This window comes from Mycolicibacter hiberniae (assembly GCF_010729485.1).
GTDB lineage: Bacteria > Actinomycetota > Actinomycetes > Mycobacteriales > Mycobacteriaceae > Mycobacterium > Mycobacterium hiberniae.
The window spans coordinates 2,569,481-2,627,151 of the sequence record NZ_AP022609.1; the positions used below are offsets into that span (position 1 = coordinate 2,569,481).

Genomic DNA, 57,671 nt, shown 5'->3' on the forward strand with positions numbered 1-57,671 from the left:
GGGATCATCGGCGAGATCCGCACCACGATCTTCGACCTGCACGGCGTCGCGTCGGCGGCCCGGCCGCTGCGGCAGCGGCTGGACAACGCGGTGGCCCAGTTCTCCGGATCGGGACTGCACACCAGCGTTTCGTTCGTCGGCCCGTTGTCGGTGGTCGAACCCGGCCTGGCCGATCACGCCGAAGCGGTGGTCTCCGAGGCGGTCAGCAATGCGGTCCGGCATTCCGGCGCGACCACTGTGACCGTGCAGATCAAGGTCGAAGACGACCTGAGCATCGAGGTGACCGACAACGGCCGCGGGCTGCCGGAGGTGATCACCCGCAGCGGCTTGACCAACCTGCAGTGCCGCGCCGATCAGGCCGGCGGGACCTTCCGTATCGAGTCGGCCGAGGGCGGCGGAACCGTCCTGCACTGGTCGGCGCCGCTGCTCTAGTCAGTCGCGCGGCAGGCCCGCGCCCGGCGGGGGCTGCCATTGCACCGTGTCGTTCAGGCTCCGCCGCGGGGTGGCCGGCAGTGGATCGGCGTTGATCGGAGCCCAGCCCACCCGCAGCAGCATCTGCGGGTAGCCACTGGTTCCGAACACGTCTCGGCGCACCGCGGCACGGGTTTCGGCGATCTCCAGCGGTTCGGTGACCGGGCAGCTGGCCAGCCCCAGCGCCGTCGCGGTCAGCAGGACCACGCTGGTGGCCTCACCGGCGCGCAGCTGCGCCAGCCGATCGTCGGCCTCGGTGCCCAGCGCCAGCATCACCGCGCGATCTTCGGCCGCCTCCGCGCCGGGCGGCTGGGCCAGTGCCGGACCGGCGAAGAACCGTCCGGGGATCGGGGCCTGGGTATCGGGCACCGGGACGCTGCGCGCCGGAACCCCCGCCACCGATCCGTAGCGCCCACTCCAGGTCGCCAGTTCGGCGAGGTACTCATAGTTGGTGCGATGCTCGAACACCGCGCGGGCTACCACCGCGTTCAGCCGATCCAGGGCGTCGACCCGGCGCAGCATCACCCCCGACCGGGCCGCACGTGCCCCCATCAAGGCGATGTCGGCGGCGGCCACCGGCCAGCCGCTGTAGCAACGACGATCCGTGCGCCGCCGCGGGATCGCCGCCGCCAGCGCGACGTCGACTTGCGAGACCCCCGGTCGCAGGCCGCCGGCAGCCAGCTCGATCGCCGCCAGGTGGTCGGGGCGTTGCGCGTCGGGCAGCCGACGCACCTTGACCTGCTGCCCCAGCGCGGCGAACGCGACCACACAATGGTGCAGGGCCGCACCGCAGCTCAGAATCATTCCCCGGCCGTCGGGGTCGACGCTGGGCAGGTTCAGGTCCGGTTCGACGAACAGATGAAGCTGCGGCGCTGCCGGGTCGGACTCGACGCGCCAGCGCCACGGCTGGGAGTTGTGCACCGACGGTGCGCGGGCGGCCAGCAGCAAGGCGGTGCGGATCAGGTCCGGGTGAGCCGTGGCGTCCGGGCAACCCGCATGCTGTTCATCCACGGTGCGGCCCCTTTCTTCCCCGCCGCCCGAAGCGGCGCCGGCGCTGGGCCCCACTGGCCCGTGACCCTTTCACCATGCCTGTGGGCGACCCCGCCCGAACAGGGCACGAAGACCCGTAGCTGCCAGCCCCGCTCGGGACTTCTGACCCTGCCCACGTCGCGGGCGGGCGAAGCCCGCCGGCACTCAGAAGGCTCCGGCGAATTCCGGAATCAGGCTGGCCCACAGGTCGGCCGCTGCGCCCGAGGCGAATTCGGTGGCATCGGCAGCGCCGGCAGCCGGTGCGCCCAGCAGCTCGGCGATCTGTTGCGGCAGGTCGTTGAACAGCAGGGGCATCAGCCCGCCGAACCACCCGCCGTCGAGCGTGAAGGCGTCGAAGTCGCTCAGACCCAGGCCGTCCAACAGTCCATCCAGGTTCAGGTTGCCGGTCAGATCGCCCAGCAGCGCACCCAGCCCCAGGTCCCAGGTGCCCAGGCCGCCGAGCAGACCGCCCAGTGTCATGCCGCCCAGCCCCACACTGCCCAGCAGGTCGGGCAGCGTCATCTCCCCCAGCCCGACATCGCCGAGCAACGCGGGCAGGTTCAGGCCGCCCAGCCCGAGGCCGTCGAACAGCCCACCGAGCGTCAGGTCGTCCATGCCCAGATCGGCCAGCAACCCGGGCAGCGTGACATCGGCCAGATCCAGCGCATCCAACAGCCCCGGCAGGGTGAAGCCGCCGGTACCCAGGTCGGTCAACAGCTCACCGAGCGTCAGATCGCCCACGCCCAGGCCGCCCAGCAGACCGGGCAGGGTCATATCGCCCAGGCCCAGATCGGTCAACAGAGCGGGCACGAACATCCCGCCGATGCCCAAACCGCCCAGCAGGGCCGACAGCGTGGCGTCGCCCAGGCCCACATCAGTCAGCAGCGACGGCAGCGTCGCGTCGCCCAGACCCAGATCGATCAACAACCCCGACAGCGTGAAGTTGCCGGTTCCCAGACCACTGAGCAGCTCGCCCAGCGTCAGATCTCCCACGCCCAGGTTGCCGAGCACCCCCGCGAGCGTGACATCGCCCAGCCCCAGGCTCTCCAGCAGGCCGGGCAGGAAAAAGCCGCCGATGCCCAAACCGCCCAGCAGGGCCGACAGCGTCGCGTCGCCCAGACCCAGATCGGTCAACAACCCCGGCAGCGTCGCGTCGCCCAGACCCAGATTGGCCAACAGGCCCGACAGTGTGAAGTTGCCGGTTCCCAAGTCGCTGAGCAGCTCGCCCAGCGTCAGATCTCCCACGCCCAAGTTGCCGAGCACCCCCGCGAGCGTGACATCGCCCAGCCCCAGGCTCTCCAGCAGGCCGGGCAGGAAAAGGCCGCCGATGCCGAAGTTGCCCAACAGGCCCGCAAGAGTCGCGTCGCCCAGACCCAGATCGGTCAACAACCCCGGCAGCGTCGCGTCACCCAGACCCAGATTGGCCAACAGGCCCGACAGTGTGAAGTTGCCGGTTCCCAAGTCACTGAGCAGGCCGCCCAGGGTGAGGTTCTCCAGGCCCAGCCCCTCCAACAGGCCGGGCAGCGTCAGGCCGCCCAAGTTCAGCCCGCCGAGCAGAGAACCGAGGCCGAGGTTGCTCAGCTGCAGGTCCTCCAGCAGCCCACCCAGTGTCAGGTCACTCAGGTTCAGGTTGCCCAGCAAGGAGCCCAGAGTGAGTTCGCCGGTGGCCAGGTTGCCCACCACGGCGCCCAGCGTCATCTCACCCAGCCCCAGGTTGTTGACCAGACCCGGCAACGTGAGGTTGCCCACCAGGCTTTGCAGCAGGTTGGCCAGGTTCACCTCGTCGATACCCAAGGCGCCCAGTAGACCGTCGAGGTTCAGGGCACCCAACGTCAGGCTGCCGACCACGTCGTTCAGTGACAAGGTTCCGATTCCCAGGTTGTCGAGCAGTTGCGGCAGGCTCACGCCCAGGCCCAGGCTGTTGAGTAGGCCGACCAGATTGTCGTCGCCGAGGCCCACCGCGTTCAGCAGCCCGTTGACGCTCGTGTGTTCCAGCCCCAGGACCTGCAGCAGGCCGTTCCATCCGGTCCAGCCCAGGGTGAAGTTGCCCAAGCCGAGGTTCAACAGGATCAGGGGCAGGGTCTGGTTGTAGAGCCCCAACCCGTGCAGGACGCCGTTCAGGCTCACCCCGGCACCCTGCGCGGCGATATTGCCCAACAGGGAGTTCAGGGTCACGTCGAGGCCGAAGAAGCTCAGCAGACCGCCGACGGTGATCCCGGTCGCATCCAAGGGGCCGTTGAGATTGAGGGCGTCCAGGGCATCGGAGATAAACCCGAGGTCGACCCCCAAGAACCTGAGCAGTGAACCGGCGCCCAGGGTGACGTCGAAGTCGTGCAGCAGCCCGCCCAGACCCTGCTGCCCGACGCCGATCGTGTTCAGCAGGTCCACCAGGGTCAGCTGGCCCATACCGAGGTTGTTGACCAGGCTGTGCAGGCCCATGGTGCCCAACCCCATGCTGTTGATCATGGTGCCGATGCTGATGTCGCCCAGCCCGAGGTTGTTCAGCACGTCCTTGACGACCAGGCCGTTCATGTTCAGGTTGTAGAACAGCGTGTGCAGGCTCATCCCGCCCAGCCCCAGGTCGCCCAGGAGGCCGCCGAGGCTTTGGTTGCCCAGTCCGAGGCTGGTCAGCATGCTCGGCAGTGTCGTGGTGCCCAGCAGGGAGCCGACCAGGCCGGACAGCGTGATGTCGCCCATGTCCATGTGGCCCAACAGTTCTGGCAGGGTGGTGCCGCCGGCCCCGATGCCGCCGACCAGCCCGCCCAAGGTCAGCTCGGTCAGCCCCAGGTCGCCGATCAGGCCGGGCAGCGTGGTGGCGCCCAATCCGATGCCGGTCAGCAGTCCGTTGAGGTCCAGGTTGTCCAGGCCGACGGCGCCGACCAGGCCGCCCACACTCAGGCCGGTCAGGGCCAACGTGTCCACCAAGCCGCCCAGTGTCAGGTCCGCGGTGCCCAGACCTGCCAGCAGGCTGCCCAGCGTCAGATCGGTCATTCCCAGGTCGTCGACCAGGTCGGGCAACGTGGTCCCGCCCAGCCCGATGTCCCCAAGGAAGGCGCTGACGTTCAGGCTGCCCAGCCCCACCCCGTCCAGCAAGCCGACCAGCGTGGTGTCGCCCAACCCGACGCCGTCCAGCAGCCCGGGCAACGTCATATGCCCCAGACCCGCGCCGCCAAGCAGCCCGGGCAGGGTCATCTCACCCAGCCCCAGACCGTCCAACAGCCCGGTCAGCGTGGTGTCGCCCATCCCCAGGTCCTCGATCAAGTCGGGCAACGTGGTACCGCCCAACCCGACCGCGCCCAGCAGCGCCCCGACGTCCAGACCGCCCAGCCCCACCCCGTCCAGCAAGCCGACCAGCGTGGTGTCGCCCAACCCGACGCCGTCCAGCAGCCCGGGCAACGTCATATGCCCCAGCCCGGCGCCGCCGAGCAGCCCGGGCAGGGTCATCTCACCCAGCCCCAGACCGTCCAACAGCCCGGTCAGCGTGGTGTCGCCCATCCCCAGGTCCTCGATCAAGTCGGGCAACGTGGTACCGCCCAACCCGACCGCGCCCAGCAGCGCCCCGACGTCCAGACCGCCCAGCCCCACCCCGTCCAGCAAGCCGACCAGGGTGGTGGTGCCCAACCCGACGCCGTCCAGCAGCCCGGGCAACGTCATATGCCCCAGCCCGGCGCCGCCGAGCAGGGCGGGCAGCGTGAGGTCACCCAGCCCGACGCCTTCCAACAGGCCGACCAGCGTCAGTTCGCCCAGTCCCAGGTCTTCCATCAGGCCGGCCAGCCCGGCACCGCCCAGGCCCACATCCGCCAGCAGCTCCGACAGTGGCGTGTCGCCCACTCCGACATCGTTCAAGAGTTCGGCCAACGTGGTGTCGCCCAGGCCCACGCCACCCAGCAGCCCCGTCAAGGTCATGTCCCCCATGCCGACGTCGGCCAGCAGGTCGCCCAACATCACGCCGTTCAGGCCCACCCCGCCCAGTAGCCCGCCCAGCGTCAGGCCGCCCAATCCCAGGTCGCCCAGCACCTCGGGCAGCGTCACGTCCCCCAACCCGATGGTCCCCAGCACCTGATCGAGACCCAGGCCGCCCATTCCGACACCGTCGAGCAGGCCGCCCAGTGTCATGCTGCCCAGCCCGAGGTCACCCAGCAGTCCCGGTAGCGGTGTGGTCAGCACGTGGTCGAGCACTCCGCCCAGGTCGATGTCGGCGCCACCCAAGGCGTTGAGCACCGTGCCCAAGCCGCCGAGCAATCCGTCCAGCTGGGTCAGCAGTTCTCCGACGGGCAGCTGGGTGTCGAGTGTCTGCGTGGGAACCAGCAACCCGTTGAACGCCGGGATGCTCACGCCCAGCACATCGAGGTTGTCCGAGCCGTTGAGGTAGGCGTTCAGCAGGTGGGCCGGGGCGGTCAGCAGCGCGGCGAGGATGTCCTGCGGATCGGTAGCCGCCTGCATGGTGCCGATGATTCCGTTCAGCTCGTTGAAAGTGGCCACCGTCGGCCCCAGACCGGCGATCAACATGGCCAGCGGCACCGAGAGGTCTACCGATATCGGCGCCGGCAGCGGCAGGATCTGGGCGCCGATCACCGGGAGCAGGGTCGCCAGAAGGCTGCTCACCTGCTGCACGTTGTTGGAGATGTTCTCCAGCACGCCACCGATCGATTGCGGATCGGCGCTGAGCTGCTCCAGATAACCCGTCCAGTTGGTGACGATCTGTTGCAGTACCGGAAACGGCTGGGCAAGCCACTGCTGGTTCATGGCTTGCACGTTGGCCAGGGTGTTGGCGTAGAGGTTCTGGTAGGGCCCGATGATGTCTGCCGTGTCCCCGGCCAGCGTTACGGCCCGCACCTGGACGTCAGCGGGCAGCGGCTGGATCGGTGTGACGGCGATGACGCTGGCGCCGAAGAGTACGACGCCGGTCGTGATGTACGGACGGAGTGCCTGTCGCATGATCCGCTCCTGAGGTCGGGGCCGGCCTTGGTCGGCGACTCGGATCTCGGCAGCGTATGACACAGGCGATTCTTAGGTTGACGCCGAATTAGTCATTGTTACTTCTCCGTGATTGATTCGTTATCATTCCGTGATTTTTATATGGTGCTGATGTCCAGTCTCTTTACATCGCCAACGCGGCGGGTAGCGGAATACGTGAATTGTAAATTTGGTGGATCCTCGACGCCTTTTGGGGCCACCAGCCGTTTCGACGGCTCCCAGTACGTGGCCGCCAAACCCTGCCGCTTCCAGCGCATAGGCCCCGACTCCCCGCACTGAAGCGACGATGACCCCCGCCATGCCGGACAATTGCAATTAGTTCGGTCATGAATGCAGGCGGGCCCGCGTCCGGGCCGCAATTGTTGGCACCGAACTGTCGTTGTGCTAATTCAGGCGGGCGAGAAGACACCCATCTCCGGGGCTAAGACGGAGGCCGGCGGGCCGGGTTCTCCCCTCGGTTTCGGCACCTTGACGCCGTCAGAGACTGACACTTTCCACGGCTTTTGCACAGGTAATCCACACAGTGGGGATGGATGGCGGCGCTGCCGGCGGCTTAACCGGGCAGTACCGGGACCGCGCCGCCGACCATGAACGGTCCGATGGGCGACCAGCTCTGCTCATCCTCGGCCGCTGCCGACGACAGCGCCAGCACGCCACGGGGGTCGGCCACATACACCGTCGAGGGGTCGGCGACGATGGTGGACACCGGGGGCTGCAGATTGCCGCTGGGCGCATCGGAGTTCACCCCGTCGATGTTGACGTAGGACACCGGATGTTTGGGATCCGACCGACTCACCACGATGTCGTCACCGGTGCGCCAGCTCAGCGATACCGCCGAGGAACCGAGCCCGAAACCCAGCCGGCGGGGGTAGTGCAGGGTGAACTGGCCGCCGGGCATCTGCTCCACGCCGGCCAGGATCACCTGGCCGCCGATCACCATGGCCGCCCGGGTGCCGTCCCGGGACAGTTGCAGCTCGCTGATCGGACCGGGGAACCGCGCCGAAACCGCCCCCGAGTCGACCGGAATCCGGGCCGGCCGGCCGGTGGCCACCTCCTGGATGGCCCGCAGCACGTTGTTGCCGTCGACCACCACCCAGACCGCCTCGTCCAGCGACCAACTCGGCCGCGACAGGGTGTGGCCCTCCGCCGCCTGCACGGCCTCGCCGCCGAGGTCGCCGATCCACAGCGTGGACTCCGGATCGCCGGGGTGCACCACCACCGATGCGACCTGGCGCCCGTTGCGCGACAGTGCGGACGACTCCTGATCGGGCTCCCGGCCGAAGGCCCCGGGCACGCGGTTGGCCTGCTGGCCGTCGAGGACCAGCAGCGATCCGCCCACCAGTGCGTGGATCCCGGCGCCGGCGCCGTCGGAGGCGCCCGGGTCGGTGGTGGCGACGTCCGAGGTGGTCCACCCGTTGGGGAACCTGTCGTCGAGTGCCGCACCGTCGGCGTCGATCACATAGGGACCCTTGATGTCGGCCCGGTTGAGCGTCCAGATCAGTTGCGCGGCAAGCAATTTTCTGGTGTTGGGGTCGGTGGTCGACAAGCTGTCCAGGTCGATCTTGGCCCCGCCATAGCCGCGGCCCACCCCGCTTTTGCCGCCGTCGGCGCGGGTCACCGGCCCGCGCAGCCGTACCGGCGCCGACAGCAGGTTGCGTACCCCGGCCATCTCCGGGCGGGGGCCGGCGATCAGCTTGGACACCAACTCGGTTGCGAGCTGGTCGGGGTCGGAGACCGCGACGTAGCGCGGGTCGGGAACCACGGTCTTGCCCGTCGGGTCGACGAAGTAGAGCGTATTGCGCTTGTAGGCGGCCTGGAACTGCTGCCAGTCCAGGAAGACTCCGTTGGGCAGCCGGTCGATGCGCCACCCTTCGGAAGTCTTGAGCAATTCGATCGGCTCGGGAGCCGGCAGCGCCCCCTCGGCGGTCTCGAACACCCCCATGTCCGACAGGGACCCCAGGATGTCGGCGCGCATGGTGACCGCCACCCGTCCGGCGCTGCGCGTCTCGACGAACACCACGTTGTCGATCAGCAGCGCGCTGCCGGCGTCGTCCCACGAGTCGGATGCTTCCTGCGTGAGGAACTGCCGCGCCGCGCGGTGCCGGTTGGCCGGATCCGCGGTCGCCTTGAGGAATTCCCGCAGCAGGACATCGGGATCCATGCCCGGGGTGGGCTTGGGTAACACCGACGGCGGCGGCGATTCGACCGTGCCGACGGCCTGCGGAGCCGAGTTGCTGGGCACCCCGGCGCACCCCGCGAGCGCCAGGACCACCGCGGTCACGGCCAGCATCAGCACCGCCGTACGCATGCGGCGCATCATCCGATCCTCTCCGCGTGCTCGCGGGCGCGCTGACGGCGTTCGCGCCGCTCGGCGGGGCTCACCGGCTTCATCGGCAGCGGACTGGTGGTCACCTTGTGTCCGCGTACCAGCGGCAGGGTGAGGCGGAAGCAGGCGCCCTTGCCCGGTTCGCCCCAGGCCTCCAGCCGGCCCTGGTGCAGCCGGGCGTCTTCCACGCTGATCGCCAGCCCCAGCCCGGTCCCCCCGGAGCGCCGCACCCGAGATGGGTCGGCGCGCCAGAATCGGCTGAACACCAGCTTCTCCTCACCCGGCCGCAACCCGACTCCGTGGTCGCGCACCGTCACCGCCACCGTATCGATATCGGCCGCCATCCGGATCACCACGGGCTTGCGTTCGGCGTGGTCGACGGCGTTGGCGATCAGATTGCGCAGGATGCGTTCGACCCGGCGCGGGTCGACCTCGGCGATCACCGGATCCGCGGGCATGTCCACCTTGAGCTGAACGTCGGCGTCGGCGGCCAGGTGCCCCACGTTCTCCAGTGCGCTGTTGACCGTCGACCGCAGGTCCACCGACTCCACGGACAGTTCCGCGACGCCGGCGTCGTGGCGGGAGATCTCGAGCAGATCGTTGAGCAGCGACTCGAATCGGTCCAGCTCACTGACCAGCAACTCGGTCGAACGCCGCAGCGAGGGTTCCAGATCGTCACTGTGGTCGTGGATCAGGTCGGCGGCCATCCGCACCGTGGTCAGCGGGGTGCGCAACTCGTGACTGACGTCGGAGGTGAACCGGCGCTGCAGGTTGCCGAACTCCTCGAGCTGGGTGATCTCGCGTGACAGGCTCTCGGCCATGTCGTTGAACGACACCGCCAGCCGGGCCATGTCGTCTTCGCCGCGCACCGGCATCCGCTCGGACAGATGTCCCTCGGCGAACCGCTCGGCGATCCGGGATGCGGACCGTACCGGCAGCACCACCTGTCGCGACACCAGCAGGGCGACACCGGCCAGCAACACCAGCAGCACCAGGCCACCGGTGGCGATCGTGCCGCGCACCATGCTGATCGTGTTGCGCTCGGTGCCCAGCGGATAGATCAGGTACAGCTCCAGGTTGGTGATCCGCGACGCCGTCGGGGTCCCGATCACCAGCGCGGGACCGGAGAAGCCCTCGACGTGGACGGTGGCGTACTGGTAGCTGACCTGGCCGGCCTTGACGAATTCGCGCAGCGCGGTCGGGACCTGGTCCACCGGGCCCGCGGAGGTCGCCGCACGCGGGCCCTCGCCGGGCACCACCAGCACCGCGTCGAATGCGCCGGCGGTTCCGCTGCCGGCAGCCGGGTCGGTCTTGGACATCAGCGTGTTGCGCGCCAGCTGCAGACTCGAGCTCAGCGAGCGGGCCTCCTCACCCCCGACGATCCCGCCGGCGGTGACCCGCGCCCGCCCGATCTGTTCGGTGGCCGCGCGGACCTTGACGTCGAGCACGCGATCGGTGATCTGGCTGGTCAACACGAAGCCCAGGCCTAAGATCACCACGGCCGACAGCCCGAGTGTGAGCACCACCACCCGCAGCTGCAGGGAACGACGCCAGGCGGCCTGCACCGCGCGGCGCAGGGTGTTCACGCCGAGCAGCAGCGGTCCCGACCGTCGGGGGCGTCGTCTGGAACTGAAGATCACGTGCGTTTCTCTCCCCCGCAGGCGGGAGGTACCCCCACAGCATCACCGGCGCGGCGCCCTGTCGGAGAAGCGAGGATCACCTGCGCTTCTCCCCGGCGGGGATCACGGAGGTCCGGCCTTGTAACCCACTCCTCGGACGGTCAGCACCACGGTCGGGTTCTCGGGATCCTGCTCCACCTTCGCCCGCAGGCGCTGGACGTGCACGTTCACCAGTCGGGTGTCCGCCGGATGGCGGTATCCCCAGACCTGTTCGAGAAGCACCTCACGAGTAAACACCTGCCGCGGCTTGCGTGCCAGCGCCACCAGCAGGTCGAACTCCAGGGGGGTCAGCGAGATCTGTTCGCCGGCCCGGCTCACCTTGTGCGCCGGCACGTCGATGTCGATGTCGGCGATCGAGAGCAGCTCCGCCGGCTCGTCGTCGTTGCGGCGCAGCCGGGCGCGGACCCGGGCCACCAACTCCTTGGGCTTGAAGGGCTTCATGATGTAGTCGTCAGCACCCGACTCCAGCCCGAGCACCACGTCAACGGTGTCGGTCTTGGCGGTGAGCATCACGATCGGCACACCAGAGTCCTTACGCAACACCCGGCAGACGTCGATGCCGTTCATTCCGGGCAGCATCAGGTCCAACAACACCAGGTCGGGCCGAAGCTCGTGCACCGCGGTCAGCGCCTGGGTGCCATCACCGACGACCGCGGTGTCGAAACCCTCCCCACGCAACACGATGGTGAGCATCTCGGCCAGCGAAGCGTCGTCGTCGACGACAAGGATCCTTTGCCTCATGGCGTACATGGTGTCACCAGATTGAGACAAAACGCGGCTATCACACGGGCGTTTCGCAGAGTTACCCGTGCATTTCCGCAGTCACAGCGACCGCCAGAGCGGCCGGATCGACCGTCGGGCCGACTACCTGCCAGCGTCCGCCGAACCCGGCCCCTGCCAAACCGCGGTATACCTCCCCGGTGCGGCGCTGCAGACCGTCATCGCGCTCGTAGCTGTCCCGGGCGCGTGCGGCGTCCTGATCCTCGCGTTGCCTGGCGCGCTGCGCGGCCAACTCCGCCGGGACGTCGAGCAGCACCTGGCAGTCCGGTGCGGGCAGCCCGAGCCGGCCGAACTCCAGCTGTCGCACCCAGTCCACCACCTCGCCGGCGGCGTCCTGATGCAGGCGCGCGGCACTGTAGGCGGCGCTGGAGGCGACGTAACGGTCGAGGATCACCACGTCGTTGGCGGCGCGCAGGGCCGCGATCCGGTCCTTGGCGCCGGCACGGTCTAAGGCGAAGAGCATCGCCATGGCATAGACGGAGTCAGCCAGGTCGCCGTGACCGCCCCGCAGCGCCTCGGCGGCCACATCCGCGGTCACCGAGTCGCCATAGCGCGGGAAGGCCAAGGCGGCCACCGACTGGCCGGCGCCCTCGAAGGCCGCGCGCAGCCCCTGCGACAAGGTGTTCTTGCCGGCGCCGTCCACGCCCTCTATCGCGATCAGCACGCGCCGAGCCTAATCCGACGAGCAGACGCAGAATCGCACACATGGGTAGCCCATGGTGCGATTCTGCGTCTGCTCGCGCGGAAAGAGATCAGTACCGGTAGTGGTCCGGCTTGTACGGGCCGTCGACGTCGACACCGATGTACTCGGCCTGCTCCTTGGTGAGCTTGGTCAGACTTCCGCCCAGAGCTTCGACGTGGATGCGGGCCACCTTCTCGTCGAGGTGCTTGGGCAGCCGGTAGACCTCGTTGTCGTACTCGTCGCCCTTGGTCCACAGCTCGATCTGGGCGATCACCTGGTTGGAGAAGCTGTTGCTCATCACGAACGACGGGTGCCCGGTGGCGTTGCCCAGGTTCAGCAGCCGGCCCTCGGACAGCACGATGATCGATTTACCGGTGTCGGGGAACGTCCACTGGTCGACCTGCGGCTTGATGTTGAGCTTGTGGGCACCCGACTTCTCCAGCGCGGCCATCTGGATCTCGTTGTCGAAGTGGCCGATGTTGCCCAGGATGGCCTGGTCCTTCATCGACTTCATGTGCTCGAGGGTGATGATGTCCTTGTTGCCGGTGGTGGTGACCACGATGTCGGCTTCGGCGATGGCCTCCTCGACGGTCTTGACGTCGAACCCGTCCATCAGGGCCTGCAGCGCGTTGATCGGGTCGATCTCGGTGACGGTCACCCGCGCACCCTGGCCGGCCAGCGACTCCGCGCTGCCCTTGCCGACGTCGCCGTAGCCGCAGACCAACGCCTTCTTGCCGCCGATGAGCACATCGGTGCCCCGGTTGATGCCGTCGATCAGCGAGTGCCGGCAGCCGTACTTGTTGTCGAATTTGCTCTTGGTGACCGAGTCGTTGACGTTGATCGCCGGGAACACCAGCTCACCCGCGGCAGCCAGCTGGTACAGGCGCAGCACGCCGGTGGTGGTCTCCTCGGTGACACCCTTGATCGACTCCGCGATCGTGGTCCACTTGTTCTTGTCGGTCTCGTAGCGCTCCCGCAGCTGGCCCAGGAAGACCTTCCACTCTGCGGAGTCGTCCTCCTCGGCGGGCGGGACCACGCCGGCCTTCTCGTACTGGGCGCCGCGCAGCACCATCATGGTGGCGTCGCCGCCGTCGTCGAGGATCATGTTGGCCGGTTCGCCCTCCCAGGTCAGGGCTTGCTCGGCGCACCACCAGTACTCCTCGAGCGACTCGCCCTTCCAGGCGAAGACCGGGGTGCCCTTGGGCTCCTCAATGGTGCCGTGCGGCCCGACGACGACCGCGGCGGCGGCGTGGTCCTGGGTGGAGAAGATGTTGCAGGAGGCCCACCGGACCTCGGCACCGAGGTCGACCAGGGTCTCGATGAGCACCGCGGTCTGGATGGTCATGTGCAACGAGCCGGTGACGCGGGCGCCCTTGAGCGGGTTGACCCCGTGGTACTCCTGACGCAGGGCCATCAGGCCCGGCATCTCGTGCTCGGCCAGACGGATCTCCTTGCGGCCGAACTCGGCCAGCGACAGGTCGGCGACCTTGTAGTCGATTCCGTTGCGGCTGTCCGTGGTCAAACTCATCAGTACGCCCCCGTTAAGGATTCGGTGAATTGGCTCCGCTACAAGCTACCGGCGCAGGCCGCAGACCGCTCGGGCGGGTCATTCGCTGTCGATAACACCGTAAGTCTCGACCGCAGGGGTGAACAATCGGGCCAGGTCAGCAGCTACATCGTGGTCGGCTTCCGGGGGCATCGAAACATAGCTGATGGCCAGCCGCACCACGGCCCGGGACAGAATCCCGGCGTCGTCCTCGCTGGCCTTGACCCAGCTGTGCATGAACGATGACGTGAGACGCTGCGAGCAGCGGGTGATGATCGGGCCGCTGTCGGTGGTGATGATCTGCAGCAGATCGGGCTTGGCGACGCCAGTCAGCAGCGAGATCACCAACGGGTCGACGGCCGACTCGGTGAAGAAGGTCCGGAACGCCTCCAGCAGCGCCGCGTGCACATCGCCGACATTGCGGTAGATGGCGTCTTCGACGGCGTCGACGAGCCGATCGGCCAGCCTGATCGCGTAGCCCTGCGCCAAGCCCTGGCGGGAACCGAATTCGTTGTAGATGGTCTGCCGGCTGACCCCGGCCGCCTGCGCCACCGCGGCCAGCGTGATCGACGACCAGTCCCGGCTGGTCAGCAGGTCCCGCATCGCGTCGAGCACCGAGTCGCGCAGGAGCGCCCGGGATGCCTCGGCGTAGGGGATTCGTTTCACGACCGCGAGATTAGCTGGCATCACACCGACGCTGCCGCTCATCGCGCCATCCTGCTCGCCAACGCGCTGCGCGGCGCCGCCGAACCACGCGCGTTCACCACCGTTTCGTGCGGACATCTTCGACTCCCAACGCTCTTGTCCCGCCACACCTCCGCGGACTGGGCGCCCCCTCACACCCACTCCTGTGAGCTGAATCACTGTCAATGCTGGACATTACAGCTGAATGCGTCTGCTGTCTAGACATTCATTATTATTTTGTATACCCAAGGTGGCGCGTCTCGTTCCGCGGCATCCATATACCTTGAGAGCACAACGCACTCAGGGATGGGCTCCACCGCGATGACGACTGCAGGTTCGGGCGCAGGCGCGCGGCCACGTACCCCCGTGCGGGTCCGCGACTACGCGGCCGGGCTGGCCTTCGCCCACCTGCTCACCAGCGCCGAGGCGATCGCGGTGGTGGTGTCGCTCCACGGGGAGACCCCGCTGACCGACACCACCTTGCTGTCGTGGCCGAATGTGGTGCCGGTGGTGGTCCTGGTCTCGCTGGGCACCCTGTCGGTGATCGCTCTGGGAAGCGCCAGCATCGCGCCGTCGCTGCGTTGGTACAGCGCGGGGGTCCAGCCGGATCGCGAACAACGGCGCTTCGCCGGCAACCTCCTGCGCCGGCAGTCGGCGATCGTCCTGGGCACCTGGCTGATCGGCGGAATCGTCGGGTTGGCGGCAAGCCGCTCGCAGAATGCGGGGCTGCTCGCTCTGCTCGCCACCATCATCGTGTTCGGCGGCGCCGCGTCGGTGAGCACCAGCATGCTGTTCACCCAGCGGACGCTGCGGCCGATCGTGGCCGCCGCCTGGCACGGCTCTCACGTGCGCGCGACCGCCCCCGGAGTGCTGGCCCGGCTGGTGACCATGTGGTTCGTCACCTGCGCGCTGCCATCGGCGGCGATCATCGCGCTGATCGTCTGCCGGCGGATGGGCTGGATCATCGACCCGGAGTCGTCGGTGGAGATACCCGTGCTGGTGCTGTGCGTCGTGGCGGTGCTGCTCGGTGTGCGCGCCATGATCCTGGTGTCGCGCTCGATCTCCGACCCGGTCGGAGAGGTCGTCAATGCGATGGCCCGCGTCGAGCGCGGCGAGATGACCACCTCGGTCGGTGTCTACGAGCAGTCCGAGATCGGCCGGCTGCAGACCGGTTTCAATCGCATGGTCGCCGGGCTCGCCGAACGCGACCGGCTCCAGGACCTGTTCGGCCGGCACGTCGGCTCCGATGTCGCGCGGCTCGCGGTGGAACAAGAGCTCGCGCTGTCCGGTTGCGTGCAGGAGGCGGCGATTCTGTTCATCGATCTGGTGGGCTCGACCGAACTGGCCGCCACCCATCCCCCGGAAGAGGTCGCCGAGGTGCTCAACGACTTTTTCCGCATTGTGGTGGACGAGGTCGACGCCCAGCGCGGTTCGATCAACAAGTTTCAGGGCGACGCGGCCCTGGCGGTGTTCGGCGCACCCGTCCCCTCCGACGGCGCGGCCGGGGCCGCGCTTGCCACCGCCCGCACCCTGATCGCCCGGCTTCGCCGGCTGCCGCTGGTGGACTTCGGGATCGGTGTCTCGGCGGGGCCGGTGTTCGCCGGGAACATCGGCAGCGAGAACCGTTACGAGTACACCGTGGTCGGCGATGCCGTCAACGAGGCCGCCCGGCTGGCCGACCGCGCGAAGGCCGTCGCGGCCCGGGTGTTGTGCTCGGCGACCGCGCTCGAGCGAGCCGACGAGGCCGAACGTTCGCGCTGGACACACCACGGCTCGGCGACATTGCGCGGCCGTGCGCAGCCCACCGAAATGTCGACACCGGCCCCCGAGCCTGCGGCCGATGGTGAATGGGCAGGCACGCGCGTGTCAGACTCCGAGAATGGCTTATGAGATCGCCCGTCCTCAGATGGAGGGCAACATCGCCGTCGGAGAGGACCGACAGCTCGGGTTCGCCGAATTCGGCGCACCGCAGGGCCGGGCAATGTTCTGGCTCCACGGCACGCCCGGCGCCCGGCGGCAGATTCCCGTCGAGGCACGGCTGTATGCCACCGAAGCCAACATCCGCCTGATCGGGGTGGACCGGCCCGGCATCGGCTCCTCCACCCCCTTCCAGTACGAGACGGTGTCGGAGTTCGCCGATGATCTGCGGACCGTGGCCGACACCCTCGGGATCGACAAAATGGCGGTCATCGGCCTGTCCGGCGGCGGCCCCTACACGCTGGCATGCGCGGCGGCCATGCCCAACCGGGTGGTGGCTGCCGGCATCCTGGGCGGCGTTGCCCCGGCGGTGGGGCCGGAAGCCATCGACAGTGGCCTGATGCGGCTGGCCCGGCTCGCCGAACCGGTACTCGACCGCGCTGGACGGCCGATCAGCATGCTGGCCGCCAGCCTGATCCGGATGGTCCGCCCGGTCGCCTCTCCTGCGCTGGAGTTCTACGCCCGGCTGTCGCCCGACGGCGACCGCGAGATGCTGTCCCGCCCGGAGTTCAAGGCGATGTTCCTCGACGACCTGCTCAACGGTTCCCGCAAGCAACTCGCCGCCCCGATCGCCGACGCCGTCCTGTTCGCCCGCCCCTGGGGTTTCCGCCTCAGCGACGTGCACGTGCCGGTGCACTGGTGGCACGGCGACGCCGACCACATCGTCCCGTTCTCGCACGGCAAACACGCAGTGGCGCTGCTTCCCGACGCGCGGCTCTACCCGATCCCCGGGGAGAGTCATCTGGCCGGATTGGGCCGCGCCGAAGAGATACTGTGCACCCTGCTGCAAGCCTGGGACACCGCGGTCGAACCGACGTGACCGCACCGCAATCGATCCGGGAGTTGTTCGATCAGCTCGGTCTGCACGAGGTGCCGTCGGCCGACGGCACCCTGACTCTGCAGATGCCGGTCGACGAGCGGGTGGTCAACACCGCAGGCGGGCTGCAGGGCGGATTGATCGCGACCATGGCCGATGTGGCGGCCGGGCAGCTGGCCGCGCGCAGCACGCAGTTCGGCAACGGAATTGCCACGACGGATCTGTTCATCCGGTACCTGCGGCCGATCACGATCGGTCCCGCCCGCGCGGTGGCGGCCATCCTGCGCACGGGGCGGCGTTCCGTGGTGGTCCAGGTCGATATCTACCGGGGCAACGACGACCAGCTTGCCGCCACGGCGACGGTGAATTTCGCGGCCATCGAGCTGCCCGGCTGAGCACCGGGCTGGCGACTGCGCCCCGGCCCGGCTTATGCCCTATCGGGCTGCGCCGGCGCGCCGAGCTTCGATGAAGTGCGGTAACCGGAACCTGCGCGGCGCACGCACCGCGGCGTCGTCCTGCGGCGCTCCGCCGCTCTGGGCGGCGGCGTAGGCGGCCGGGTCGCCGGTGACGCTCAGCACCTGGCCGTGCCAGGTGATGTCGGCCTCCCGATATGCCTCGAGCAGAGCCCGCTCGAGCAGCATGTCGGCCTCGGCGATCGACAGCGCCTCCAACTCGACGAACTCACCGTCCCGCGCGTCGAGTCGCAGCGTGGTGGGGCCGGCCTCCACCAGATCGCAGCTGGCCCGGATGCTCAGTTCGGCGTTGGCGCGTGTCAGCCCGGCCAGCACATAGGCGGCCAACAGCACACGGCACGCCTCGTCCCCGGCCGGACCGCAGTCGAATCGCAGTTGCCGCAGTGCGGCGAAGCTGAGCACCTGGGTGCGGATGATCCGGCTGCAACACACGCCGGTGTCGGCCAGGGCACGGGAATCCGCCGGCGCCCCGTCGACGAGCACCCCGATGATCTCGCCGGACAGCACCCCGCGGAAACGGCTCTGCCCGGTGCCGAGAGCGGAGTCGATCGCGCCGAAGGCCAGGCTGCCGGGACTCAGCCGCAGCAGGGTACGGGCATTGTCGAGGGTGCTCTCGCGGGCCGCCCGGTAGGCCGGGTGTGTGATCGCAGGCTTGCCGTCGATCGATCCGGTGAGAAAATGCCCGTCGAAAATGCGTTGCGGCAGTTCGAGATCGGTGTACACCAGCCGACCGCCCTCGTAGCTGACCTGGGTGCGCGGCACCCGGCTCAATGTCGGATGCTGGTCGCGAATGCCCTGCAGGATCGCGGCCTCGACGCGCTGCACCTGGCTGTGGTTGTCGTCGATGAGCACCGTCGCCGTCGGCGACCCGTCGATCAACCGGGTCGCAACGGTCGACGCCGAGCGCCCCGAGCCGCGAGCCGGGCGGATCGCGGTGTGACTGCCCCCGGCCGGTGCCAGCTCGGTGGACACGCTCAGGGTGCTCCCCCCGCCGGCCTGGCAGGCGGCGGTGAGCTGCTGGTAGGACAGTTTGGACACGGCGATCAACCTTTCTGCTGCACCGAGTCTGGCACAGGGGTTCGGTCCAGATCGGGCTCGAGATAGATGACCAGCGCCGCCGGGACGGCCGCGCGGATGTTGGCTTCGGCGGTGTCGATGGTGGCCGCCACCCCCGCCAGGTCGAGTTGGGGAACCACCGCGATCTTGGCGCCCACCAGCATCTCGTCCGGCCCCAGATACTGGGTGCGGATGTGGATCAGACGGGTGACGTTCTCGGTGTTCTCCAGCGCCGCCCGAATGGCCCGGTCCTCGGCAATGGTGGCGCCCTCGCCGATCAGCAGACTGTGCATCTCGACCATCAGGAACACGGCGACCACGCCGAGCAGCACACCGATCCCGAGGGTTCCCACGCTGTCCCACACCGGGTTGCCGGTCAGCACCGACAATCCCACGCCGACCAGCGCGAGCACCAGCCCGATCAGCGCGGCGGTGTCCTCCAGCAGCACCACCGGAAGCTCGGGATTGCGCGAGGTGCGAAGGAAACGCCACCAACTTCCCTGGCCCTTCAGCGGGCGCGACTCGACCACAGCGGTGCGAAAGCTGTAGGTCTCCATGCCGATCGCCACCACCAGGATCACGATGGCCACCATCGGCGAACTCAACTCGACCGGGTGGCGCAGCTTCTCGTACCCCTCGAACAGCGCGAACATCGAGCCCAGGCTGAAAAGCACCAGCGCAACCACGAACGACCAGAAGTACCGGCTGCGGCCGTGCCCGAACGGGTGCAGCGCATCCGGCGCCCTGGTGGCGACACGCTGGCCCAACAGCAACAGCGCCTGGTTGGAGGTGTCGGCCACCGAATGCACCGCCTCGGCGAGCATGGCGGCGCTACCGGTGATCAGGTACCCGGTGAATTTCGCCACCGCGATACCGGCGTTGGCCACAAGGGCCGCGACGATGGCCTTGGTGCTGCCCGACGACGACACGCTAGAGGCCTATCGTCGCCCGGAACAGGGCGGCTGGTTGCTGGGCCAGCAGCCGGATCGGCCCGTCATCGCAAGGCACCCAGGCAGACTCGCCGCGGCGCAACGTCAACGTCTTCGATTTGGCGTGCACCGTGATGGAGCCTTCGGTGCACAGCAGGATCTGGGGGCCGTCATGGCGCGCCGGCGCATCCACCTCGTGGCCCAGGTGCGGGCCGTCGAGCGCCAGGCGCGACACCGCGAATTCCTCGGCGGGGGTCCGGTAGACCACCTCCAGTCCATCGGTGTAGGTGGCCGGCCGCAGGGCCTCCTCGGTGGTCGGAGTGAAGTCCAGTACCCGCAGCAATTCGGGAACGTCGACGTGCTTGGGGGTCAGCCCGCCGCGCAACACGTTGTCGGAGTTGGCCATCACCTCCAGGCCCACCCCGTGAAGGTAGGTGTGCAGATTTCCGGCCGATACGAAGATGGCTTCTCCCGGCGCCAGGCTGACCCGGTTGAGCAGCAGCGAGGCCAGCACCCCGGCATCCCCGGGATACCGTTCGCCGAGCTCGAGCACCGTCTTGGCCTCCGCGGAGAATTCGCCGGCGGCGGAGCTGAGGTACTGGATGGCCCCTTCGAGCACCGCCGGCACCAGGACGTCCAGGTCGGGCTGGGGCGCGGTGATCCACGTGGTGAACAGCGCCCGCAGCCCGTCGGCATCGGACTGCGCATCGGCGAGGGCGCTGCCGGGCGGGCCGCCGAGCAGGTCGATGAACGGGTCCAGGTCCGACACCGCCAGCGCCCGCAGCAACTCAATGGTGCGCGCCACCGGCCGGAAACCGGCTAGCGCCTCGAACGGCTGCAGCGCCACCAGCAGTTCCGGCTTGTGGCTGGTATCGCGGTAGTTGCGAATGGGCGAGGACACCGGCACCCCCAGCCGCTCCTCGCGTTCGTAACCCTCGATCGCCTGCATGGCACTGGGGTGAGCCTGCAGGGACAGGGGCTCGTCAGCGGCCAGCACCTTGACCAGGAACGGCAACCGGTCACCGAAGCGGGCTTGGGCCAACGGGCCCAGCTGACCCTCCGGGTCGCGGGTCAAGACGCTGAGCAGCGACACCTCGCCGGTGTCGGTCTCCAGGCAGGCCGGATCCCCCGGGTGCGCGCCCAGCCACAGCTCGGCCTCGGGATGCGCCGCCGGAACCGGCCGACCGGTGAACTCGGCGATAGCGGTCCTCGAGCCCCAGGCGTAGGTCCGTATCGCGCCGCGTAGCTGTTCCACTGTTCCCGTCAACCCCGCAAAAGTCGCACGTAGGCGGCCGTCATCTCCAACCGCACGGCCAACACCGCAAGCTGTTGTTCGGCCCGCCCGCTGTGAGGCAGGGCCCCCGGACCGACCGCCGCCTCCTCCACGGCGCCCCCCGCCAGCGGTACGTCCTCGGCCGCCACCAGATCCACATCATGCATGCCGCTGATCCGGGCAGCCACCACCGTACGCTCGGCGGCCAGTGTCAGGGCCAGCACCCGCAGCCGGTCGCCGGCCGGACCGTCGATCTGCTCGTCGTGAAAGATGTCGGCGGCATCGTGGCCGCCGGCGGACCGGGCCCGCACCGCGTTCATGGCATCGGCCAGCCCGGCTGCGGCCACCGTGCTCCGGCCGACCCCCAGCATCACGGCACTGCCGTGGCGGGCCAGTGCCAGGGTGGCCGCGCAGTCACCGGCCAGCGCAACGTCCCGGCCGACGATGCGGTCCGCCAGAATCTTGGCCGGGTTGGTGAACAGCTCGCGCGCGGCACTGTTGCGCAGCGCCTCGGCGTCGAGTTCGTCGGCCAGGGCGGCCAGGTCGATCCCGGCACCGGCGTCCTCGCCCTCCAGGGCGTCGAGGATCGCCAGCCCGGCGGCCAGGTAGCGCGGGAGGCCGAACTCCGCCGGCACCGCGATCCGCGGCTCCAGCACCGCGACGCGCCCAGCGGTGGCGTCGCGCAACGGGCCCTCGTAGGGCGCGACCACCACCACCTGTAGCCCGCGTCGCACCCCGGCCGCGGCAGCGGCGACCAGCGCCGGATCCCCCGGGTCATCGCCGGCGACCACCAGCACATCCAACGACCCGATCCAGGCCGGGGTCTCGGCGGCCAGGACCAGCGGTGCGCGGGCCGAGTCGCCGCGCGCTGCGGCCAGCAGGCTGCCGGCCGTTGCGCCGGTGCCGCGGGTGGACAGCCAGATAATCGTGCGGGGCGGATAACTGCGGCTCTGCTCGCGCAGCCCGTCCAGAACGCCCTCGTCGACCGCGGCGGCGGTAGCACGCACCTGCGCCCCGGCCATCGACGCGGCCCAGAGCACACCGTCGCGGTCAGCGGCCAACAGGGCCTCGGTGTCATCGAGGTCGACGGTGGAGAACGAGCCGGAAAAAGCGGTCACGGACCCGACTTCTCCGCGGCGGCGACAGCCTCGATCTGCGCCGCGACCTGGGCCACCACTGCGTCCACGGCGGCGGCATCGGGCGCCTCGACGTTAAGCCGCAACAACGGCTCGGTGTTGGAGCTGCGCACGTTGAACCAGCGGCCCGCACCCAGGTCGACGGTCACACCGTCGAGGTGGTCGACAGCCACCTGGTCTCCGAAGGAGGAGACCACGGCGTCCACCAGAACGGACGCCTCGACTCCATCCGTCAGGGTGAAGTTGATCTCGCCCGAGGCCGCATAACGCTGGTAATCGGCCGTCAGCTCCGACAGCGGTCGTTGCTGTTCACCGAGTGCGGCCAGCACGTGCAGAGCGGCCAGCATGCCCGAGTCCGCTCCCCAGAAGTCCCGGAAGTAGTAGTGCGCCGAGTGCTCCCCGCCGAAGATGGCCCCGGTCTCGGCCATCAGCGCCTTGATGAAGGAGTGCCCGACCCGCGACCGCAGCGGCGCGCCGCCGCGCTCGGCCACCAGTTCCGGCACGGCACGCGAGGTGATCAGGTTGTGGATCACCGTGGCGCCGGGCTCGCGGGCCAGCTCGCGGGCGGCCACCAGACCGGTCACCGCTGACGGCGACACCGGCTCGCCACGCTCGTCGACCACGAAACACCGGTCGGCGTCGCCGTCGAACGCCAGGCCTATATCAGCGCCGCTTTCGCGCACGAACGCCTGCAGATCGGTGAGGTTGGCCGGGTCCAGCGGATTGGCCTCGTGGTTGGGAAAGTTGCCGTCGAGTTCGAAATACAGCGGCAGCAGCGTGATCGCCTCGACCGATCCGAATACCGCCGGCGCGGTGTGGCCGGCCATCCCGTTGCCGGCGTCGACGGCCACTTTGAGCGGACGCAGACCGGAGATGTCGACCAGGGAGTGCAGGAATGCCGCGTAGTCGGCCAGCACGTCGCGTTCGGTGACGGTGCCGCGCGGCACGGTGCCGTCACCGGCCGTGTCGACACCGGCGATCAGCTCGTCGCGGATCCGGCCCAGACCGGTGTCGGCACCCACCGGCTTGGCGCCCGCCCGGCACAGCTTGATGCCGTTGTAGGCAGCGGGGTTATGACTGGCGGTGAACATCGCCCCCGGACAGTCCAGCGCCCCCGAGGCGAAGTAGAGCTGGTCGGTGGAGGCCAGGCCGATCCGGACCACGTCCAGGCCGCGGGCCAGCACGCCCTCGGCGAAGGCCGCCGACAACAACGGCGAACTGTCCCGCATGTCGTGGCCTATCGCCACCTGCCGGGCGCCTTCCTCGGCCATCAGCCGGGCAAAAGAGGACCCGACCTCGGTGACGAGGGTTTCATCGATCTCCGAACCGACCAGGCCACGTACGTCGTACGCCTTGATCACACGGTGGACAGCCGCAGCGGGCCGAGACATGGACAGGGCTCCTGACGAAGTGGACTCTTGACACTCAAGCCTAGCCCGGAACCTTCGATCAGTCCGACGGGTCTGGCAACACGCGCAGGTGGCCGCGGCGACGGCCGTTGGTCTTGCCGGGCGGGCCCGGCGGTGCCAGCACGCCGCCCCCGGGCTCCGGGTTGGACGCTCCCCGTGTCGGGGAGTCGCCCGGATTGCTGTGGGGGTACCAGCCGCTGGCGGGGGCAGAGCGCCCGGACTCGCGCTCCCGCACCGCCTCGGCGAGCGCGATCAGGTCGTCCTCTTCGGGAGAGACCCAGGGGCCGGGGTGGCGGACCAGTTCCCAGCCGCGCGGCGCCGTGATCCGGCCTGCGTGGCTGAAGCACAGGTCCCAGGAATGTGGCTCGGCGGCAGTCGCCAGTGGGCCGACCACGGCGGTGGAGTCCGAGTAGACGAACGTCAGCGTCGCCACCGCATAGTGCGGACACCCTGGCCGGCAGCAACGGCGGGGAACGTTCACGCCCGTGAGGCTATCGTGGCCGCCCGCCGCCGCGGCGCCGGACACGCGCAAGGGCCCGGCAGCCTATGCACAACCGTTACCATCGTCTGCGTGATCGCCACGCGCCGCCGACGCCGCGGCCGCGAGCCCCGCGGGCCGCTGCTGCCGCCGACCGTGCCGGGCTGGCGCACCCGGGCGGAGCGGTTCGACATGGCGGTGCTGGAGGCCTACGAGCCGATCGAGCAGCGCTGGAAGCAACGGTTGAGCACACTGGATGTCGCAGTCGACGAGATCCCGCGGATAGCGCCCAAAGATCCCGACAGCGTGCAGTGGCCGCCCGAAGTCGTCGCCGACGGACCGGTGCCGCTGGCCCGTTTGATCCCCGCCGGGGTGGATGTTCGCGGAAACTCGACGCGCGCTCGAGTTCTGTTGTTCCGCAGGCCAATCGAGCAACGGGCAAACGACAGGACCGAACTCGGCGATTTACTGCACGAGATTCTGGTGGCGCTTGTCGCCACCTATTTGGATGTTGAACCCTCGGTCATCGACCCGACGATCGACGACTGACCCGCGCTTGCGCCGCTGGGGCTCAGATGATGCCGCGCTTGAGGCGCCGGCGCTCCCGCTCGGACAGCCCACCCCAGATGCCGAACCGCTCATCGTGCGCCAGGGCGTACTCCAGGCACTCGCTGCGAACCGCGCACCGCTGGCAGATCTTCTTGGCCTCCCGAGTCGAGCCGCCCTTCTCCGGGAAGAACGCCTCGGGGTCGGTCTGCGAGCACAGGGCACGGTCCTGCCACTGCTCGTTGGTGGCCGTTTCGGGGTCGAACGGGTCGAACTCGTCGTAGGCCTCAGGCTCGGGAACCAGACTCAGATGGGGCCGGCTGGGCATCGCGTCGAGCCCGGTCGGCAAAGCCATCTCGGCACTGGCGTGCGACGCCACCCCCATCACGCCCCAAAGGTGCTCATAGGACATGCTCCGCCTCCTCACCTGTAGCGCGATCCTGCTTATGTCGGCCGAATATCGAGATATTCACCATGTCATTCGAACATGTGATCGAATCTCGGTCTGCGACACCGAAATCGGCTGGCCAACCGGGAAAATGACACTAGTGTGATTAGACACGGGTTGATCAGCGGGGTCAAGCCGCTCGGCCAAATTCCTTACCATCTCGTGATCGATTTCCCACGTGTCCGAGACCGGCGAGTCCTTGTCATCTACCCCACACGGGGCCCTCGGCGTGTCTTACCGCGGGCCCGCCGAAGCCGTGCGATGGCAGTCCGCCGCGGCGGGCGCCTGCCCGCCAACGGTACTGTCGTGCGCTGTGAAGGTCACCGTTCTGGTCGGGGGGGTCGGCGGCGCCCGTTTCCTGCTCGGCGTCCAGAAACTGCTGGGTTTGGGCCAATTCGCCGGATCCTCAGCCGACAACGGGACCGTTGCGCACGAGTTGACCGCGGTCGTCAACGTCGGCGACGACGCCTGGATGCACGGGGTGCGCATCTGCCCCGACCTGGACACCTGCATGTACACCCTCGGCGGCGGCGTGGACCCCGACCGCGGCTGGGGGCACCGGGACGAAACCTGGCACGCCATGGAGGAGTTGGCGCGTTACGGAATGCAGCCCGACTGGTTCAGTCTCGGCGACCGGGACCTGGCCACCCATCTCGTCCGCACCCAGGCCCTGCGGGCCGGTTATCCGCTCACAGCTGTGACGTCGGCGCTGTGTGAGCGCTGGCAACCGGGCGCACACTTGCTGCCGGTCACCAATGACAGCTGCGAAACCCACGTCGTCGTCACCGATCCCGCCGACGGCGCCCAGCGGGCGATCCACTTCCAGGAGTGGTGGGTGCGCTACCGCGCCCAGGTTCCCACCCACGGGTTCGGCTTCGTGGGCGCAGAGAAGGCTGCCGCCACACCGGAAGCCGTCGAGGCCATCACCGGCGCCGACATCGTGCTGGTGGCCCCGTCCAATCCGGTGGTGAGCATCGGCGCCATCCTGGCCGTACCGGGCGTCCGCTCGGCGCTGCGCTCCACCGCGGCGCCGATCGTCGGCTACTCCCCGATCATCAGCGGAAAACCCTTACGCGGCATGGCCGATACCTGCTTGAGCGTGATCGGCCTGGAGTCCACCTCGCGGGCGGTCGGCGAACACTACGGCGCACGCAGCTCGACCGGGATTCTGGACTACTGGCTGGTGCACGAGGGCGAGTCCGACGACGCCGACATCCCCGGTATGACTGTTCGCGCCGCTCCCCTGTTGATGACCGACCCGGCGGCGACCGCCGAGATGGTGCGCACCGGAATGGACCTGGCGGGCGTGCGATGAGCGAGCACGGCAGCGCCGCCACAGTCGAGATTCTGCCGGTCACCGGTCTGGGCGAATTCCGGCCGGGTGACGATCTGGCTGCCGCCCTGGCCGCCGCCGCCCCGTGGCTGGCCGACGGCGACATCGTCGTCGTCACCAGCAAGGTGGTGTCCAAGTGCGAAGGCCGGATAGTCCCGGCACCGCACGACGCCGAAGCACGCGACGCGCTGCGCCGCCAGCTGGTCGAGGCCGAGGCGGTGCGAGTGCTGGCCCGCAAGGGCCGCACCTGGATCACCGAGAATCGCATCGGCCTGGTGCAGGCCGCCGCCGGCGTGGACGGCTCGAATGTGGGCTCCGACGAACTGGCGCTGCTGCCGGTGGATCCCGATGCCAGCGCCGCGGCGTTGCGAGCGGGACTGGCCGAGCGGCTCGGCGTCGCGGTGGCGGTGCTGATCACCGACACCATGGGCCGGGCCTGGCGCAACGGACAGATCGACGTCGCGATCGGGGCATCCGGTGTGACCGTGCTCAACGGCTACGCCGGTGCCGTCGACCGGCACGGCAACGAGCTGGTGGTCACCGAAGTCGCGGTCGCCGACGAACTCGCCGCCGCCGCCGACCTGGTCAAGGGCAAGCTCACCGATGTGCCGGTGGCCGTTGTGCGCGGGTTTTCCAGTCCCGACAACGGCTCCACCGCGGCGGCCCTGGTGCGTTCCGGTTCCGATGACCTGTTCTGGCTGGGCACCGCCGAGGCCATCGAAGTGGGACGAACCCAGGCGCAGTTGCTGCGCCGATCGGTGCGCACATTCACTACCGAATCCATTCCGGCGCAACTGATCACCGACGCCATCGCCGAGGCGCTGACGGCCCCCGCGCCACATCACACCCGCCCGGTGCGGTTCGTCTGGCTGCAGACACCCGGCTTGCGCACGCGCCTGCTGGACGCCATGGCGCAGCGCTGGCGAGCCGATCTGACGGCCGATGGAAAAGCTCCCGAAGCCGTCGAGGCGCGCGTGGCGCGCGGCCAAATCCTCTACCAGGCACCCGAAGTCATCATTCCGATGATGGTGCCCGACGGCGCCCACCACTATCCCGATGAACACCGCACCGCAGCTGAGCACACCATGTTCACGGTCGCCGTGGGCGCCGCCGTCCAAGGCCTGCTGGTGGCACTGGCGGTACGCGGCGTCGGCAGCTGCTGGATCGGTTCCACCATCTTCACCCCGGATCTGGTCCGCGCCCAACTGGATCTGCCGTCCACCTGGGAACCCCTGGGCGCCATAGCCATCGGATACCCGACCGAGCCGCTTGCGCCCCGCTCCCCGGCCGCCGTCGAGGACCTACTGGTGCGTCGATGACGCTGCACGAATCCGCCGTCGCGACCCTGAGCTCCTGGGCCGCACCCGATTCCGCGCAGGACGCTCTGCGGCATGCGGTGCTGGCGTTTCTGGCCGCCCGCCCCGATGCGTGCCGGCGCGAATGCGCTGCCGGCCACATCACCGCGTCCGCGCTGGTGGTAGACCACACCGGCGAGAACACCCTGCTGACGCTGCACCCGCGGGTGGGCCGTTGGCTGCAGCTGGGTGGGCACTGCGAGGAGTCCGACGACGACATCACCACGGCCGCCCTGCGCGAGGCCACCGAGGAATCCGGGATCGTCGGCCTGCGGCTGGATCCGCGGTTGGCGGCGGTGCACGTGCATCCCGTGACGTGCTCGCTGGGCGTACCGACCCGGCATCTGGATCTGCAGTTCGTGGCGCACGCGCCGGCAGACGCCCAGATCGGGATCAGCGACGAGTCACTGGCACTGCGCTGGTGGCCGGTGGCGGCGCTGCCACCGGATGCCGACGACGCCTTGGCATACCTGGTGCGGCGGGCCGTCGCGACCCATCGCGCCTGAGCCCGGCGGCTCACGGGGAGTCGGTCACCCGCGTCCAGGGCTGGCAGTTCTGCGACTCGAAGGCCTTGACCGTGGCCGGAATGCTCGCATACATCGGCCCGACAGACGTGTTCGCGGCGACCACATGGTCCTTGGCAGCATCGGGAGTGCTGTAGGTGAACCACGAACACATCGACTCCGGCGTCGGCACGTTGTTGATCCACACACCGAAGGCCGACCCGGAGCCGCCGGTGCGGTAGAGGCCGGGCTCGATATCGGTGCCGACCTGAAAGACCCCGTTACCCGGAATCGGGTCGAGCGGATCTGCGGCGGCCGGCGTCGCCATGGCGACTGCGGCGAGGCAGGTGATGAGGACCCTGGTGAACATGGCTATGACTATCCACCGTTGACACTGCGGGTACGAAGGAAAAGTCCGAGAAGGGTGCGCGGTGAGCGCAGAGTCAGCGGGAAAACCGGCTCAGACGTCGCTGGAGTAACGGATTCCGCAGTCCGGGATCGACACCCCGGGCCACACCCGCGCCCCGCGCAGCAGCTCGCAACGCGCCCCGATGTCGGCGCCGTCACCGATCACCCCGTCGCGGATCAGCGCCCTGGGCCCGATCCGGGCGCCGAACCCGATGATCGAGCGTTCGATCACGCTGCCCGCCTCGACCTTCACGCCGTCGAAGATCACCGCGCCGTCGAGCCGCGCACCCGGGCCGATCTCGGCGCCCCGGCCCACCGCGGTACCACCGATCAGCACCGCTCCCGGGGCCACCGATGCGCCGTCGTGCACCAGCGCCTCGCCGCGCCGGCCGCCCAGCGCCGGTGAGGACGCGATGCCGCGCACCAAATCGGCCGACCCGCGCACAAAGTCCTCGGGTGTGCCCATGTCGCGCCAGTAGCTGGTGTCGACGTAGCCGCAGACCTTCACGCCGTCGGACAGCAGCGCGGGAAACACCTCGCGCTCCACCGAGACGGGGCGCCCCTGCGGGATACGGTCGATGACCTCCCGCGACATCACGTAGCAACCGGCGTTGATCTGGTCGGTCGGCGGATCTTCGGTCTTCTCCAGGAATGCCGTGACCCGCCCGTCGCTGGTGGGTACGCAGCCGAAGGCGCGCGGATCGCCGACCCGCACCAGATGCAGGGTGGCGTCGGCCTCCTGCTCGCGGTGGTAGTCGTGCAAATCGGTCAGCTCCGCCCCCGACAGCACGTCGCCGTTGAACACCATTGCGGTGTCATGGCGAAGCTTGGACGCGACGTTGGCGATTCCACCGCCGGTGCCCAGCGGCTCCTCCTCGGTCACGTAGTCGATCTGCAGGCCCAGTGTGGCGCCGTCGCCGAACTCCTCGGAGAACACCTCCGGCTTGTAGGACGTGCTCAGGATCACATGCTCGATCCCGGCGGCGGCGATTCGCGACAGGAGATGAGTCAGAAACGGCACGCCCGCGGTGGGCAGCATCGGCTTGGGTGCCGAGAGGGTGAGCGGCCGAAGCCGGGTGCCCTTACCCCCGACCAGGACGACCGCGTCGACTTGGCTCAGTGTCACGGAAGTCCCTTCGTCATGGTGCGGCGGGCATTGCGCACCGCCAGGTGTGAGCGCACCGCCAGTGCGCCCCGCATGCTCCAGCGCAGCGGGGCCCGCCACCAGCCAGTGTGCCGGTCGGCCAGGTAGGTGTAGGTGCTGCGGTGGTGCGCGGCCAGATTGCGCGCGGGGTCCTTGCCGGTGGCGTGGCCCTTCTGGTGCAGCACCTCGGCGGACGGGACGTAGACGTTGAGCCAGCCGGCCTTGGCCAGCCGGTCGCCCAGGTCGACGTCCTCCATGTAGAGGAAATAGCGTTCGTCGAAGCCGCCGACCGCCTCGAACGCGGCGCGGCGCACCAGCAGGCAGGCCCCGGACAGCCAGCCGACCGGCCTCTCGCTGGGTTCCAGGAGCTCCTGCCGGTAGGCGCGGGTCCAGGGGTTGCCGGGCCACAGCGGACCGACCACGGCGTGCATGCCGCCGCGGATCAGGCTGGGCAGGTGCCGCGCCGAGGGGTATACCGAGCCGTCCGGCTCGCGGATCAGCGGGCCCAGCGTCGCCGCCTGCGGCCACCGGGCTGCCGCCTCCAACAGCGCCTCGATGCTGCCCGGCCCCCACTGCACGTCCGGGTTGGCCACGATGAGAAATTCGCTGCGCTCGCCACCCTCGGCGTCCAGCAGTGCCACGGCGGCGTTGACCGCTCCCCCGTAACCCAGGTTGGCCCCGGTATGCAGCAACTCCGCGTTCGGGTACCGCTGCGCGGCTTCCTCGGGAGCGCCGTCGGTGGATCCGTTGTCGGCCATCACAACCCGTACCGGACGCTCGGTCGCCAACGACAACGACGCCAGGAAGCGGTCAAGATGCCAGCCCGGCGAATACGTCACCGTCACCACCGGTAGCGCCTCACTCACGGCGTAGAGGTTATCTGGCCAAGGCGGCGGACAATGCATCGCGCCACCGGCGCAGCGGCGGCAGGCCGGCCTGCGCCGACTCAGCCCCCGACAGCGCGGAGTAGGCGGGCCGGGCCGCCGGACGGGGAAGAGCCGCGCTGCCGACCGGACGCACCAGGTCCGGATCGGCGCCGACCGCGGCGTACACCGCACGGGCCTGTTCGTAGCGACTCGCAGCCCCGGCGTTGGCGGCATGCAGCACCCGCGCGCTCGGCGGCGAGGCGGCTAGGGACAGCAGCGCCTCGACGAGGTCCCCGACGTAGGTCGGGGACCCGGTCTGGTCGTCGACCACCTCCACGCGCGCACCGCTCGACGCCCGGTCCCGCATCACCGCGACGAAGTCCGAGCCGCCCGCGGCGCCGGTGTAGACCCAGGCGGTGCGCACCACCAGCGCATCAGCGGATGCCGCGAGCACCGCGTTCTCACCGGCCAGTTTGGTCCGCCCGTAGACCGACAGCGGCCGGGTCGGGTCGCCCGGCTCGTACGGGCGCGGCGCGGCGCCGCCGAAGTCGCCGTCGAAGACGTAGTCGGTGGAGATGTGGATGAGCAGCGCACCGGCGCGCGCGCAGGCCTCGGCCAGGTGACCCGGCCCGGCGGCGTTGACTGCGTGCGCACGCTCCGGGTCGGCCTCTGCGGCGTCGACCTGCGTATATGCCGCACAGTTGACCAGCACGTCGCCCGGTCGCAGGCCGATGCGCGCCACGGCGGCGGGATCGGTGATGTCGCACTGCGCCGAGGTCAGGGCCAGCACCGCATGCCCCGTCTGGGCGGCGCGGGCCGCCAGGAATGCACCGACCTGGCCGCCGGCGCCGGTGATCACGATCCGCTGGCTCGTCATAGCCGCCGAGCTTATTCGGCGGTCCCGCCGGGTCTGGCACGCCGGACTCGGCTACCGCCGTTACAGCCGTGACACAAGTAATCTGAAGTGATGCCTGCGCAACGTGTGATTCGGGTGATCGCCACGGTGGCAGCCGTCACCGTCGTCCTGGGCACCGGTGTGGCCTGGAGCCGCGTCCGGTCCTTCGAGGACGGCATCTTCCACGTCTCCTCGATGGCGCTGGGCAAGGGCGGCTCCGATGGCGCCGTCGACATCCTGCTGGTCGGCATGGACAGCCGCACCGACGCGCACGGCAATCCGCTGACCCCCGACGAACTCGCGGCGCTGCGCGTGGGCGACGACGACGCCACCAACACCGACACGATCATCCTGGTCCGGATCCCCAACAACGGGCAGTCGGCCACCGCCATCTCGATCCCCCGCGACTCCTACGTCTCGGCGCCCGAACTGGACAAGACCAAGATCAACGGCGTCTACGGAGCCACCCGGCTGGAAACCGCCGATGCACTCGTGGCCACCGGGATGGATCCGGTCCAGGCGCAGGCGCGCGGCACCGAGGCGGGCCGCGAGGCGCTGATCAAGACGGTGGCCGACCTGACCGGAGTCACCGTCGACCACTACGCCGAGGTGGGACTGCTCGGCTTCGCCCTGATCACCGACGCCCTCGGCGGCGTCGACGTCTGCCTGCGGGAACCGGTGTATGAGGAGCTCTCCGGCGCGGACTTCCCGGCCGGCTGGCAGCGGCTCGGGGGCGGCGAGGCGCTGAGCTTCGTGCGGCAGCGCCATGGACTGCCGCACGGCGACCTGGACCGGGTCCGCCGCCAGCAGGCGGTGATGGCCGCATTGGCGCACAAGGTCATCTCCGGCAAGACGCTGTCCAGTCCTGGCACACTGTCGCGGCTACAGGCGGCGGTACAGCGTTCGGTGGTGCTCTCCGAGGGCTGGGACGTACTGGACTTCATCACCAAGCTGCAGGATCTGGCCGCGGGCAAGGTGGCGTTCGCCACCATCCCGGTGCTGGAGGAGGCCGGCTGGAGCGACGACGGCATGCAGAGCGTGGTGCGCGTCGATCCCGGCCAGGTGGCCGACTGGGTGGCCTCCCTGCTGCACGAGCAGGACCAGGGCAAGACCGAGCTGCTGGCCTACAACCCGGAAGAGACCACCGCCAGCGTGCTCAACGACACCGACATCAACGGCCTGGCCGCCGCGGTCTCCGGGGTGCTCGGCGCCCGGGGATATGGGACGGGAACTGTGGGCAACAACGAGTCCGCGCATGTGAGCACCAGCCAGGTGCAGGCCGCCTCGGCCGACGACCCCGGCGCGCAGGCGGTGGCCCGGGACCTCGGCGGGCTACCGGTGGTGTCCAACGATGCCGTCCCGACCGGCACGGTGCGCGTTGTGCTGGCCAACGACTACACCGGGCCCGGGTCGGGCCTGGGCACCGGCGACCGGGCCGAGATGGCCGCCATCGCCCGCACCGCGGACGAGCAGGCACCCCAGATTCCCGCCGCCGCACCCATTCTGACCGCGGGCGCAGGCGACCCGCAGTGCGTGAACTAACGTCGCCTGACGTGACCAACCTCAGTTCGGCGATCCTTGATCCGATCATGCGCGCCGACCCGGTGGGCCCGCGGATCACCTACTACGACGACGCCTATCACAGCACCGCCACCCCCGAGCGCATCGAGCTGTCCGCGGCGACGCTGGCGAACTGGGCCGCCAAGACCGGCAATCTGCTGCGCGACGAACTCGGCGCCGGAGCGGGCAGTCGTATCGCGGTGTTGCTGCCCGCCCACTGGCAGACGGCTGCGGTGCTGTTCGGCGCCTGGTGGATCGGGGCGGAGGTGCTGCTCGGCGCCTCGGGCGACGACGCCGATGTCGCGCTGTGCACCGCCGACCGGCTTGCGCAGGCCGACGGCGCGGTTGCCGCCACCGGCGGCGAAGTGGCGGTGCTGTCGCTGGACCCGTTCGGGCGGCCCGCGCCCGAGGTGCCGGTCGGCGTCACCGACTATGCGACCGCGGTGCGGGTGCACGGCGACCAGATCGCCGCCGAAACCGTCCCCGGCCCGGCCCTGGCCGGCATGTCTGCCGACGACGTACTGGCGGCATGCGCCACCAGCGCAGCCACGCGGGGCCTGACCGCGGCGGACCGGGTGTGGTCGGCCCACGACTGGGACACCCCGGCCGCCCTGATCGACAACATGCTGTCGGTGTTCGCCGTGGGCGCGTCGCTGGTCCAGGTCGCCCGGCCCGATCCCGATCTGCAGGAGCGCCGGCGGGCCAGCGAGAAGGTCACCCGGATCCTGAGCTGAGCGGCCCCGGCCCTTCCGGCCACCCGGACGATTCATGCATAAATGCTTATATGCTGATACTCTGGCCCGCAGAATCCAGACACGAGGAGATGGCTCATGGCGGTGCAGGGATTGCTGGCAAAGGCGGCGTCGACGGTGTTCACCGGGCTGGTCGGGGTGAGCGCCTACGAGGTGGCACGCCGGGCACTGAACAAGGCCCCGCTGCACCAGGCTGCGGTCACCGCCACCGAATGGGGCCTGCGCGGAACGCGGCGGGCCGAGGAGGTCGCGGAGTCGGCGCGGCTGAAGGTGGCTGATGTGGTCGCCGAGGCCCGCGAACGCATCGGCGAGGAGGCCACCCCGCCGGCGGCAGCCGTCGCGCACGACCACGACCACTGACCGTCCGGGCCCGACGATGGGGAGCGCAGCGATGACAGGCAGCGGCGCTGCACGGATCACGCCCGGCGATGCGGAGTTGACCGTCGTTTCCGACGCCGCGGGCCGCATGCGGGTGCAGGCCCCGTGGGTACGCGGCGATTCGCGCCGCGCGGTGGCCGCCGAGGAGGCCGCGGGCAGGGTAAACGGGGTGCGGACCGCGCATGGCTATCCGCGCACGGGCGCCGTGGTGGTGTGGTACTCCCCCCAGCGCAGCGACCCCGCGGAGATACTCGCCGCGATCGCGTCGGCGGCCACTGTCGCCGCGGAGCTGATCCCCACCCGCACGCCGCGCTCGGCCGACATCCGCAACACCGATGTGCTGCGCATGGTGATCGGCGGGGCGGCGCTGGCACTGCTGGGGATGCGCCGCTACGCCTTCGCGCGGCCGCCCCTGCTGGGTCCCAGCGGCCAGCTCGTCGCTACCGGCGCCACCGTCTTCATGGGTTATCCCTTCCTGCGGGGAGCGCTGCGCTCGATCCGCTCCGGCCGGGCCGGCACCGACGCGCTGGTGACCGCCGCGACCGTTGCCAGCCTGGTTCTTCGGGAGAACGTCGTCGCGCTCACCGTGCTGTGGCTGCTCAACATCGGTGAGTACCTGCAGGATCTGACGCTGCGCCGCACCCGGCGCGCCATCTCCGATCTGCTACGCGGCAATCAGGACACCGCCTGGGTCCGGGTGGGCCAAGGGCCCCCGGAAAACGCGGAATACACCGAGGTTCAGGTGCCGATCGACTCGCTGCAGATCGGCGACGAAATCGTCATCCACGACCACGTGGCGCTCCCGGTCGACGGCGAGGTCGTCGACGGCGACGCCATCGTCGACCAGTCCGCGATCACCGGGGAGACTCTGCCGGTCAGCGTGATCACCGGCGCAACCGTGCATGCCGGTTCGGTGGTGGTGCGTGGCCGGCTGGTGGTCCGCGCCACCGCGGTGGGAAGCCAGACCGTGATCGGCCGCATCATCAGCCGGGTCGAGGAGGCGCAGCACGACCGGGCGCCGATCCAGACCGTGGGCGAGAACTTCTCCCGACGCTTCGTTCCGGCGTCGTTCATCCTCTCGGCGGCCACCCTGGTATTCACCGGCGATGTCCGCCGTGCCATGACCATGCTGCTGATCGCCTGCCCCTGCGCGGTGGGTCTGTCCACGCCGACGGCGATCAGCGCGGCGATCGGCAACGGCGCGCGGCGCGGCATCCTGATCAAGGGCGGTTCGCACCTCGAGCAGGCCGGCCGCGTGGACGCGATCGTGTTCGACAAAACCGGAACCCTGACGGTGGGCCGGCCGGTGGTGACCAATATCGTTGCGATTCACCCTGACTGGCAGCCCGAACAGGTACTCGCCTACGCCGCCAGCTCGGAACTGCACTCCCGGCATCCGCTGGCCGAAGCGGTGATCCGCTCCACCGAGGAACGCCGAATCAGCATCCCGCCGCATGAGGAGTGCGAAGTTCTGGTGGGCCTGGGCATCCGCACGTGGGCCGACGGTCGCACGCTTCTGCTGGGCAGTCCCAACCTGCTGCGCGCGGAGAAGGTCCGCATCTCCAAGAAGGCGGCGGCCTGGGTCACCAAACTGCGCGCCCAGGCCGAGACCCCGCTGTTGCTCGCGGTCGACGGCGTGCTGGTCGGGTTGATCAGCCTGCGCGACGAGGTGCGCCCAGAAGCCCGCGAGGTGCTCGAAGCGCTGCGCGCCAAAGGTATTCGCCGCATCATCATGCTCACCGGCGATCATCCGGAGACCGCGGCCGCGGTCGCGGACGAACTCGGCATCGCCGAATGGCGAGCCGAGGTGCTGCCCGAGGACAAGCTGCAGGTGGTCCGCGAGCTTCAGGACGAGGGCTACGTGGTGAGCATGATCGGCGACGGCGTCAACGATGCACCGGCACTGGCTGCGGCCGACATGGGAATCGCGATGGGCTTGGCCGGTACCGACGTCGCCGTCGAGACCGCCGACGTTGCCCTGGCCAATGACGACCTGCGCCGACTGCTCGACGTGCGGGACCTGGGCGCACGGGCCGTCGAGGTGATCCGGCAGAACTACGGCATGTCGATCGCGGTCAACGCGGCCGGACTGTTGATCGGCGCCGGCGGGGCGCTGTCCCCCGTACTGGCGGCACTGCTGCACAACGCGTCGTCGGTGGCCGTCGTCGCCAACAGCTCGCGGTTGATCCGCTACCGACTGGACTCGGGCCCGTTGGCATCAGCCCCCGCGGTGCCGTAATCTGACCGGGTCCCGACTGTTCCTGTCGAGCACCACCACCAGCTCCAGGGCAGTCGGGACTTCACGTTTCACCGGGCGCAGCAATCGCGGCGTCTCGGCAGCGCTCAGCAGCCGCAACCCTCACCGCGCCAGGAGCGGAAGCCCTGCCACACCGAAACGCCGGCCACCCCCAGACCGATCAGCGGGTCCAGCCACCAGGCCCCGGCCCACTGCGCGGTAAGGGTCAGCCCCACCAGAACCGCGGCCGCCTGAACCGCACACAGATAGTTCTGCACTCCCTCACCGACCGTCGCCGCCGAACCCAGCCGGACGCCGAGCCGTCGCTGGGCGCGGCCCAGAATCGGCATCACCAGCGCGGCCCCGGCGGTGATCGCAATACCGATGACACTGCCTTCACTGCGCTGATCGCCGAAGAAGTGGTGCACGGATTCCGCGGCGATGTAGGGCGCGTTGATCCAGAACGAGATCGCCACTCCGATCTGGGCGCGGCGCTCAGCGGTGTCGGACAGCGTGCGGGCGCCGGTGAAGCGCCAGATCACCACGGCCCCGGCCAACGCCTCGGGAATGGCGCCCAGCGCCCATCCCGTCAGGGCGATCGAACCGGCTGCCAGGCCCTGCCACAGGCCGAGCACGCCTTCCACGCCCACCAGGATCAGGCTTATCCAGGCCAGCCGCCGGGCCCAGATCGCGGCGCGGCGCCAACCCGCGTCGTGAACGACGCGAACGCGGTGCTGGTGCCCCGCGTGATCATGATCGTGGTGCTCAAGGGTCGCCGCCGGAGCGTCGGTCACCGGGTAAGTGATGCCCGCTTCGGGGCCCACGACGCTACCGTCCACGCAAAAAATGCTACCTGGCGGTTCGATGAGGCAGCCGTCACAGAGACAGTCCGCGCGAGCCTCAGCGGTTGCCGTTCACCTTGACGACCCGGTCGTTGCCGCGGTCGGCGACATAGACGTGGCCGTGCCGGTCGACCGCGACATCCAGCGGCGCGTTGAGCCCGGTGAACGGCAGCACCTCCGGGATCGCCGCGCCGGCCGCCAGTTTCACCACCCGGTTGCGGTTGTGTTCGGTGACGTAGATGTCGCCGGCATCGTCGACCGCGATGCCCCACGGCGCGACGATCCCGGCAAAGGGCAACACCACCTGTTCGTTGGTGGCGGCAGGCAGCTTGAGCACCCGATCGTTGCCGGTGTCGGTGACATAGACATTGCCGGCGGAGTCCACCGCCACCCCGTCGGGCCTGTCGAGGCCGACGAACGGCACCGCGGTCGAAACGTTGGTGTCGGCGTCGAGTCGCAGAACCACATCATTGCCGCGGTCGGCGACGTAGACGTTGCCGGCAGAGTCCACCGCCACCCCGTCGGGATCGTCGAGGCCGACGAACGGCAACACCGTGTGGACGTCGGAGCCGGCTTCCACTTTGACCACACGACTGTTGACGTCGGAGAAGTACACGGTGCCGGTGTCGTCGACCACCACACCGCGCGGCTGGTACAGGTCGCTGAAGGGCACCACCGTCGATGCATGCGAATCCGCGGCCAGGCGCACCACCCGCCCGTGCATACCGTCACTGGTGACGTAGACGTTGCCGTCGCCGTCCAGTGCCACCCCGCCCGGCGAGAGTCGGTAGTCGAGTCCGGTGAAGGGCAGCACGTCCTGCGGGGGCGCAGCCACCGGTGTCGCCGACGAGGGCCGGAACAGCAGCTGCCCGACGCCGCCGACCACCATGACTGCGGTAATCGCCGCGGCGGCCAGCAGCACCGGCTTGCGCGGCGGCTGCCAGCGCCGCGACGGGGTGGGCATCACCGGGGCCTGGGCGCTGTGCAGCAGTTGCGGCATCGGGAACGGCACCGGGGCCGGACCGCCCAGGCCGGCCTCAACGGCACCACCGAATCGGAGGTCCGGCGGCGTCCCGGGCGCCCGGACCGGTTCGGTGCGGCTGAACCGGGGCTCGGGCTCGAGGCCTGCGGGCAGGTGCAGCGCGGGCTCGCCACGCCGCAGGATCCGGGCGACCTGGTGGCGTTCCGGCTCGGTCAGGGCCTGGTAAGCGGCTGCGGCGAGCTCCCCGGCGCTGCTGTAGCGCTCCTCGGGTTTGGCCGACAGCCCGCGTGCCAGCACCGCATCGATAGCCGCCGGAACACGCCCGGGACGCACTGCGCTCGGTCGTGGAGGTTCGGCGGTGCGGCGCTCTTCGATCGCCTCGTCGACGGTCGCTGCCGAGAATGGGGGCACCCCGGTGAGGGCTTGCGCCAACACCGCGGCCAGCGAGTAGATGTCGGCGAGGTGCGTGACCGGCTCACCGGCCAGGCGCTCGGGCGCCATGTGGGCGATGACGCCAGCCGCCGGGTCGGCCCGCACGCCCGGTTCGGCGATGGCCGCCGCGACACCGAAGTCCGTCAGATACGCCAGGTCGTCGGAAGTGAGCAGAATGTTCTCGGGCCGGACGTCGCGGTGCACGACGTAGGCATCGTGTGCCGCGTCGAGCGCCGCCGCGATCTGGCGCACGACGGCCACCGCCCGCGGCGGGCTCAGCGGGCCGTCCTCGGCCAGGACGGTGGCCAGGTCGGTCCCGTCGATCAGGCCGGTTTCCAGATAGAGCAGGCCCTCGATCTCGCCGTAGGCGCGGATCGGCACGGCGTGCGGCTCGGTCAGCTGAGCGGCGGCCTCGGCCTCATCCTCCAGCCGGCTGCGGAACGCGGCGTCGGAGAAGAGCGAGTCGCAGATCAGTGTGAGCGCCACGGTTTCGTGGTTGCGGGTGTCTTCGGCCCGGTAGGCCTCGCCTACCACCCCCTGGCCCAGCAGTCGGCCCAATTGGTACGGGCCGAATCGCGATCCGGTTCGCGAACCCGGCTCGGGACTGTTCACCGACGGCGCTCCCTTCGAGCACAGTGCCGCGCACTGCGGCGAAAGATTGGGTACCAGACTAACCGGCACCCACGCCGCAAACGCTTACGAGATCGCGTTCGCCGACGCCAGAAGCCGGGATTTGAGGGGCTCCGGCACGGGAACGAAGCCGTACTGGTCCAGGCCCTCCTGGCCAGGACCGATCGCGGCCTGCAGGAACGCCTTGACGGCCGTACCGGTGGCGGCGTCGGGGTATTTCGAGCAGACGATCTGATAGATGGCCGTCACGATCGGGTAGGCGCCGTGGTCGGCGGGTCTGTACAGCGACGCCGGGTCGAGCACCAGGTCGTTGTGCGGATTGCCGTCGGCGACGACCCTCGCCCCGGCCAGTGCCTTGCCGACCGACTCTGCGGAGACCGCCACCGGGGCCGCGCCGGCGGTGATGAGCTGTGCCATCGGCAGCTGCTTGCCGACCGCGAACGACCATTCGCTGTAGGTGATGGATCCGTCGGTGGCCTGCAGTGCCGACGCGGCGCCGTTGTTCCCGACGACCGCTTCACCGATCCCGCCGTTGAACGTCTCGCCGCTGCCGAACCACCCGCCGTCCGAGGCGGCCTCGAGATACTTCTGGAAGGCGGCGGTGCTCGGCGACCGGTCGCTGCGGTACACCACGTGGATGGGCAGCGTGGGCAGCGCCGCACCGGGGTTGAGGGCCTTGATCGCGGGGTTGTCCCAACTGCCGATCGTGCCGCTGAAGATCTTGGCCAGGGTGGGCCCGTCCAGGATCAGGCCGTTGACGCCCGGGATCTGATAGGTGACGGCGATCGGATCGAACACCAGCGGAAGGTGCCAGGCCGGCGCCCCGCACCGCTCCGCCGCCCGCTCCGGCTGCGTCTTGGCGGGATCCAGCGCCGCTTCGGAGCCGGCCAGGTCCAGGTCGTTGTCGATGAAGTCGTCGACCGCCGCGGATGCGCCGCCGGCACGGTAATTGAGCGTCCGGCCCGGGCACGCCGCGGTGTAGGCGTAGACGAACTGCTGGACCGCCTTCGCCTGAGCGCTCGGGCCGCCGGCGCGCAGCTCCTGCTTGCCTGCGCAGTCCACGGCCGCCGTCGGGGCCTCGTCCGGCACCGGCTCGCCCGCGCGACCGCCGCACGACGAAACCGCCAGTGCGCCAACAGCGAGCAGCGCAGTCAGCGACGCCGATCGGCCCCATTTCACAGGACGGAACTGTACCGCGCTTCGCCGCGGGGCGGGTCCGATACCGCCGGAGCACCCCTGCCGCCACGCCCATCGGACGGGTGCTCAGACGAACTTCCAGGCGGCCCGCGCGATCGCCAGCTCCTCATTGGTGGGGACCACCAGGACGGCGGTGGGCGATCCCGGCGCGGAGATGATGCGGGCGCCGTTGCAGGCGCGGTTGCGTTCGGGGTCCACCACGATGCCCAGCCCCTCCAGACCCGCCAACGCGTCTTCGCGCACGCTCGGGGCGTTCTCCCCCACCCCACCGGTGAAGGCGATGGCGTCGACCCGACCGAGCACCGCCAGGTACGCGCCGACGTATTTGCGCAAGCGGTGAACATAGACGTCGTAGGCCAGCCCGGCGGCCGCGCCCGACTCGCCGCCGGCCGCACGCTGCTCCAGCAGCGCCCGGAAGTCGTTGACCCCGCAGAGACCCTTGAGCCCGGAGCGGCGGTTGAGCAACTCGTCGAGTTCGTCGACGCCCAACCCGGCGGTGCGGTGGAGATGGAACAGCACCCCGGCGTCGATGTCGCCGCTGCGGGTGCCCATCACCAGACCCTCCAGCGGCGTCAGCCCCATCGACGTCTCGACCGCCACCCCGCCCCGGATCGCCGACGCCGACGCCCCGTTACCGAGATGCGCGACGATGAGGTTCAGCTCGGCGGGGTCACGGTCCAACATCTCCGCGACCTCCCCGGCCACGTACTCGTGCGACGTGCCGTGGAATCCGTAGCGGCGGATGCCGAATCGGGTGGCCAGGTCGTGATCTATAGCGTAGGCGGCGGCCGCGGCCGGCAAGGAATGGAAGAAGCCGGTGTCGAACACAGCGACGTGCGGAACGCCGGGGAAGTCCTTGCGGGCCACTTCGATCCCGATCACGTTGGCGGGATTGTGCAGGGGTGCCAGCTCCGCCAGCCGCGCGACTTCGGCCACCACCTCGTCGGTGATCAGGGTCGGGCGCCAGAACAGTCGGCCACCGTGCACCACCCGATGACCGACAGCGCGGACGGCCGCCAGGTCGATGCCGGAGTCGGTGAGTTTCCGGTGGATCAGCCGCAGGCCGGCGGCGTGGTCGGCCACCGGGCTGTTCGCCTCGCCGATCTGCTCCACCAGTCCGGACAGCAGCGCGGTCCCGGCCACCGGGTCGACCAACTGGAACTTGATCGACGACGAACCGGAGTTGAGCACCAGCACCAGACCGGGTGCGCCTGCTGTCACTGGAGCGCTCCCTGCGCCTGGATCGCGGTGATGGCCACTGTGTAGACGATGTCGTCGACCAGCGCTCCCCGGGACAGGTCGTTGACGGGTTTGGCCAGGCCCTGCAGCACCGGGCCGATCGCGATGGCACCGGCACTGCGTTGCACCGCCTTGTAGGTGTTGTTGCCGGTGTTGAGGTCGGGGAACACCAGCACGGTGGCCCGACCGGCGACCGGCGAGTCCGGTCTCTTGGCCGCTGCCACCCCCGCGTCGACCGCGGCGTCGTACTGGATGGGGCCGTCGGCGAGCAGGTCCGGGCGACGCTGGTGCACCAATTGCGTTGCCGCACGGACCTTGTCCACGCCGGCACCGGAGCCGGATTCGCCGGTCGAATACGACAGCAGCGCCACCCGGGGTTCGATGCCGAACGCCGCCGCGGTGGCCGCCGAGGAGATCGCGATGTCGGCCAGCTGTTCGACGGTGGGATCGGGAACCACCGCACAGTCGCCGTAGGCCAATACCCGGTCCGACAGACACATCAGGAACACACTGGACACCGTCGACACCCCGGGCGCAGTCCGGATGATCTCGAACGCCGGCCTGATCGTGTGCGCGGTGGTGTGCGCGGCACCCGACACCATCCCGTCGGCAATGCCCTGCTGCACCATCATGGTGCCGAAATAGGAGATGTCGCGCATGATCTCGCGGGCACGATCCTCGGTCACACCCTTGTGGGACCGCAGCCGGCTGTATTCGGCACCGAAGGCGTCCCGCAGCTCGGAGGTCTCCGGGTCGATCACCCGCGCGGCGTCGAGGTCCACCCCCAGCTCGGCGCCGCGGCGGCGCACCGCGCCTTCGACGCCGAGCAACGTCAGATCGACGATGCCGCGCGACAGCAACCGGCCGGCGGCCAGCAGAATCCGGTCATCGGTCGCCTCCGGCAGCACGATGTGCCGGCGGTCGGCCCGGGCCCGTTCCAGCAGCCGGTATTCGAACATCTGCGGGGTGACGACGTTCGACGCCGGCACCCGGATCCGCTCGGCCAGCTCGGCACCGTCGATGTGCTTGGCGATCAGCGCGATTGCGGTGTCGACCTTGCGCAGTGCATCCACGGTGATCCGCGAACCGGTGTTCGACACCATTTCGGCGGTGTCGTAGGTGCGGTGGCTGGTGGCGATCAGCGGCAGGGTCGGCCGAAGACCCTTGACCAGCTTGTCGATAGCGGGATGAGGCAACAGCCCGCCGTTGAGAATGATCCCCGCCAGTGACGGAAAGCCCTGCGCTTCATGGGCGTTCACCAAAGCCAGCAGCACGTCGGAACGGTCGGCCGGCACGATCACCACCTGCCCCTCGGACAACCTGTCGAGAATGTTCTCCGCGGTCATGCCACCGACCATGACGCTGAGCGCCTCCCGGCGAAGCAACTCCGGGTCGCCGCTGTAGACGGTGCCGTCCAGTGCCGAGCAGAGTTCGGCCATCGTCGGGGCCGACAACAGCGCCACCTCGGGAACTGCGAACACCGGCACGTCGATGTCGGGCAGCTGCTGCGAGATCGCCTGGCTGACATCGCAGAGCCGGTCGGGATCGCAGCGGTTGGCGATCACCGCCGCCGGATGGGCGTGTACCGCCGACACCTCGGCCAGGCAGCGTGCGGTGATCTCGGCGACGGACTGGGCGTCGCGGTTGTAGCCGTTGACCGCAAGCACCAAGGGCGCCCCGAGGTTCACCGCGACCCGGGCGTTGAAGCTCAACTCACTCGGGTTGACGACGTCGGTGTAGTCGCTGCCGACCACCAGCACGGTGTCGCAGTGCCGGGCGACATCGTGGAATCGCGAGACGATCTCGCCCAGCGCCGCCTCCCGGTCAGCGAAGACCTGCTGGTAGGTCACGCCGCGGCAGGAACTGTGGTCCTCGATGGCGGCGGTGGCATGCGCGAGCAGCAGTTCGAGTTGCCCGTCCGGCTCGTCCAGCGAGCGCACGATCGGTCGGAACACCCCGACGCGGGCCGAGGAGGCCGCCAACAGGTGCAGCAGGCCCAGCGCGAGCACGGACTTGCCGGAGCCGCCCTCGGCAGCGGCGAGGTAAATGCTCGATGCACCGGCAGATGTTTGCGACATCGGATCAGACCCATTCTCCGGCTGCCCGGGCGACACCGTAGGCCGCAGACAGCGACATGTGGTGAAGCCTAATCAGATGCCCCAGCCCGCGCAGCCCACCGACGTACACGGACAACTCAGGCGATCTGGTCGATCGCGCGACTCAGCCGCGCCACCGTTCCCTCGATGTCGGCCAGCTTGTCCAGCCCGAACAATCCCACTCGGAAGGTGGAGAATGTGTCCGGCTCGCCGCATTGCAGGGGCACTCCCGCCGCGGTCTGAATCCCCTGGGCCAAAAACTTTCGCCCGGTCCGGATCTCGGGGTCGGTGGTGTAGCTGACCACCACACCAGGGGCTTCGAATCCCGGTGCGGCCACGCTGGGGAAGCCACGTTCGGCCAGCAGCGCCCGCACCTTGCGCCCCAGCGTGAACTGCTGTTCGCGCACCGCATCGAAGCCGCGGTCGCGGGTCTGCGCCATGGCGTCGCGCAGTCCGGTGATGACACCGGTCGGCATGGTCGCGTGGTAGGCGTGCCCGCCGTTCTCGTAGGCGATCATGATCTCGCGCCACTTCTTCAGGTCGAGCGCGAAGCTGGTGCTGGCGGTGCGGTCCATGACATCGACGGCCCGCTCGGACAGACAGACCATCGCGCAGCCCGGCTCGGCGCTCCAGTCCTTCTGAGGTGCGGTGACCAGGATGTCAACCCCCAGCGTCGCCATGTCCGCCCAGACCGCACCGGAGGCGATGCAGTCCAGCACGAACAAACCTCCCACTGCCGCGGTCGCCGCGCCGACGCGCGCCAGGAAGTCGTCGGGCAGCAGGATCCCGCTGGCGGTTTCGACGTGCGGGACGCACACCAGCGCGGGACGGGTCCGCGCTATGGCCTTCTCGACCTCGTCGATGGGCGCGGGCGTCCAAGGCGCCTGGTCGCCGTCGCCGGTCGGGCGGGCGGTGAGAACAGTGATGCGGTCGGTGATGCGGCCGGTCTGCAGAATCTGGCTCCACCGGTAGCTGAAGAACCCGTTGCGCACGACCAGCACCTCGGCGTCGTTGGCGAACTGGCGCGCCACCGCCTCCATGCCACACGTGCCGTTGCCGGGCACGATGACTGCCGCGTCGGCGTGGTACACCTCGCGGAGCATGGCCGAGACCTCGTTCATGACGGACTGGAAGCGTCCGGACATGTGGTTGAGTGCCCGGTCGGTGTAGACGACGGAGTACTCGAGCAGACCGTCGGGGTCGACCCCGGGCAGTAGTCCTGGCATGAAGCCTCTCCTAGGTGGGACGGACAGCGCCGAATGCCCCATGTCGGGCCGGCGCAGTGGGCTTATCACTGCTGAAGGCGAACGCCTTCGATCTGCACATCGGCTACGTTGCGGCCCCCCAGCCACATCCCCAGCGCCTCCGCGGTGCCGCGGACGACGCGCCCCCGGCCCCGGGGCCGGCCGATCCCATTGGTGGGCTCGACCCGGTAGCGCAGCAAGGTCGGCTGCAGCTTCTGCACGGTCAGGCTCACACCCTCGGCAAGGATGGCGGCCTCTTCTACGGGCGGGATCGTCCGGGTACGGCCCAGGCCCCGCAGCACATCCTGGTGATGCATCGCCACGTCGCCCAGCAGCAGGCCGGCCAGCGCCCGGTCCGGCACCTGCGCCCAGCGGCGGCCGGCGGCGATCAACTCCGCTCGCCTGCGCCGGCGTCCGGCGGCCACGGCCTCAGCGTTGATCCTGTGCAGCCGCCACGGGGCACGCAGGTAGCGGCCGATCTCCGCCGTACCGATCAGGTGCGACAGCACATCGCGCGGCGACCAGTCGGTGCACAAGGTGGTGCCGTGGTCGAATTCGGCGTCGGTGAGCCCGTCAACCGTGTCGACGAACGCGTGCCGAGCGTGTCGGGCGATCTCGATTCGGGAGCTCACGATGTCAGCGCAGGAGGTGCCGGCTCATCACGACGCGCTGAATCTGGTTGGTGCCCTCGTAGATCTGGGTGATCTTGGCGTCACGCATCATCCGCTCGACCGGGAAGTCGGTGGTGTAACCCGCGCCGCCGAACAACTGCACCGCGTCCGTGGTGACCTCCATGGCAACGTCGGAGGCAAAACACTTGCTGGCCGCCGAGATGAAACCCAGACCGGTCTCGCCCCGCTCGGCGCGCGCCGCGGCCGAGTACACCATCAGGCGGGCCGCTTCGAGCTTCATCGCCATGTCGGCCAGCATGAACTGGACACCCTGAAAGGTGCTGATGTTCTTGCCGAACTGCTTGCGGTCCTTGGTGTACTCGATCGCCGCGTCCAGCGCGCCCTGGGCGATACCCACCGCCTGGGCGCCGATCGTCGGGCGGGTGTGGTCCAGGGTGCGCAGCGCCGTTTTGAACCCGGTTCCCGGCTCGCCGATGATCCGGTCCCCCGGAATCCGACAGTTCTCGAAATAGAGCTCCGTGGTCGGCGACCCCTTGATGCCGAGCTTGTGCTCCTTGGGCCCGATGGTGAAACCCTCGTCGTCGATGTGCACCATGAACGCCGAAATCCCGTTGGCGTCCAGATCCGGATCGGTCACGGCCATCACGGTGTACCAGCTGGACTTGCCGCCGTTGGTGATCCAGCACTTCGACCCGTTGAGGATCCAGTCGTCGCCGTCGGCCTTGGCGCGCGTGCGCATCGCCGCGGCGTCACTGCCCGCTTCGCGCTCGGACAGCGCGTAGGAGGCCATCACCTCGCCGGCGGCGAGCGCCGGCAGCACCTGCGCCTTGAGCTCTTCGGAGCCGGCCAGGATCAGCCCCATGGTGCCGAGCTTGTTCACCGCCGGTATCAGCGACGACGAGGCGCATACCCGGGCCACCTCTTCGATCACGATGCAGGCCGCGACCGAGTCCGCGCCCTGGCCGCCGTAGGCCTCCGGCACGTGCACCGCGTTGAAACCCGATGCGTTCAGCGCGGCCAGCGCCTCGTCGGGGAACCGGGCCTGCTCGTCGACCTCTTTGGCGTACGGAGCGATCTCCTTCTCCGCCAGCGCCCGAATCGCCGCCCGTAGTTCGTCATGCTCCTGCGGGAGTTTGAACAGGTCGAACGACGGATCTCCGGCCCACCCAGACATGACAGCCTCCTAAGCTACTCGCCGGTAACTTTACCTTGAAGCATCGCGTCCTTCGCAAGCACGCTCTGGGCCAACTGGTCTTGATAGGCCACCATGCGCGCCCGCAGCGCCGCGTCGGCAGAGCCCAGAATGCGCACCGCCAGCAAACCTGCGTTACGCCCACCACCGATGGACACGGTGGCCACGGGTACACCCGCCGGCATCTGCACGATCGACAGCAAAGAATCCAGCCCGTCCAGGCGCGCCAGCGGGACCGGCACCCCGATCACCGGCAGCGGTGTGGCCGAGGCCACCATCCCGGGCAGGTGCGCGGCGCCGCCCGCCCCGGCGATGATCACCTCGATGCCGCGTCCCGCGGCGTCGCGCGCGTAGTCGAACATCCGCTGCGGTGTGCGGTGCGCCGAGACCACCCCGACCTCGAACGGGACGTCGAACTCGGCGAGCGCCATCGCCGCGTCCTCCATCACCGACCAGTCGCTGTCACTGCCCATGATGACGCCGACCCGGGGACCGGGCCTGTGCTCACTCATGCGGATTCCATCCATCGCTCCATTCCCCGTGCGACAACCAGTGTGCCGCGCTTTCGGCCCGCTCGCGCAGCGTCACCGCGTCCGTCGTGTCACGACCGAGCAGGTTGATATGGCCGATCTTGCGACCGGGCCGTTCGCCCTTGCCGTAGAGGTGGACCCGGGCTTCGGGATAGCGCGCGAAAAGATGGTGCAGCCGCTCGTCCATCGACATCGACGGGGTTTGGGCGGCGCCCAGCACGTTGGCCATCACGGTCAGCGGGGCGATCGGCGTGGTGGCCCCGAGCGGATAGTCCAATACCGCGCGAAGATGCTGCTCGAACTGGCCGGTGGCCGCCCCGTCCATGGTCCAGTGCCCTGAGTTGTGCGGCCGCATCGCCAGCTCGTTGACCAGCAACTGACCGTCGACGGTCTCGAACAGCTCAACGGCCAGCACGCCGACGACGCCCAACTCATCGGCCAGCCGCAGCGCCAGTTGTTGGGCGCCAGCGGCTGTCTCGTCCGAGAGTTCGGGGGCGGGCGCGATCACCGTCACGCAGATTCCGTCTTCCTGCACGGTCTCGACCACCGGCCAGGCCGCGCCCTGGCCGAACGGTGAGCGGGCCACCAGCGCGGAGAGTTCACGGCGCATCACCACGCGTTCCTCGGCCAGCACCGGCACTCCGGCCGCCAGATAGTCGGCGACCACCGCCCGGGCCTGAGGCAGGTCGTCGACCAGGGAAACCCCACGGCCGTCATAACCGCCCCGGGCCGCCTTCACCACCATCGGCCCACCGGTCAGCTCCGCGAAACGCTCGAGGTCTTCGGTGGTCTCGATCGCGGCGAACCGGGGCACCGGCGCCCCCAACTCCGCCAGTCTGCGGCGCATCACCAGCTTGTCCTGGGCGTGCCGCAGAGCAGCCGGGGGCGGTGCGACGTTGACCCCTTCGGCGACCAGCCGGTCCAGCAGTTCGCCTGGGACGTGCTCGTGGTCGAAGGTGAGCACGGTGGCCCCGTCAGCAGCGCGGCGCAGGTCGTCGAGGTCGGTGTGGGAGCCCAGTACGACGTCCGGGGTGACTTGGGCTGCCGGCTCGTCGGGAGCGGCCGCCAGCACCCGCAACCGCTGTCCGAGCGCTATCGCTGCCTGATGGGTCATCCGCGCCAGCTGACCACCGCCCACCATGGCGACCAGGGGGCGGCGGCCATCCGATGACGTCGGGGTGGTTGCGGCGTTCGGCACGGTCAATATCGTGTCACGCCCGCACGCAGCGATCGCAAGTGCGGCGCAGCCGCGCGCTGGGGGCACCTCCCGTTTGCGGGGGACGGGTCGCCGCCTGGGCCCCAGGGTCGTGACGCAGTCGTTAGGTGCGAAGGGTGCCGAGTCCGTACACTGGCAACCTGTGTCTTTTACCGACGCCACCATCGCCCGCCTGCCGCGGGTGATCCGTCCGCTGGCCGAACGCCATCATGAGCTGATCAAGTTCGCCATCGTCGGCGCGACCACATTCGTCATCGACTCCGCGTTGTTCTACACCCTCAAGCTGACCATCCTGTCGCCCAAGCCGGTCACGGCCAAGGTCATCTCGGGGATCGTCGCGGTGATCGCCTCCTACATCCTCAACCGCGAGTGGAGCTTCAAAGACCGGGGTGGCCGGGAGCGCCACCACGAGGCACTGCTCTTCTTCGGGGTCAGCGGGGTCGGGGTGCTGCTGTCCATGGCCCCGTTGTGGTTCTCCAGCTACGTACTCGGGCTGCGGGCGCCCATGGTGTCGTTGACCGTCGAGAACCTGTCAGACTTCGTCTCGGCCTACATCATCGGCAACCTGCTGCAGATGGCGTTCCGGTTCTGGGCATTTCGCCGCTGGGTCTTTCCCGACGAGTTCGCCCGCAGCTCCGATGCCGCGCTGGACGCCACGCTGCAGACCGGCGCGCTCGCCGAGGCGATCGAGGACTCGCTGGAGGCCAGCGGGGACACCGGCGTGGTGACCTTGTTCAGGCGCCCGGCCCGTCATCGACCGCCGACGGACGGCCTGTCGAAGACTTCGTGATAGAGCAGCGTGTGCACCTGCTCCACGCGCGGAATGTCATAGAACTCCAACGGCTCCTGTGACGCCGACTCGATGATCAGCGTGCCGGTCCGCAGGATCCGGTCGATGAACCCGTGGACGAACTCCACACTGTTGATCCGCGCCAGCGCGATATCGATGCCGCTGCGGGTCAGCAACCCGTGCCGGAACATCACCCGCCGGTCGGTGACCACGAAATGCGTGGTCAGCCAGCTCAAGAAGGGCCAGAGCGTCAGCCAACCGACCACCACCAGCCAGATCGCCCAGATCACCGCGAACACGACGTTCTTGGCGGTCGGATCCCAGGCCAGCGGGTTGATCAGACCGGCGGCGAACGCCGCGCAGGCCGTGGCCAGCAGCAGCACCAGCACCGGCGCAACCAGGCGCTTGACGTGCGGGTGCCGGTGCAACACCACGTGCTCATCGGCGGCGAGCACGCTTTCCGGATAACCCACTGGCAGCCCTATTCGTTGGGCCGCAGCCGGGTGACGTCGCCGGCAGAGACGGTGACGGTGCGCTCGCCGGTGTCGATGACCAGGCGCCCCGTGTCATCAATGGATTCGGCCAGTCCCTCCACGCGCCGGCCACCGGGTATGTCGGCGCGCACCTTGGCGCCCAGCGTGCAGCTGTGCCGCCGGTAATCCGACAGCAGCGCGTCGTCGGCGCCACCGGCCGCGCGCCAGGCCGCGATCCGATCCGCCAGCTTACGAAGGACCTTGGTGGCCAAGATATTTCGATCGACTACCGGGGAACCGAGCATGGCCAGCGACACCGCCGTCGGCTCCGGCGCCTCCTGCGCCGTCATGGTCACGTTGAGTCCGAGACCCACCACGATCAGCTGCTGGGGCGCGGCCACCTCGGCGAGGATGCCGGCCAGCTTGCCCTCCCCCACGATGACGTCGTTGGGCCACTTGAGACCGACGCGCAGGCCCGCGAGGTCGGCGATGGCATCGGCCACCGCAACCCCGGTGGCCAGGGGCAGCCACCCCCAGCCGGATGTGGGCACAGTGTCCGCGGCCACGCCCACCGACAGCGCGAGCTGGCTGTGCGCCGGGGTGCTCCAGTGCCGGCCGTGCCGACCACGACCGGCGGTCTGGTGCTCAGCCAGCAGCACGGCCCCGTCGATGTCTTCCCCGGCGGCCGCGCGCGCCAACAGATCGGCGTTGGTGGAACCCGTGCTGCCGACGACATCCACGACACGCCACGGGCCGTTGGGCGTGGTCAGCGCCGCCCGCAGCACGGTCGCGTCCAGCGGCGGCCGGGGCGGAGAACTCATTTGGCCAGCTTAGCCACCGGCTCCCCGGCCACACCGGTTGAAACGCCCGGTTCGCGGGTAAGCGGCCAGGTGGAGGAGGTGATCGTATGGTCACCAGGGGTTCGACGCGGCGTGTTCACCACCGTCACAGCGCCCAGTCGGTCGCGGTGTCGCTGGCCAGCCGGTTTGTGGTGAAGAATCTGGTGCGCGTATGGGCGCTGCAGCCGGATCTGGGGTGGCCGCTCGCATCGGTGGACCGACTGGCCGGGGTGGTGCCGCGTCCACCCTCAGCACGAGTGGAGCGCTTCAGCCTCGGTCACTGCGCCGCTGAGCAGGTTCGCGCCCAGGACGCCTCCGACCAGCGGGCCATCCTGTATCTGCACGGGGGCGCGTTCTTGACCTGCGGACTCAACACCCATCGCACGCTGGTGGCCCGATTGTCGAGAGCGGCGGACGCCACTGTGCTCAACGTCGGCTACCGGATGCTTCCGCAACACCGGATCGCCGACGCGATCGATGACGGCCTCAACGGCTTGCGCTGGTTATTGCGGCAGGGCTACGACCCGGAACAGATCGTGGTGGCCGGGGACTCCGCCGGTGGCTATCTCGCATTCCTGACCGCTCTGACCGCCGTACAGACGCAGCTGTTGACTCCAGCGGGCGTGGCGACCGTCTCACCGTTCACCGACGCGGACCCGACCGCCAAGCTGGCGCACCGCAATGCCCAGCGCTGTGCCATGTTTCCGTGCGAGGCACTCACGGCGTTCACCCGTTACCTGCTGCGTGCGCGGGCGATGTCGCCGATCGACGCCGACCTGTCGGCGCTGCCGCCGGTCACCATCCACGCCAGCATGGACGAACTGCTGCTTCCCGACGCCGAGGTGATGGCGCAGCGCCTGGATGCCGCGGGGGTACGTTGCGACCTGCACCTGTGGGAAGGCCAGGTGCACGACTTCCCGCTGGCCGCCGACGTGCTGCCTGAGGGACGCCGGGCCATCGGCTACATCGGCGACTTCGTCAAGGAAGTCACCCGCGGCCCGGCGCAGCGGCGGCCGGACATCGAGCCCTCGCTACCGGCCCGAGAAGCCGGCGCCCCCGACGGGCTCTTTGCCTAGGCGGGTCCGGTCGGGCGGTCCGATGGCCCGCGATTAAGATCGTTTCTTATGACCAGTGTTACTGAGCACGCCGGTGAACCCCTCGTAGAGGCACAAGCCGAGCATGTCGTCGACATCCACACCACCGCGGGCAAGCTCGCCGATCTCAAGCGTCGGACCGAAGAGACCCTGCACCCGGTCGGTGAGGCCGCGGTCGAGAAGGTGCATGCCAAGGGCAAGCTGACCGCTCGGGAGCGGGTCTACGCATTGCTTGACGAGGGCTCATTCGTCGAGCTCGACGCGCTGGCCCGCCACCGCAGCACCAATTTCGGCCTGGCCGACAAGCGCCCGCTCGGCGACGGCGTGGTCACCGGCTACGGCACCATCGACGGCCGCGAGGTCTGCATCTTCAGCCAGGACGCCACCGTGTTCGGCGGCAGCCTCGGCGAGGTCTACGGCGAGAAGATCGTCAAGGTCCAGGAGCTGGCCATGAAGACCGGCCGGCCGCTGATCGGGATCAACGACGGCGCCGGCGCCCGCATCCAGGAGGGTGTGGTCTCGCTGGGTCTGTACAGCAAGATCTTCCGCAACAACATCCTGGCCTCGGGGGTCATCCCGCAGATCTCGCTGATCATGGGCGCGGCAGCCGGTGGCCACGTCTACTCCCCCGCGCTGACCGACTTCATCGTGATGGTCGACCAGACCTCCCAGATGTTCATCACCGGCCCGGACGTGATCAAGACCGTCACCGGTGAGGAGGTCACCCAGGAGGAGCTGGGCGGCGCCCACACCCACATGGGCAAGTCCGGCACCGCGCACTATGTCGCCTCCGGCGAGCAGGACGCGCTGGACTACGTCCGCGACCTGCTGAGCTACCTGCCCCCGAACAACTACGCCGACCCACCGCACTTCCCGGTACCGGCGCCCGAGGGCTCCATCGAGGACAACCTCACTGCCGAGGACCTCGAACTCGACACGCTGATTCCGGACTCGCCGAACCAGCCGTACGACATGCACGAGGTCATCACCCGGATTCTCGACGACGACGAGTTCCTCGAGGTCCAGGCCGGTTACGCCCAGAACATCATCGTCGGCTTCGGCCGCATCGAGGGTCGGACCGTGGGCATCGTGGCCAACCAGCCGACCCAGTTCGCCGGCTGCCTGGACATCAACGCCTCGGAGAAGGCTGCGCGGTTCATCCGGACCTGCGACTGCTTCAACATCCCGATCGTGCTGCTGGTCGATGTGCCCGGCTTCCTGCCCGGTACCGAGCAGGAGTACAACGGCATCATCCGGCGCGGCGCCAAGCTGCTCTACGCCTACGGCGAGGCCACGGTCGCCAAGATCACCGTCATCACCCGCAAGGCCTACGGCGGCGCCTACTGCGTGATGGGTTCCAAGGAGATGGGCGCCGACGTCAACGTCGCCTGGCCGACGGCCCAGATCGCGGTCATGGGCGCCTCCGGCGCCGTCGGGTTCGTCTACCGCCAGCAGCTCAACGAAGCCGCAAAGAGCGGCGACGATGTCGATGCGCTCCGGTTGCAGTTGCAGCAGGAGTACGAAGACACGCTGGTGAACCCCTACGTCGCCGCTGAGCGGGGCTACGTCGACGCGGTGATCCCGCCGTCGCACACCCGCGGCTACATCGCCACATCGCTGCGGCTGCTGGAACGCAAGATCGTCCAGTTGCCGCCCAAGAAGCACGGGAACATTCCGCTGTGAGCGACGACGCCAGCGAAGTCACCGAGACTTCCGAAGTCCCCACCGCCGCCGAGCCGCACATCAAGGTGCTGCGGGGCAACCCCACCGACGAGGACATCGCGGTGCTGGTCGCGGTGCTGGGTGCGGCCGGCGGCGGCGCTGCCGAGCCTGCTGCCCAGGACCGCAATATGTGGGGACACCCCGTCGACAAGCTGCGGATGCCGGTGTTCAGCTGGCAGCGGATCACTCTGCTGGAACGCACCCACATGCGCCGGTGATGTGTCGGTGACACACCGGTGACGCGCCTGGTCCTGGGTTCGGCCTCCTCCGGTCGGCTGGCCGTCCTGCGCGGCGCCGGAATCGACCCCCTGGTGGTGGTCTCCGGTGTCGACGAGGACGCCGTCATGGCAGGTCTGCCCGAGGATGCCGGCCCGGCTGCCGTCACCGGCGCCCTGGCCGCCGCCAAAGCCGAGCAGGTGGCTGCCGTTCTGCAGCCCCCGGTAAGCGCCGATTGCGTTGTGATCGGCTGCGATTCGATGCTCTACATCGACGGCAATCTGTGCGGCAAGCCGCCGACGATAGAGCAGGCCCGCACCCGCTGGCGCGCGATGGCCGGTAAGTCCGGCCAGCTGCACACCGGCCATAGCCTGATCCGGCTGCGCGACAACGCGATCACCCATCAGATCACCGAAACCGCCGTCACCACCGTGCGATTCGGTCGCCCCGACGACGACGACCTGGAGGCCTACCTGGCCAGCGGGGAGCCGTTGCGGGTGGCCGGCGGATTCACCCTGGACGGTCTGGGGGGCTGGTTCGTCGACGGTGTCGACGGGGATCCCTCCAGCGTCATCGGCATCAGCCTGCCGATGGTGCGCCGGCTGTTGCGTCACGCCGGTCTCTCGGTCGCGGAGCTGTGGGCGACCAACCCCGCTCGCCGAGCGTGAACTCCGGGCGGGATTCCCGCCGGATTCCGCCACCACTTCACACTCGGTGCACTGTCGGTGCTGTTCGGCAGGCTCTCGTCATGGACGAGCCCTTCCTCGGCGGCGAGGCCCTCGCAGCCGGGCGCTTGACCCGGCACGCACTCCGCAGCCGGCACCGCGTCGTCTGTCCGGGCGTGTACCTGCCCGCGGGCAAGCCCCTCACGCCGGTGAACCGTGCACAGGCCGCCTGGCTGTGGTCGCGACGGCGCGCCGCGCCCGCCGGCCGCTCGGCGGCGGCGCTGCACGGCGCGAAGTGGCTCGACGCGGGTTACCCGGCCGAGCTGCACTACGCCAACCGCCGTCCGCCGCCGGGCATCCGGACGTGGGCTGACGAACTCGCCGACTACGAGGTCACGGCGGTCGGCGGCATACCGGTGACGACGCCACTGCGCACCGCGTTCGACATCGCGTCGCGCTACCGGCTGGATGCGGCCGTCGCCACGATCGACGCGCTGGCCCGCTCGACCAGGTTGACGGTGGCCGACATCGAACTGTTCGCCCAGCGCCACCCGGGGCATCGGGGCATCCGGAACGCGCGTGCCGCCATCGGCCTGGTCGATCCGGGGGCCGAGTCGCCCAGGGAAACCTGGCTGCGCCTGCTGCTGATCAGAGCCGGCTTCCCCCGGCCCAGCACCCAGATCCCGGTCTACGGCGCATACCGCACGCTGATCGCGGTCGTCGACATGGGTTGGGAGGAGATCAAAGTCGGCGTCGACTACGAGGGCGACCATCACCGTCTGAGCGCCAGGCAGTTCAACCACGACATTCGTCGTGCCGAGGCGCTGGCCGAGATGGGCTGGATTGACGTGCGCATCACCAAGGACGACACCGTCGGCGGAATCGTCGGTCGGGTGGGGGAAGCACGAGCCCGCCGAGTGTGAACTGGAGGCGGGATTCCCGCCTGATTTCCGCCCCCAGTTCACACTCGGTGCGCTGGCCAGAGCAAAGCAACGCGGTAGGCTCGGCATCGTGCCAGTTCCTGCCGATCCCACGCCCGCCCTGCAGTCCTACGCCCACCCCGAACGCCTGGTCACAGCCGATTGGCTCGCGGGCAATCTGGGCAGGCCGGGCCTCGTCGTGGTGGAGTCCGACGAGGACGTGTTGCTCTACGACATCGGCCACATCCCGACCGCGGTCAAGATCGACTGGGTCACCGATCTCAACGATTCCCCGGTCCGCGACTACATCACCGGTGAGCAGTTCGCCGACCTGATGAACCGCAAGGGCATCTCTCGTGACGACACCGTGGTCATCTACGGCGACAAGTCCAACTGGTGGGCCGCCTACGCGTTGTGGGTGTTCACCCTGTTCGGTCACGAAGACGTCCGGCTGCTCGACGGGGGGCGCGACCTGTGGGTCTCCTCGGGCCGCGAGACCACCCTCGACGTGCCGTCGAAACAGTCGACCGGCTATCCCGTCGTGACCCGCAACGACGCTCCCATCCGGGCCTACAAGGACGACGTGCTGGCCCACCTCGGCCGGGTGCCGCTGATCGACGTCCGCTCGCCGCAGGAGTACACCGGCGAGCGCACCCACATGCCGGAATACCCGGAGGAGGGTGTGCTGCGCGGCGGCCACATCCCCACCGCGGTGTCGGTCCCATGGAGCAAGGCCGCCGACGATGCCGGCCGATTCCGCAAGCGCGAGGAACTCGAGCAGCTGTACTCCTTCCTCGAGCCCGACGACAAGCCGATCGCGTACTGCCGCATCGGTGAACGCTCCAGCCACACCTGGTTCGTGCTGACCCACCTGCTGGGCATGGAGGGGGTCCGCAACTACGACGGCTCGTGGACCGAATGGGGTAACACCGTTCGCGTGCCCATCGTCGACGGACCGGAGCCCGGAGCACTGCCAGCAGCCGCAGCCGGCTGATGAGTCTGCCGGAGGCATTGGCGCAGGTGGTCTCCGACTTCGCCGAGGTCGAAGGCCAGGACAAACTGCGGCTGCTGCTGGAATTCGCCGACGAGCTGCCCGATCTGCCCGATGACCTGGCCGAGTCGGCCATGGAACCGGTACCGGAGTGCCAGTCGCCGTTGTTCCTGCATGTCGATGGCGCCGACCCGCAACGGGTGCGGCTGTACTTCAGCGCGCCCCCCGAGGCGCCGACGACGCGCGGCTTCGCCTCGATCTGGGCGGCGGGCCTCGACGGGCAGCCGGCCGACGTCATCCTGGCCGTGCCGGAGGATTTCGCCTCCCGGCTGGGCCTGGCGGCCCTGATCAGCCCGTTGCGACTGCGCGGAATGTCGGCCATGTTGACGCGCATCAAGCGGCATTTGCGCGCCGCGTAGGGGCACCTGGAACAGGTTGGGTGGTCGCGCTTTACACTGCTGTGAAGTTACATTCTTAAAGACGTTTCTTAAACATGCCATCAGGAGGGCCAGTGGCGAACCATGCCAGCTCGAAGATCTCCAAGGTGCTCGTCGCCAACCGCGGAGAGATCGCAGTCCGGGTGATCCGCGCCGCGCGCGACGCCGGATTGGCCAGCGTGGCCGTGTACGCCGAACCCGACGCCGACGCCCCGCACGTCCGGCTCGCCGACGAGGCGTTCGCGCTCGGCGGTCAGACCTCCGCGGAGTCCTACCTGGTCTTCGAGAAGATCCTGGACGCCGCGGCCCAGTCGGGTGCCAACGCCATCCACCCGGGCTACGGCTTCCTCTCGGAGAACGCCGACTTCGCGCAGGCCGTGATCGACGCCGGGCTGATCTGGATCGGGCCGAGCCCGCAGTCGATTCGCGACCTCGGTGACAAGGTCACCGCGCGGCACATCGCCGCCCGCGCCAAGGCGCCGCTGGTGCCCGGCACCCCGGACCCGGTCAAGGACGCCGACGAGGTCGTCGCCTTCGCCGAGGAGTACGGCGTCCCGGTGGCGATCAAGGCCGCGTTCGGCGGCGGCGGTCGCGGCATGAAGGTGGCGCGCACCATCGAGGAGATTCCCGAGCTGTTCGAATCGGCCACCCGAGAGGCGATTGCGGCCTTCGGTCGCGGCGAGTGCTTCGTGGAGCGCTACCTGGACAAGCCGCGCCACGTCGAGGCGCAGGTGATCGCCGACCAGCACGGCAACGTGGTGGTCGCGGGCACCCGCGACTGCTCGCTGCAACGCCGCTTCCAGAAGCTCGTCGAGGAGGCCCCGGCGCCTTTCCTGACCGACGCGCAGCGCAAGGAGATCCACGAGTCCGCCAAGCGGATCTGCAAGGAGGCCGGCTACTACGGCGCCGGCACCGTGGAGTACCTGGTCGGCCAGGACGGGCTGATCAGCTTCCTGGAGGTCAACACCCGTCTGCAGGTGGAACACCCCGTCACCGAGGAGACCTCGGGTATCGACCTGGTGCGTGAGCAGTTCCGCATCGCAAACGGCGAGAAGCTGGACATCACCGAAGACCCCGAGCCGCGCGGCCACTCGATCGAGTTCCGCATCAACGGCGAGGACGCCGGTCGTGGCTTCCTGCCCGCCC

The 57,671-nt window shown here is 69.2% G+C and carries 52 protein-coding genes (2 of these 52 running past the window's edge); 21 read left to right on the forward strand and 31 right to left on the reverse strand.

All coding sequences use genetic code 11. The annotated features are described in order from the left end of the window. Positions 1-432 carry the 3' portion of a GAF domain-containing sensor histidine kinase gene (locus tag G6N14_RS12105; RefSeq protein ID WP_085134271.1) on the forward strand. 1,275 nt of this gene lie to the left of the window's left edge, so 432 of the gene's 1,707 nt are visible here — the last part of the coding sequence; its start codon lies beyond the left edge, outside the window; its stop codon occupies positions 430-432. Here G6N14_RS12105 and G6N14_RS12110 read toward each other — a convergent pair whose 3' ends face one another. From G6N14_RS12110 to alkX, 8 genes are all read right to left on the reverse strand, one after another. Then, entirely contained in the window at positions 433-1,482 is a 1,050-nt protein-coding gene (locus G6N14_RS12110; RefSeq protein WP_085134272.1) for an Acg family FMN-binding oxidoreductase, read from the reverse strand. It lies immediately after the preceding gene. A gap of 183 nt (positions 1,483-1,665) precedes the next feature. Then, entirely contained in the window at positions 1,666-6,438 is a 4,773-nt protein-coding gene (locus G6N14_RS12115; protein WP_163787151.1) for a beta strand repeat-containing protein, read from the reverse strand. 592 nt (positions 6,439-7,030) lie between these two features. After that, a complete protein-coding gene (gene lpqB / locus G6N14_RS12120; RefSeq protein WP_407663168.1) occupies positions 7,031-8,785 on the reverse strand; it encodes an MtrAB system accessory lipoprotein LpqB in 1,755 nt (584 codons plus the stop codon). A gap of 8 nt (positions 8,786-8,793) precedes the next feature. Further along, entirely contained in the window at positions 8,794-10,443 is a 1,650-nt protein-coding gene (gene mtrB / locus G6N14_RS12125; protein ID WP_085134275.1) for an MtrAB system histidine kinase MtrB, read from the reverse strand. A 102-nt stretch (positions 10,444-10,545) separates the two neighbouring features. Then, positions 10,546-11,232 carry a two-component system response regulator MtrA gene (gene mtrA, locus G6N14_RS12130; protein ID WP_085134276.1) on the reverse strand — a complete coding sequence of 229 codons (687 nt, stop codon included), beginning with the start codon at positions 11,230-11,232 and terminating at the stop codon, positions 10,546-10,548. A 52-nt stretch (positions 11,233-11,284) separates the two neighbouring features. Continuing rightward, entirely contained in the window at positions 11,285-11,926 is a 642-nt protein-coding gene (locus tag G6N14_RS12135) for a dTMP kinase (RefSeq protein ID WP_085134277.1), read from the reverse strand. 88 nt (positions 11,927-12,014) lie between these two features. Further along, entirely contained in the window at positions 12,015-13,472 is a 1,458-nt protein-coding gene (gene ahcY / locus G6N14_RS12140) for an adenosylhomocysteinase (protein WP_085134278.1), read from the reverse strand. Positions 13,473-13,550: 78 nt separating this feature from the next. Next, a complete protein-coding gene (gene alkX / locus G6N14_RS12145; protein WP_109559701.1) occupies positions 13,551-14,177 on the reverse strand; it encodes a TetR family transcriptional regulator AlkX in 627 nt (208 codons plus the stop codon). A 390-nt stretch (positions 14,178-14,567) separates the two neighbouring features. On the opposite strand from alkX, the gene G6N14_RS12150 reads away from it, so the two are divergent. From G6N14_RS12150 to G6N14_RS12160, 3 genes are read left to right on the forward strand one after another with little or no spacing between them, the layout of a single operon-like run. Continuing rightward, entirely contained in the window at positions 14,568-16,064 is a 1,497-nt protein-coding gene (locus G6N14_RS12150) for an adenylate/guanylate cyclase domain-containing protein (RefSeq protein WP_407663169.1), read from the forward strand. Then, positions 16,054-16,971: an alpha/beta fold hydrolase gene (locus tag G6N14_RS12155; RefSeq protein ID WP_085134279.1), complete on the forward strand. Its 918-nt coding sequence runs from the start codon at positions 16,054-16,056 to the stop codon at positions 16,969-16,971. Before G6N14_RS12150 ends, G6N14_RS12155 begins: the two co-directional genes overlap by 11 nt. Further along, entirely contained in the window at positions 16,968-17,363 is a 396-nt protein-coding gene (locus tag G6N14_RS12160) for a PaaI family thioesterase (RefSeq protein WP_085134280.1), read from the forward strand. Before G6N14_RS12155 ends, G6N14_RS12160 begins: the two co-directional genes overlap by 4 nt. 39 nt (positions 17,364-17,402) lie before the next feature. On the opposite strand, the gene G6N14_RS12165 is transcribed toward G6N14_RS12160, so the two are convergent. The 6 genes from G6N14_RS12165 to G6N14_RS12190 are packed head-to-tail and all read right to left on the reverse strand — an operon-like array spanning position 17,403 to position 23,725. Further along, positions 17,403-18,479 carry a type I-G CRISPR-associated protein Cas7 gene (locus tag G6N14_RS12165; protein WP_085134281.1) on the reverse strand — a complete coding sequence of 359 codons (1,077 nt, stop codon included), beginning with the start codon at positions 18,477-18,479 and terminating at the stop codon, positions 17,403-17,405. A gap of 5 nt (positions 18,480-18,484) precedes the next feature. Continuing rightward, on the reverse strand, positions 18,485-19,426 hold the full coding sequence (locus G6N14_RS12170; RefSeq protein WP_085134282.1) for a cation diffusion facilitator family transporter: 942 nt from the start codon (positions 19,424-19,426) through the stop codon (positions 18,485-18,487). A 1-nt stretch (position 19,427) separates the two neighbouring features. Next, on the reverse strand, positions 19,428-20,681 hold the full coding sequence (gene manA / locus G6N14_RS12175; RefSeq protein ID WP_085134283.1) for a mannose-6-phosphate isomerase, class I: 1,254 nt from the start codon (positions 20,679-20,681) through the stop codon (positions 19,428-19,430). Positions 20,682-20,689: 8 nt separating this feature from the next. Then, positions 20,690-21,817, reverse strand: coding sequence for a TobH protein (locus tag G6N14_RS12180; RefSeq protein WP_085134284.1), 1,128 nt, complete (start codon positions 21,815-21,817; stop codon positions 20,690-20,692). Further along, a complete protein-coding gene (locus G6N14_RS12185; protein WP_085134285.1) occupies positions 21,814-23,226 on the reverse strand; it encodes a phosphomannomutase/phosphoglucomutase in 1,413 nt (470 codons plus the stop codon). Before G6N14_RS12185 ends, G6N14_RS12180 begins: the two co-directional genes overlap by 4 nt. 58 nt (positions 23,227-23,284) lie before the next feature. Beyond that, the gene (locus G6N14_RS12190; protein WP_197747346.1) at positions 23,285-23,725 is read right to left on the reverse strand and encodes a DUF3499 domain-containing protein; all 441 of its coding nucleotides are present in this window, start codon (positions 23,723-23,725) and stop codon (positions 23,285-23,287) included. A gap of 90 nt (positions 23,726-23,815) precedes the next feature. On the opposite strand from G6N14_RS12190, the gene G6N14_RS12195 reads away from it, so the two are divergent. Next, positions 23,816-24,271: a metallopeptidase family protein gene (locus G6N14_RS12195; RefSeq protein WP_085134287.1), complete on the forward strand. Its 456-nt coding sequence runs from the start codon at positions 23,816-23,818 to the stop codon at positions 24,269-24,271. A 22-nt stretch (positions 24,272-24,293) separates the two neighbouring features. Here the strand turns inward: G6N14_RS12195 and G6N14_RS12200 are convergent, their stop codons facing one another. Continuing rightward, positions 24,294-24,680: a WhiB family transcriptional regulator gene (locus G6N14_RS12200; protein WP_085134370.1), complete on the reverse strand. Its 387-nt coding sequence runs from the start codon at positions 24,678-24,680 to the stop codon at positions 24,294-24,296. A gap of 349 nt (positions 24,681-25,029) precedes the next feature. Here G6N14_RS12200 and cofD point away from each other — a divergent pair, with 349 nt between their 5' ends. Genes cofD through G6N14_RS12215 form a run of 3 tightly spaced genes read left to right on the forward strand, consistent with a single transcriptional unit; the run spans position 25,030 to position 27,910 of the window. Continuing rightward, positions 25,030-26,031, forward strand: a complete 1,002-nt coding sequence (gene cofD, locus G6N14_RS12205; protein ID WP_085134288.1) for a 2-phospho-L-lactate transferase — start codon at positions 25,030-25,032, stop codon at positions 26,029-26,031. After that, positions 26,028-27,368, forward strand: a complete 1,341-nt coding sequence (locus G6N14_RS12210; RefSeq protein WP_085134289.1) for a coenzyme F420-0:L-glutamate ligase — start codon at positions 26,028-26,030, stop codon at positions 27,366-27,368. The genes cofD and G6N14_RS12210 overlap by 4 nt, the downstream gene beginning before the upstream one ends. Next, entirely contained in the window at positions 27,365-27,910 is a 546-nt protein-coding gene (locus tag G6N14_RS12215; RefSeq protein WP_085134290.1) for an NUDIX hydrolase, read from the forward strand. The genes G6N14_RS12210 and G6N14_RS12215 overlap by 4 nt, the downstream gene beginning before the upstream one ends. A gap of 10 nt (positions 27,911-27,920) precedes the next feature. Here the strand turns inward: G6N14_RS12215 and G6N14_RS12220 are convergent, their stop codons facing one another. From G6N14_RS12220 to rfbD, 4 genes are all read right to left on the reverse strand, one after another. Further along, positions 27,921-28,277 (reverse strand): Rv1352/Rv1906c domain-containing protein, encoded by a 357-nt coding sequence (locus G6N14_RS12220; protein ID WP_085134291.1) that lies wholly within the window; start codon positions 28,275-28,277, stop codon positions 27,921-27,923. A 90-nt stretch (positions 28,278-28,367) separates the two neighbouring features. After that, positions 28,368-29,441, reverse strand: a complete 1,074-nt coding sequence (manB, locus tag G6N14_RS12225) for a mannose-1-phosphate guanylyltransferase ManB (RefSeq protein ID WP_085134292.1) — start codon at positions 29,439-29,441, stop codon at positions 28,368-28,370. Continuing rightward, positions 29,438-30,325 carry a glycosyltransferase family 2 protein gene (locus G6N14_RS12230; protein ID WP_085134293.1) on the reverse strand — a complete coding sequence of 296 codons (888 nt, stop codon included), beginning with the start codon at positions 30,323-30,325 and terminating at the stop codon, positions 29,438-29,440. The genes manB and G6N14_RS12230 overlap by 4 nt, the downstream gene beginning before the upstream one ends. 10 nt (positions 30,326-30,335) lie before the next feature. Further along, entirely contained in the window at positions 30,336-31,202 is an 867-nt protein-coding gene (rfbD, locus tag G6N14_RS12235; RefSeq protein ID WP_085134294.1) for a dTDP-4-dehydrorhamnose reductase, read from the reverse strand. 90 nt (positions 31,203-31,292) lie between these two features. On the opposite strand from rfbD, the gene G6N14_RS12240 reads away from it, so the two are divergent. The 4 genes from G6N14_RS12240 to ctpC all read left to right on the forward strand — a co-directional run bounded on the left by G6N14_RS12240 (position 31,293) and on the right by ctpC (position 36,149). Beyond that, on the forward strand, positions 31,293-32,762 hold the full coding sequence (locus tag G6N14_RS12240; protein ID WP_179960835.1) for an LCP family protein: 1,470 nt from the start codon (positions 31,293-31,295) through the stop codon (positions 32,760-32,762). Further along, entirely contained in the window at positions 32,750-33,514 is a 765-nt protein-coding gene (locus G6N14_RS12245) for a TIGR03089 family protein (RefSeq protein WP_197747347.1), read from the forward strand. Before G6N14_RS12240 ends, G6N14_RS12245 begins: the two co-directional genes overlap by 13 nt. A gap of 96 nt (positions 33,515-33,610) precedes the next feature. Beyond that, complete coding sequence (locus tag G6N14_RS12250; RefSeq protein ID WP_046316225.1) at positions 33,611-33,892, forward strand: DUF1490 family protein; 282 nt, start codon at positions 33,611-33,613, stop codon at positions 33,890-33,892. A gap of 31 nt (positions 33,893-33,923) precedes the next feature. Continuing rightward, positions 33,924-36,149, forward strand: a complete 2,226-nt coding sequence (gene ctpC, locus G6N14_RS12255; protein WP_109559696.1) for a manganese-exporting P-type ATPase CtpC — start codon at positions 33,924-33,926, stop codon at positions 36,147-36,149. Between the two features lie 104 nt (positions 36,150-36,253). Here ctpC and G6N14_RS12260 read toward each other — a convergent pair whose 3' ends face one another. From G6N14_RS12260 to G6N14_RS12305, 10 genes are all read right to left on the reverse strand, one after another. Further along, a complete protein-coding gene (locus tag G6N14_RS12260) occupies positions 36,254-36,940 on the reverse strand; it encodes a cation diffusion facilitator family transporter (RefSeq protein WP_109559702.1) in 687 nt (228 codons plus the stop codon). A gap of 106 nt (positions 36,941-37,046) precedes the next feature. Beyond that, entirely contained in the window at positions 37,047-39,014 is a 1,968-nt protein-coding gene (locus G6N14_RS12265) for a serine/threonine-protein kinase PknD (RefSeq protein ID WP_085134296.1), read from the reverse strand. An 84-nt stretch (positions 39,015-39,098) separates the two neighbouring features. After that, a complete protein-coding gene (gene pstS / locus G6N14_RS12270) occupies positions 39,099-40,211 on the reverse strand; it encodes a phosphate ABC transporter substrate-binding protein PstS (RefSeq protein WP_085134297.1) in 1,113 nt (370 codons plus the stop codon). An 84-nt stretch (positions 40,212-40,295) separates the two neighbouring features. Continuing rightward, positions 40,296-41,450 carry an acetate kinase gene (locus G6N14_RS12275; protein WP_085134298.1) on the reverse strand — a complete coding sequence of 385 codons (1,155 nt, stop codon included), beginning with the start codon at positions 41,448-41,450 and terminating at the stop codon, positions 40,296-40,298. Then, entirely contained in the window at positions 41,447-43,546 is a 2,100-nt protein-coding gene (gene pta, locus G6N14_RS12280) for a phosphate acetyltransferase (protein WP_085134299.1), read from the reverse strand. Before pta ends, G6N14_RS12275 begins: the two co-directional genes overlap by 4 nt. A 116-nt stretch (positions 43,547-43,662) precedes the next feature. After that, positions 43,663-44,790 (reverse strand): aminotransferase class V-fold PLP-dependent enzyme, encoded by a 1,128-nt coding sequence (locus G6N14_RS12285; protein ID WP_085134300.1) that lies wholly within the window; start codon positions 44,788-44,790, stop codon positions 43,663-43,665. A gap of 65 nt (positions 44,791-44,855) precedes the next feature. Then, on the reverse strand, positions 44,856-45,440 hold the full coding sequence (locus tag G6N14_RS12290; protein WP_085134301.1) for a maleylpyruvate isomerase N-terminal domain-containing protein: 585 nt from the start codon (positions 45,438-45,440) through the stop codon (positions 44,856-44,858). A 4-nt stretch (positions 45,441-45,444) separates the two neighbouring features. After that, a complete protein-coding gene (locus G6N14_RS12295) occupies positions 45,445-46,614 on the reverse strand; it encodes an acyl-CoA dehydrogenase (protein ID WP_085134302.1) in 1,170 nt (389 codons plus the stop codon). 14 nt (positions 46,615-46,628) lie between these two features. After that, complete coding sequence (purE, locus tag G6N14_RS12300) at positions 46,629-47,144, reverse strand: 5-(carboxyamino)imidazole ribonucleotide mutase (RefSeq protein ID WP_085134303.1); 516 nt, start codon at positions 47,142-47,144, stop codon at positions 46,629-46,631. Continuing rightward, positions 47,137-48,303, reverse strand: coding sequence for a 5-(carboxyamino)imidazole ribonucleotide synthase (locus tag G6N14_RS12305; protein WP_234808807.1), 1,167 nt, complete (start codon positions 48,301-48,303; stop codon positions 47,137-47,139). The genes purE and G6N14_RS12305 overlap by 8 nt, the downstream gene beginning before the upstream one ends. A 217-nt stretch (positions 48,304-48,520) precedes the next feature. Between G6N14_RS12305 and G6N14_RS12310 the strand changes: the two genes are divergently transcribed. After that, positions 48,521-49,168, forward strand: a complete 648-nt coding sequence (locus G6N14_RS12310) for a GtrA family protein (protein WP_085134305.1) — start codon at positions 48,521-48,523, stop codon at positions 49,166-49,168. On the opposite strand, the gene G6N14_RS12315 is transcribed toward G6N14_RS12310, so the two are convergent. Together G6N14_RS12315 and G6N14_RS12320 are read right to left on the reverse strand one after the other, a co-directional pair. Beyond that, on the reverse strand, positions 49,129-49,641 hold the full coding sequence (locus G6N14_RS12315) for a PH domain-containing protein (protein ID WP_085134306.1): 513 nt from the start codon (positions 49,639-49,641) through the stop codon (positions 49,129-49,131). The two genes, G6N14_RS12310 and G6N14_RS12315, sit on opposite strands and share 40 nt — an antisense overlap. 8 nt (positions 49,642-49,649) lie before the next feature. Next, complete coding sequence (locus G6N14_RS12320; RefSeq protein ID WP_085134307.1) at positions 49,650-50,462, reverse strand: biotin--[acetyl-CoA-carboxylase] ligase; 813 nt, start codon at positions 50,460-50,462, stop codon at positions 49,650-49,652. Positions 50,463-50,548: 86 nt separating this feature from the next. Between G6N14_RS12320 and G6N14_RS12325 the strand changes: the two genes are divergently transcribed. From G6N14_RS12325 to G6N14_RS12360, 8 genes are all read left to right on the forward strand, one after another. Beyond that, a complete protein-coding gene (locus G6N14_RS12325; RefSeq protein WP_085134308.1) occupies positions 50,549-51,556 on the forward strand; it encodes an alpha/beta hydrolase in 1,008 nt (335 codons plus the stop codon). Between the two features lie 48 nt (positions 51,557-51,604). Further along, positions 51,605-53,257 carry an acyl-CoA carboxylase subunit beta gene (locus G6N14_RS12330; protein WP_085134309.1) on the forward strand — a complete coding sequence of 551 codons (1,653 nt, stop codon included), beginning with the start codon at positions 51,605-51,607 and terminating at the stop codon, positions 53,255-53,257. Beyond that, complete coding sequence (locus G6N14_RS12335; protein WP_085134310.1) at positions 53,254-53,514, forward strand: acyl-CoA carboxylase subunit epsilon; 261 nt, start codon at positions 53,254-53,256, stop codon at positions 53,512-53,514. Before G6N14_RS12330 ends, G6N14_RS12335 begins: the two co-directional genes overlap by 4 nt. Positions 53,515-53,532: 18 nt before the next feature. After that, the gene (locus G6N14_RS12340) at positions 53,533-54,180 is read left to right on the forward strand and encodes a Maf family protein (RefSeq protein ID WP_085134311.1); all 648 of its coding nucleotides are present in this window, start codon (positions 53,533-53,535) and stop codon (positions 54,178-54,180) included. 80 nt (positions 54,181-54,260) lie between these two features. After that, positions 54,261-55,100 (forward strand): putative endonuclease domain-containing protein, encoded by an 840-nt coding sequence (locus G6N14_RS12345; protein WP_085134312.1) that lies wholly within the window; start codon positions 54,261-54,263, stop codon positions 55,098-55,100. An 88-nt stretch (positions 55,101-55,188) separates the two neighbouring features. Beyond that, on the forward strand, positions 55,189-56,091 hold the full coding sequence (locus G6N14_RS12350; RefSeq protein WP_085134313.1) for a sulfurtransferase: 903 nt from the start codon (positions 55,189-55,191) through the stop codon (positions 56,089-56,091). Then, positions 56,091-56,507: a SufE family protein gene (locus G6N14_RS12355; protein WP_085134314.1), complete on the forward strand. Its 417-nt coding sequence runs from the start codon at positions 56,091-56,093 to the stop codon at positions 56,505-56,507. Before G6N14_RS12350 ends, G6N14_RS12355 begins: the two co-directional genes overlap by 1 nt. Before the next feature lie 92 nt (positions 56,508-56,599). Further along, positions 56,600-57,671 carry the 5' portion of an acetyl/propionyl/methylcrotonyl-CoA carboxylase subunit alpha gene (locus G6N14_RS12360; RefSeq protein ID WP_085134315.1) on the forward strand. It continues 719 nt past the right edge of the window, so only the first 1,072 of its 1,791 coding nucleotides appear in the window; its start codon is at positions 56,600-56,602; its stop codon lies off the right edge, out of view.

Coding starts and splice junctions, on each gene's coding strand:
- ctpC (WP_109559696.1), top strand. CDS start 33,924: ATGACAGGCAGCGGCGCTGCACGGATCACGCCCGGCGATGCGGAGTTG.
- G6N14_RS12295 (WP_085134302.1), bottom strand. CDS start 46,614: ATGTCTGGGTGGGCCGGAGATCCGTCGTTCGACCTGTTCAAACTCCCG.
- G6N14_RS12320 (WP_085134307.1), bottom strand. CDS start 50,462: ATGAGTTCTCCGCCCCGGCCGCCGCTGGACGCGACCGTGCTGCGGGCG.
- alkX (WP_109559701.1), bottom strand. CDS start 14,177: ATGCCAGCTAATCTCGCGGTCGTGAAACGAATCCCCTACGCCGAGGCA.
- G6N14_RS12210 (WP_085134289.1), top strand. CDS start 26,028: ATGAGCGAGCACGGCAGCGCCGCCACAGTCGAGATTCTGCCGGTCACC.
- G6N14_RS12355 (WP_085134314.1), top strand. CDS start 56,091: ATGAGTCTGCCGGAGGCATTGGCGCAGGTGGTCTCCGACTTCGCCGAG.
- mtrA (WP_085134276.1), bottom strand. CDS start 11,232: ATGTACGCCATGAGGCAAAGGATCCTTGTCGTCGACGACGACGCTTCG.
- lpqB (WP_407663168.1), bottom strand. CDS start 8,785: ATGCGTACGGCGGTGCTGATGCTGGCCGTGACCGCGGTGGTCCTGGCG.
- G6N14_RS12220 (WP_085134291.1), bottom strand. CDS start 28,277: ATGTTCACCAGGGTCCTCATCACCTGCCTCGCCGCAGTCGCCATGGCG.
- pta (WP_085134299.1), bottom strand. CDS start 43,546: ATGTCGCAAACATCTGCCGGTGCATCGAGCATTTACCTCGCCGCTGCC.
- purE (WP_085134303.1), bottom strand. CDS start 47,144: ATGAGTGAGCACAGGCCCGGTCCCCGGGTCGGCGTCATCATGGGCAGT.
- G6N14_RS12200 (WP_085134370.1), bottom strand. CDS start 24,680: ATGTCCTATGAGCACCTTTGGGGCGTGATGGGGGTGGCGTCGCACGCC.
- G6N14_RS12250 (WP_046316225.1), top strand. CDS start 33,611: ATGGCGGTGCAGGGATTGCTGGCAAAGGCGGCGTCGACGGTGTTCACC.
- G6N14_RS12285 (WP_085134300.1), bottom strand. CDS start 44,790: ATGCCAGGACTACTGCCCGGGGTCGACCCCGACGGTCTGCTCGAGTAC.
- G6N14_RS12155 (WP_085134279.1), top strand. CDS start 16,054: ATGGCTTATGAGATCGCCCGTCCTCAGATGGAGGGCAACATCGCCGTC.
- G6N14_RS12215 (WP_085134290.1), top strand. CDS start 27,365: ATGACGCTGCACGAATCCGCCGTCGCGACCCTGAGCTCCTGGGCCGCA.
- G6N14_RS12185 (WP_085134285.1), bottom strand. CDS start 23,226: ATGTCTCGGCCCGCTGCGGCTGTCCACCGTGTGATCAAGGCGTACGAC.
- G6N14_RS12325 (WP_085134308.1), top strand. CDS start 50,549: ATGGTCACCAGGGGTTCGACGCGGCGTGTTCACCACCGTCACAGCGCC.
- G6N14_RS12330 (WP_085134309.1), top strand. CDS start 51,605: ATGACCAGTGTTACTGAGCACGCCGGTGAACCCCTCGTAGAGGCACAA.
- G6N14_RS12345 (WP_085134312.1), top strand. CDS start 54,261: ATGGACGAGCCCTTCCTCGGCGGCGAGGCCCTCGCAGCCGGGCGCTTG.
- G6N14_RS12240 (WP_179960835.1), top strand. CDS start 31,293: ATGCCTGCGCAACGTGTGATTCGGGTGATCGCCACGGTGGCAGCCGTC.
- rfbD (WP_085134294.1), bottom strand. CDS start 31,202: ATGACGAGCCAGCGGATCGTGATCACCGGCGCCGGCGGCCAGGTCGGT.
- G6N14_RS12115 (WP_163787151.1), bottom strand. CDS start 6,438: ATGCGACAGGCACTCCGTCCGTACATCACGACCGGCGTCGTACTCTTC.
- ahcY (WP_085134278.1), bottom strand. CDS start 13,472: ATGAGTTTGACCACGGACAGCCGCAACGGAATCGACTACAAGGTCGCC.
- G6N14_RS12305 (WP_234808807.1), bottom strand. CDS start 48,303: ATGGTGGGCGGTGGTCAGCTGGCGCGGATGACCCATCAGGCAGCGATA.